General features: G+C 65.3%; 60 protein-coding genes (2 of these 60 running past the window's edge). 44 read left to right on the forward strand and 16 right to left on the reverse strand.

Annotation, left to right across the window (positions count from 1 at the left end):
• The 3 genes from uxuA to IFT55_RS13065 all read right to left on the reverse strand — a co-directional run.
• On the reverse strand, positions 1-228 hold the beginning of the coding sequence (gene uxuA / locus IFT55_RS13055) for a mannonate dehydratase (RefSeq protein WP_192092744.1). The gene continues 954 nt to the left of window position 1, outside the view; only the first 228 of its 1182 coding nucleotides appear in the window; it begins with the start codon at positions 226-228; the stop codon falls past the left edge of the window.
• Between the two features lie 284 nt (positions 229-512).
• The gene (gene clpA / locus IFT55_RS13060; protein WP_192092746.1) at positions 513-2828 is read right to left on the reverse strand and encodes an ATP-dependent Clp protease ATP-binding subunit ClpA; all 2316 of its coding nucleotides are present in this window, start codon (positions 2826-2828) and stop codon (positions 513-515) included.
• Between the two features lie 147 nt (positions 2829-2975).
• Entirely contained in the window at positions 2976-3173 is a 198-nt protein-coding gene (locus IFT55_RS13065) for a DUF1192 domain-containing protein (protein WP_192092748.1), read from the reverse strand.
• Positions 3174-3236: 63 nt separating this feature from the next.
• Between IFT55_RS13065 and IFT55_RS13070 the strand changes: the two genes are divergently transcribed.
• The 4 genes from IFT55_RS13070 (at position 3237) to IFT55_RS13085 (ending at position 6693) form a co-directional block, all read left to right on the forward strand.
• Positions 3237-4241 carry an NAD(P)H-quinone oxidoreductase gene (locus IFT55_RS13070; RefSeq protein ID WP_249403812.1) on the forward strand — a complete coding sequence of 335 codons (1005 nt, stop codon included), beginning with the start codon at positions 3237-3239 and terminating at the stop codon, positions 4239-4241.
• Positions 4242-4351: 110 nt separating this feature from the next.
• The gene (locus IFT55_RS13075) at positions 4352-5017 is read left to right on the forward strand and encodes a DUF1013 domain-containing protein (RefSeq protein WP_192092887.1); all 666 of its coding nucleotides are present in this window, start codon (positions 4352-4354) and stop codon (positions 5015-5017) included.
• Positions 5018-5135: 118 nt separating this feature from the next.
• Complete coding sequence (locus tag IFT55_RS13080) at positions 5136-6014, forward strand: dienelactone hydrolase family protein (RefSeq protein WP_192092750.1); 879 nt, start codon at positions 5136-5138, stop codon at positions 6012-6014.
• 40 nt (positions 6015-6054) lie between these two features.
• Positions 6055-6693 carry a glutathione S-transferase family protein gene (locus IFT55_RS13085; RefSeq protein WP_192092752.1) on the forward strand — a complete coding sequence of 213 codons (639 nt, stop codon included), beginning with the start codon at positions 6055-6057 and terminating at the stop codon, positions 6691-6693.
• 10 nt (positions 6694-6703) lie between these two features.
• Here IFT55_RS13085 and IFT55_RS13090 read toward each other — a convergent pair whose 3' ends face one another.
• Positions 6704-7375, reverse strand: coding sequence for a peptidylprolyl isomerase (locus tag IFT55_RS13090; protein WP_192092754.1), 672 nt, complete (start codon positions 7373-7375; stop codon positions 6704-6706).
• Between the two features lie 119 nt (positions 7376-7494).
• Here IFT55_RS13090 and IFT55_RS13095 point away from each other — a divergent pair, with 119 nt between their 5' ends.
• Positions 7495-7923, forward strand: coding sequence for an MAPEG family protein (locus tag IFT55_RS13095; RefSeq protein WP_192092756.1), 429 nt, complete (start codon positions 7495-7497; stop codon positions 7921-7923).
• A 4-nt stretch (positions 7924-7927) separates the two neighbouring features.
• Here IFT55_RS13095 and IFT55_RS13100 read toward each other — a convergent pair whose 3' ends face one another.
• A complete protein-coding gene (locus tag IFT55_RS13100) occupies positions 7928-8422 on the reverse strand; it encodes a hypothetical protein (RefSeq protein ID WP_192092758.1) in 495 nt (164 codons plus the stop codon).
• Between the two features lie 264 nt (positions 8423-8686).
• Between IFT55_RS13100 and rpsL the strand changes: the two genes are divergently transcribed.
• The 33 genes from rpsL to guaA all read left to right on the forward strand — a co-directional run bounded on the left by rpsL (position 8687) and on the right by guaA (position 32678).
• Entirely contained in the window at positions 8687-9058 is a 372-nt protein-coding gene (rpsL, locus tag IFT55_RS13105) for a 30S ribosomal protein S12 (protein WP_055757399.1), read from the forward strand.
• Between the two features lie 89 nt (positions 9059-9147).
• Complete coding sequence (rpsG, locus tag IFT55_RS13110) at positions 9148-9618, forward strand: 30S ribosomal protein S7 (RefSeq protein WP_192092762.1); 471 nt, start codon at positions 9148-9150, stop codon at positions 9616-9618.
• A 96-nt stretch (positions 9619-9714) separates the two neighbouring features.
• The gene (fusA, locus tag IFT55_RS13115) at positions 9715-11790 is read left to right on the forward strand and encodes an elongation factor G (protein WP_192092764.1); all 2076 of its coding nucleotides are present in this window, start codon (positions 9715-9717) and stop codon (positions 11788-11790) included.
• Positions 11791-11990: 200 nt separating this feature from the next.
• Positions 11991-13184, forward strand: a complete 1194-nt coding sequence (gene tuf, locus IFT55_RS13120; RefSeq protein WP_192092766.1) for an elongation factor Tu — start codon at positions 11991-11993, stop codon at positions 13182-13184.
• A 156-nt stretch (positions 13185-13340) separates the two neighbouring features.
• Positions 13341-13649 carry a 30S ribosomal protein S10 gene (gene rpsJ / locus IFT55_RS13125; RefSeq protein ID WP_033921125.1) on the forward strand — a complete coding sequence of 103 codons (309 nt, stop codon included), beginning with the start codon at positions 13341-13343 and terminating at the stop codon, positions 13647-13649.
• 326 nt (positions 13650-13975) lie between these two features.
• On the forward strand, positions 13976-14698 hold the full coding sequence (gene rplC, locus IFT55_RS13130; RefSeq protein ID WP_192092768.1) for a 50S ribosomal protein L3: 723 nt from the start codon (positions 13976-13978) through the stop codon (positions 14696-14698).
• Between the two features lie 2 nt (positions 14699-14700).
• On the forward strand, positions 14701-15327 hold the full coding sequence (rplD, locus tag IFT55_RS13135; RefSeq protein WP_192092770.1) for a 50S ribosomal protein L4: 627 nt from the start codon (positions 14701-14703) through the stop codon (positions 15325-15327).
• Positions 15320-15637, forward strand: a complete 318-nt coding sequence (locus IFT55_RS13140) for a 50S ribosomal protein L23 (RefSeq protein ID WP_192092772.1) — start codon at positions 15320-15322, stop codon at positions 15635-15637. The genes rplD and IFT55_RS13140 overlap by 8 nt, the downstream gene beginning before the upstream one ends.
• 1 nt (position 15638) lies before the next feature.
• Positions 15639-16487: a 50S ribosomal protein L2 gene (gene rplB, locus IFT55_RS13145; RefSeq protein ID WP_192092774.1), complete on the forward strand. Its 849-nt coding sequence runs from the start codon at positions 15639-15641 to the stop codon at positions 16485-16487.
• 3 nt (positions 16488-16490) lie between these two features.
• On the forward strand, positions 16491-16769 hold the full coding sequence (gene rpsS / locus IFT55_RS13150) for a 30S ribosomal protein S19 (protein ID WP_192092776.1): 279 nt from the start codon (positions 16491-16493) through the stop codon (positions 16767-16769).
• Entirely contained in the window at positions 16769-17146 is a 378-nt protein-coding gene (gene rplV / locus IFT55_RS13155) for a 50S ribosomal protein L22 (RefSeq protein ID WP_066689625.1), read from the forward strand. The genes rpsS and rplV overlap by 1 nt, the downstream gene beginning before the upstream one ends.
• Positions 17146-17856: a 30S ribosomal protein S3 gene (rpsC, locus tag IFT55_RS13160; RefSeq protein ID WP_055756912.1), complete on the forward strand. Its 711-nt coding sequence runs from the start codon at positions 17146-17148 to the stop codon at positions 17854-17856. Before rplV ends, rpsC begins: the two co-directional genes overlap by 1 nt.
• A 12-nt stretch (positions 17857-17868) precedes the next feature.
• Positions 17869-18300 carry a 50S ribosomal protein L16 gene (gene rplP, locus IFT55_RS13165; RefSeq protein WP_192092778.1) on the forward strand — a complete coding sequence of 144 codons (432 nt, stop codon included), beginning with the start codon at positions 17869-17871 and terminating at the stop codon, positions 18298-18300.
• A gap of 2 nt (positions 18301-18302) precedes the next feature.
• Positions 18303-18506, forward strand: coding sequence for a 50S ribosomal protein L29 (gene rpmC / locus IFT55_RS13170; RefSeq protein WP_192092780.1), 204 nt, complete (start codon positions 18303-18305; stop codon positions 18504-18506).
• 12 nt (positions 18507-18518) lie between these two features.
• Positions 18519-18791 carry a 30S ribosomal protein S17 gene (rpsQ, locus tag IFT55_RS13175; protein WP_192092782.1) on the forward strand — a complete coding sequence of 91 codons (273 nt, stop codon included), beginning with the start codon at positions 18519-18521 and terminating at the stop codon, positions 18789-18791.
• Between the two features lie 224 nt (positions 18792-19015).
• On the forward strand, positions 19016-19384 hold the full coding sequence (gene rplN, locus IFT55_RS13180) for a 50S ribosomal protein L14 (RefSeq protein ID WP_192092784.1): 369 nt from the start codon (positions 19016-19018) through the stop codon (positions 19382-19384).
• Positions 19384-19698: a 50S ribosomal protein L24 gene (rplX, locus tag IFT55_RS13185; RefSeq protein WP_192092786.1), complete on the forward strand. Its 315-nt coding sequence runs from the start codon at positions 19384-19386 to the stop codon at positions 19696-19698. The genes rplN and rplX overlap by 1 nt, the downstream gene beginning before the upstream one ends.
• The gene (gene rplE, locus IFT55_RS13190) at positions 19691-20275 is read left to right on the forward strand and encodes a 50S ribosomal protein L5 (RefSeq protein WP_192092788.1); all 585 of its coding nucleotides are present in this window, start codon (positions 19691-19693) and stop codon (positions 20273-20275) included. The genes rplX and rplE overlap by 8 nt, the downstream gene beginning before the upstream one ends.
• A 67-nt stretch (positions 20276-20342) precedes the next feature.
• On the forward strand, positions 20343-20648 hold the full coding sequence (gene rpsN, locus IFT55_RS13195) for a 30S ribosomal protein S14 (protein WP_192092797.1): 306 nt from the start codon (positions 20343-20345) through the stop codon (positions 20646-20648).
• A 12-nt stretch (positions 20649-20660) separates the two neighbouring features.
• Positions 20661-21056, forward strand: coding sequence for a 30S ribosomal protein S8 (rpsH, locus tag IFT55_RS13200; protein ID WP_033921102.1), 396 nt, complete (start codon positions 20661-20663; stop codon positions 21054-21056).
• Complete coding sequence (rplF, locus tag IFT55_RS13205; RefSeq protein WP_192092800.1) at positions 21056-21589, forward strand: 50S ribosomal protein L6; 534 nt, start codon at positions 21056-21058, stop codon at positions 21587-21589. Before rpsH ends, rplF begins: the two co-directional genes overlap by 1 nt.
• The gene (gene rplR / locus IFT55_RS13210) at positions 21589-21945 is read left to right on the forward strand and encodes a 50S ribosomal protein L18 (RefSeq protein ID WP_192092802.1); all 357 of its coding nucleotides are present in this window, start codon (positions 21589-21591) and stop codon (positions 21943-21945) included. The genes rplF and rplR overlap by 1 nt, the downstream gene beginning before the upstream one ends.
• Positions 21946-21948: 3 nt before the next feature.
• Positions 21949-22689 carry a 30S ribosomal protein S5 gene (rpsE, locus tag IFT55_RS13215; RefSeq protein ID WP_249403813.1) on the forward strand — a complete coding sequence of 247 codons (741 nt, stop codon included), beginning with the start codon at positions 21949-21951 and terminating at the stop codon, positions 22687-22689.
• 5 nt (positions 22690-22694) lie between these two features.
• Positions 22695-22871, forward strand: coding sequence for a 50S ribosomal protein L30 (gene rpmD, locus IFT55_RS13220; RefSeq protein ID WP_192092804.1), 177 nt, complete (start codon positions 22695-22697; stop codon positions 22869-22871).
• 97 nt (positions 22872-22968) lie between these two features.
• Positions 22969-23499 carry a 50S ribosomal protein L15 gene (gene rplO / locus IFT55_RS13225; RefSeq protein WP_192092806.1) on the forward strand — a complete coding sequence of 177 codons (531 nt, stop codon included), beginning with the start codon at positions 22969-22971 and terminating at the stop codon, positions 23497-23499.
• A 237-nt stretch (positions 23500-23736) separates the two neighbouring features.
• Positions 23737-25107, forward strand: coding sequence for a preprotein translocase subunit SecY (gene secY / locus IFT55_RS13230; RefSeq protein ID WP_192092808.1), 1371 nt, complete (start codon positions 23737-23739; stop codon positions 25105-25107).
• Between the two features lie 32 nt (positions 25108-25139).
• The gene (locus IFT55_RS13235) at positions 25140-25784 is read left to right on the forward strand and encodes an adenylate kinase (RefSeq protein ID WP_192092810.1); all 645 of its coding nucleotides are present in this window, start codon (positions 25140-25142) and stop codon (positions 25782-25784) included.
• Positions 25785-26057: 273 nt separating this feature from the next.
• A complete protein-coding gene (gene rpsM / locus IFT55_RS13240; protein ID WP_192092813.1) occupies positions 26058-26426 on the forward strand; it encodes a 30S ribosomal protein S13 in 369 nt (122 codons plus the stop codon).
• A gap of 90 nt (positions 26427-26516) precedes the next feature.
• Positions 26517-26906, forward strand: a complete 390-nt coding sequence (rpsK, locus tag IFT55_RS13245) for a 30S ribosomal protein S11 (protein WP_055996065.1) — start codon at positions 26517-26519, stop codon at positions 26904-26906.
• 94 nt (positions 26907-27000) lie between these two features.
• Positions 27001-28065 (forward strand): DNA-directed RNA polymerase subunit alpha, encoded by a 1065-nt coding sequence (locus IFT55_RS13250; protein ID WP_192092815.1) that lies wholly within the window; start codon positions 27001-27003, stop codon positions 28063-28065.
• Positions 28066-28294: 229 nt separating this feature from the next.
• Positions 28295-28717 carry a 50S ribosomal protein L17 gene (gene rplQ, locus IFT55_RS13255; RefSeq protein WP_192092817.1) on the forward strand — a complete coding sequence of 141 codons (423 nt, stop codon included), beginning with the start codon at positions 28295-28297 and terminating at the stop codon, positions 28715-28717.
• A 145-nt stretch (positions 28718-28862) separates the two neighbouring features.
• On the forward strand, positions 28863-30989 hold the full coding sequence (locus IFT55_RS13260; RefSeq protein ID WP_192092819.1) for a prolyl oligopeptidase family serine peptidase: 2127 nt from the start codon (positions 28863-28865) through the stop codon (positions 30987-30989).
• Positions 30990-31121: 132 nt separating this feature from the next.
• On the forward strand, positions 31122-32678 hold the full coding sequence (gene guaA, locus IFT55_RS13265) for a glutamine-hydrolyzing GMP synthase (RefSeq protein ID WP_192092821.1): 1557 nt from the start codon (positions 31122-31124) through the stop codon (positions 32676-32678).
• 127 nt (positions 32679-32805) lie between these two features.
• On the opposite strand, the gene IFT55_RS13270 is transcribed toward guaA, so the two are convergent.
• The 8 genes from IFT55_RS13270 to IFT55_RS13305 all read right to left on the reverse strand — a co-directional run bounded on the left by IFT55_RS13270 (position 32806) and on the right by IFT55_RS13305 (position 45347).
• Positions 32806-34152 (reverse strand): MFS transporter, encoded by a 1347-nt coding sequence (locus IFT55_RS13270; RefSeq protein WP_249403814.1) that lies wholly within the window; start codon positions 34150-34152, stop codon positions 32806-32808.
• Positions 34153-34459: 307 nt separating this feature from the next.
• Positions 34460-35689, reverse strand: a complete 1230-nt coding sequence (locus IFT55_RS13275) for a pectate lyase (RefSeq protein ID WP_192092823.1) — start codon at positions 35687-35689, stop codon at positions 34460-34462.
• A complete protein-coding gene (locus IFT55_RS13280) occupies positions 35686-36654 on the reverse strand; it encodes a pectinesterase family protein (protein WP_192092824.1) in 969 nt (322 codons plus the stop codon). Before IFT55_RS13280 ends, IFT55_RS13275 begins: the two co-directional genes overlap by 4 nt.
• Positions 36651-37442, reverse strand: coding sequence for a GDSL-type esterase/lipase family protein (locus IFT55_RS13285; protein ID WP_192092825.1), 792 nt, complete (start codon positions 37440-37442; stop codon positions 36651-36653). The genes IFT55_RS13280 and IFT55_RS13285 overlap by 4 nt, the downstream gene beginning before the upstream one ends.
• Positions 37439-39004 carry a family 43 glycosylhydrolase gene (locus IFT55_RS13290; protein WP_192092889.1) on the reverse strand — a complete coding sequence of 522 codons (1566 nt, stop codon included), beginning with the start codon at positions 39002-39004 and terminating at the stop codon, positions 37439-37441. Before IFT55_RS13290 ends, IFT55_RS13285 begins: the two co-directional genes overlap by 4 nt.
• A 20-nt stretch (positions 39005-39024) precedes the next feature.
• Positions 39025-40290 carry a family 43 glycosylhydrolase gene (locus tag IFT55_RS13295; RefSeq protein WP_342029313.1) on the reverse strand — a complete coding sequence of 422 codons (1266 nt, stop codon included), beginning with the start codon at positions 40288-40290 and terminating at the stop codon, positions 39025-39027.
• A gap of 130 nt (positions 40291-40420) precedes the next feature.
• Complete coding sequence (locus tag IFT55_RS13300; RefSeq protein WP_249403815.1) at positions 40421-43927, reverse strand: TonB-dependent receptor; 3507 nt, start codon at positions 43925-43927, stop codon at positions 40421-40423.
• A gap of 55 nt (positions 43928-43982) precedes the next feature.
• Positions 43983-45347, reverse strand: a complete 1365-nt coding sequence (locus tag IFT55_RS13305) for a pectate lyase family protein (RefSeq protein WP_197976452.1) — start codon at positions 45345-45347, stop codon at positions 43983-43985.
• Positions 45348-45489: 142 nt separating this feature from the next.
• Between IFT55_RS13305 and IFT55_RS13310 the strand changes: the two genes are divergently transcribed.
• Together IFT55_RS13310 and IFT55_RS17710 are read left to right on the forward strand one after the other, a co-directional pair.
• Complete coding sequence (locus IFT55_RS13310; protein ID WP_192092827.1) at positions 45490-46839, forward strand: pectate lyase family protein; 1350 nt, start codon at positions 45490-45492, stop codon at positions 46837-46839.
• Positions 46836-47942, forward strand: coding sequence for a ThuA domain-containing protein (locus IFT55_RS17710; RefSeq protein WP_192092828.1), 1107 nt, complete (start codon positions 46836-46838; stop codon positions 47940-47942). Before IFT55_RS13310 ends, IFT55_RS17710 begins: the two co-directional genes overlap by 4 nt.
• Positions 47943-48088: 146 nt before the next feature.
• Here IFT55_RS17710 and IFT55_RS13320 read toward each other — a convergent pair whose 3' ends face one another.
• The 3 genes from IFT55_RS13320 to IFT55_RS13330 all read right to left on the reverse strand — a co-directional run bounded on the left by IFT55_RS13320 (position 48089) and on the right by IFT55_RS13330 (position 52055).
• Positions 48089-49069 (reverse strand): hypothetical protein, encoded by a 981-nt coding sequence (locus tag IFT55_RS13320; RefSeq protein ID WP_192092829.1) that lies wholly within the window; start codon positions 49067-49069, stop codon positions 48089-48091.
• 267 nt (positions 49070-49336) lie between these two features.
• Positions 49337-50887 carry a carboxylesterase/lipase family protein gene (locus tag IFT55_RS13325; protein ID WP_192092830.1) on the reverse strand — a complete coding sequence of 517 codons (1551 nt, stop codon included), beginning with the start codon at positions 50885-50887 and terminating at the stop codon, positions 49337-49339.
• Positions 50888-51029: 142 nt separating this feature from the next.
• Positions 51030-52055, reverse strand: a complete 1026-nt coding sequence (locus tag IFT55_RS13330; RefSeq protein WP_192092831.1) for a LacI family DNA-binding transcriptional regulator — start codon at positions 52053-52055, stop codon at positions 51030-51032.
• A gap of 111 nt (positions 52056-52166) precedes the next feature.
• Between IFT55_RS13330 and IFT55_RS13335 the strand changes: the two genes are divergently transcribed.
• The 4 genes from IFT55_RS13335 to IFT55_RS13350 form a co-directional block, all read left to right on the forward strand.
• Entirely contained in the window at positions 52167-52994 is an 828-nt protein-coding gene (locus IFT55_RS13335; RefSeq protein WP_249403816.1) for a 2-keto-4-pentenoate hydratase, read from the forward strand.
• On the forward strand, positions 52975-54261 hold the full coding sequence (locus tag IFT55_RS13340) for an MFS transporter (RefSeq protein ID WP_192092833.1): 1287 nt from the start codon (positions 52975-52977) through the stop codon (positions 54259-54261). Before IFT55_RS13335 ends, IFT55_RS13340 begins: the two co-directional genes overlap by 20 nt.
• Before the next feature lie 363 nt (positions 54262-54624).
• Complete coding sequence (locus IFT55_RS13345) at positions 54625-56046, forward strand: glycoside hydrolase family 125 protein (protein ID WP_192092834.1); 1422 nt, start codon at positions 54625-54627, stop codon at positions 56044-56046.
• A 58-nt stretch (positions 56047-56104) separates the two neighbouring features.
• Positions 56105-56240, forward strand: the 5' end (the start) of a protein-coding gene (locus IFT55_RS13350) for a GGDEF domain-containing protein (RefSeq protein ID WP_192092835.1). 1304 nt of this gene lie beyond the right edge of the window; only the first 136 of its 1440 coding nucleotides appear in the window; the start codon lies at positions 56105-56107; its stop codon lies beyond the right edge, outside the window.

Consider the following 56240-nt stretch of genomic DNA (forward strand, 5'->3'; position numbering starts at 1 on the left):
GATCGCTTCATGCACCGGCAGACTTTCGACGACCCGCCATTCGAGGCCCGCCCGTTCGATCATCTGCTTGCGTTCGCGGATCGCTTCAATGGTCCACAGCGCGCCGTTGGGGACGTCGTGCAGCGCGGTGACGACACCGGTACATCCCGCCTGACGGATATCGGACAGACTGACCGGATCCGCCGGGCCGAACCACCGCATCGTCTGCGTCATCATCGTCATGGGCATGTCGAACATCCTTCCGGCACCGCTATGTCGCGACGCGGCCCGAAAAGCAAAAGAGCGTAAGCGTCACGGAGTGCGCAGGACGATGGAACCGCATGAAAGTAATGCGGTATTCGAACGGCTTGCGGTAGGAGGGGGGCGCGGACGCCAGCCAATGCAAGGCCGGCGCCAACGTGCGACTTGCGGACGTGCCGCATGACCGCATCGTCGGCAACGCCGTGCCGCCGCACGGCATCAGCGGCAAAACCGAAACGCCGCCCCGGTCTCCCGAAGCGGCGTTCGCGGTCTTATACGTCGGCGGGGGCTTTCGCCTTGCCGCCCTTGCGGGGCTTTTTCGGCGCGGCGGGCACCATTTCGAATGCCAGTGCGCCGTCCTTCAGCTTCACGTTCACTTCGCCGCCATGGACCAGCTTGCCGAACAACAGTTCCTCGGCAAGCGGCTGCTTGATCTTGTCCTGGATCAGGCGGCTCATCGGACGCGCACCGTACAGCTTGTCATAGCCCTTTTCGGTCAGCCACGTCTTTGCCGGCTCGTCGAGCTGGATGTGGACGCCGCGATCCGCAAGTTGCAGTTCGAGCTGGAGGATGAACTTGTCGACCACGCGCGCGACGACTTCGGTCGGCAGATAGCCGAACGGCACGATCGCATCGAGACGGTTGCGGAATTCGGGGGTGAAGAGCTTCTTCACCGCTTCCTCCTGCACGTCCTCGCGATCGATCTGGCCGAAACCGATCGATTCCCGCGCCATGTCCGAAGCACCCGCATTGGTCGTCATGATCAGGATGACGTTGCGGAAATCGACGGTCTTGCCGTGGTGGTCGGTCAGCTTGCCGTTGTCCATCACCTGCAACAGGATGTTGAACAGGTCGGGATGCGCCTTCTCGATCTCGTCGAGCAACAGCACGCAATGCGGCTGCTGGTCGATCGCATCGGTCAGCAACCCACCCTGATCGTAGCCGACATAGCCCGGAGGGGCACCGATCAGCCGGCTGACCGAATGGCGCTCCATATATTCGGACATGTCGAAGCGCTGGAGCGGGATGCCCATGATCTCCGACAATTGCCGTGCGACCTCGGTCTTGCCAACACCGGTCGGACCGGTGAACAGATAATTGCCGATCGGCTTGTCGGGATCGCGCAGGCCGGCACGCGACAGCTTGATCGCCGACGACAGCGCCTTGATCGCATCGTCCTGTCCGAACACCACGCGCTTCAGATCAACTTCGAGGTTGGCCAGCACGCGCGTATCGTCGGTCGACACGGTCTTTGGCGGGATGCGTGCCATCGTCGCGATGACCTGTTCGATCTCCTTCGACGTGATCGTCTTTTTCCGTTTCTGGAGCGGCACGAGCATCTGCATCGCCCCGACCTCGTCGATCACGTCGATCGCCTTGTCCGGCAGCTTGCGGTCGTTGATGTATCGCGCGGACAATTCCACCGCCGACTTGATCGAATCGGGGGTGTATTTGACCTTGTGATGCTCTTCGAACGCGGTGCGAAGCCCGGTCAGGATCTTGATCGTGTCCTCGATCGTCGGTTCGTTGACGTCGATCTTCTGGAACCGGCGCAGCAGCGCACGATCCTTTTCGAAGTGGTTGCGGAATTCCTTGTATGTCGTCGATCCGATGCAGCGGATCTGCCCACCCGACAGCGCGGGCTTGAGCAGGTTCGATGCGTCCATCGCCCCGCCGCTGGTCGCGCCCGCGCCGATCACCGTATGGATCTCGTCGATGAACAGCACCGCGTGCGGCAGCTTTTCCAGTTCGGTCACGACCTGCTTCAGCCGTTCCTCGAAGTCGCCGCGATAGCGCGTGCCGGCGAGCAGCGCGCCCATGTCGAGCGAATAGATGACGGCGGGCAGCAGAACTTCGGGCACGTCACCCTCGACGATCTTGCGCGCCAGACCTTCCGCGATCGCGGTCTTGCCGACGCCGGGATCACCGACATAGAGCGGGTTGTTCTTCGAGCGGCGGCACAGGATCTGCACCGTGCGATCGACCTCCGCCGAACGTCCGATCAGCGGATCGACCTTGCCGATCTTCGCCTTCTCGTTCAGATCGACGCAGAACTGCTTGAGCGCGCTTTCGCCCTTGCCCTTGTCGGCCGTTTTCGGGGTTTCCTTTTCCTCTGCACCCTTGGGGGCGGGAGCCTCCGTGGTGCCCGATCCCTTGCCGACGCCGTGGCTGATGAAGCTGACGGCATCGAGGCGGCTCATGTCTTGCTGTTGCAGGAAATAGACGGCATAGGTCTCGCGCTCGCTGAACATCGCGACGAGGACGTTGGCCCCGGTCACTTCGTCACGGCCCGAAGACTGGACGTGCAGGATCGCGCGCTGCACCACGCGCTGGAAGCTGCTGGTCGGCGACGGATCGGTCGCCGCGTCGACCTTCAGCGTATCGAGTTCGGTGTCGAGATAGTGCGACACGGTCGCCTTCAACTCGGACAGTTCGACGCCGCAGCCGGTCATGACCTTGGCGGCGTCCTTGTCGTCGGTCAGCGCGAACAACAGGTGTTCGAGCGTCGCATATTCGTGACGGCGCGAGGATGCGGCCTCGAGCGCCTTGTGCAGGGTGGATTCCAGTGCGGAAGCGAAGGATGGCATTCAGGTCACTCCGGTCGGCCGGCGAAACCGCGCCGGCCCTGCGTCCCGGTTTCCCGGGTCTTGCCCCATGTCGGTATGCTCGGCCCCGGCATCAAGCGGTGCGGCGTGCCGGGGGCGGGGTCGCCCCGCCACGGTCGCCCCGTCCGGTCACGACCGGAATAGCGCGTCAGCGCTTACCCGGTGGTGAACGGCGCGGTCGATCCGCGCCCGGCATCGTACGATTTCCGCTTCGAGCGCGGCGATCCGTGCGGCCAGTTCCTCGACCGAAAACGGGTCGAGATCCTCCGCGATCAGGCGGGCCAGCGTATCGCCGCGGCCATGGCTGGAAATTTCATCGATATCCATTGCACTGCAACGTTGACCCTGTCGCCGGTGATGTCAATAACGCCGCCCGACAGGGGGACGACGATGGCGACACGGGCGGTAATGCGAGCGATCGATCCGGCGGGGCCGGGCGGGCCGGAGGTGCTGACGATCGTCGAGCGCCCGGTGCCGGTGCCCGCACCGAATGAAGTGCTGATCCGCGTCGCCGCCGCCGGGGTGAACCGTCCCGACGTGTTGCAGCGCACGGGCGGCTATCCCCCGCCGCCGGGCGCACCGTCGATTCCGGGGCTGGAAGTATCGGGCCATGTCGTCGCGGCGGGTGCGGACGTCGACGACGTCATTCTGGGCCAGCCGGTCTGTGCGCTGCTCGCCGGTGGTGGCTATGCCGAATATGTGGCGGTTGCGGCGGGACAGTGCCTGCCGATCCCCGACGGGCTGTCGATGGTCGATGCCGCCGCGTTGCCCGAAACGCTGTTCACCGTGTGGACCAACCTGTTCGAGCGCGCCTATGCGTCCGAAGGCGACACGGTGCTGGTCCATGGCGGCACCAGCGGCATCGGGACGATGGCGATCCTGCTGGGTAAGCTGTTCGGGCTGACCATCATCGTCACCGTCGGGTCGGCGGCCAAGGTGCAGGCGGCGCTCGACCTCGGCGCGGCACATGCGATCAATTATCGCGAAGAGGATTTCGTCGAACGGGTCCGTACGCTGACCGACGGCAAGGGCGTTCAGGTCGTGATCGACATGGTCGGCGGCGACTATGTCCCGCGCAACCTGCAATGCCTTGCCGAGGACGGGCGTCACGTATCGATCGCGGTACAGGGCGGGGCGAGCGCGACCGTGCCGTTGTTCGACATCATGCGCCGCCGGTTGACGCTGACGGGATCGACGCTGCGTCCGCGCGATGCGGCGTTCAAGGAAATGGTCGCCGACGAATTGTCGCGAACCGTATGGCCGCATGTCGCCGCCGGCCGGCTGCGCGCGGTGATCGACCGGACGTTTCTGCTGGAGGAAGCCGCCGCCGCGCACGCGCGGATGGAGGCGGGGGACCATGTCGGAAAGATCGTGCTGGTCGTCCAGCCGGACTGATCGCGCGGGCGCTTGCCCTTTCGGCGGTACGGTACTAGATCGACGGCAACGTGGCCGCCCGGTTTGGGCGGCCCTTTCTATTTCGGAGACCCGTCGTGGCCCAGCCGCTGATGCCGCACGCGACCGCTTCCTGGCTGGTCGATAATACTGCATTGTCCTTTCCGCAGATCGCCGATTTCTGCGGCCTGCACGTCCTTGAGATCCAGGCGATCGCGGACGATACCGCGTCGTCGAAGCTGACCGGGCGCGATCCCGTGCGGGCGCACGAACTGACGATGGAAGAAATCGAGAAGGGGCAGAAGAACCCCGACTATCGCCTCGTCATGATGAAGGGGCCGGATCAGGTCCGCCGGACCAAGGGACCGCGGTATACGCCGGTCAGCAAGCGGCAGGACAAGCCCGACGGCATCGCGTGGATCATCCGCAATCACCCGGAGATCACCGACGGCGCGATCGGCAAGCTGATCGGCACCACCCGCACGACCATCGCCGCGATCCGCGACCGTACCCACTGGAACATCGGCAACATCACGCCGAAGGACCCGGTGACCCTTGGCCTGTGTTCGCAGCGCGAGCTGGACGCGCTGGTCGGCAAGGCGGCGAAGGCGGCGGGGATCGAAGCCCCGACCGACACCCGTCTGGAAGGCGATCGGGAAGCGCTGATCGAACAGCTGCGCAACGAACGCACCCAGGCCGCGCGCGACGCCGAGATGGCGGCCAATGGCGAGTTGCCCGAGCCGACCGCATCGAGCTTCTTCGACCCGTTCAAGCGCTGACACCTGCCTGACGCCGCCTTTGTCCTTGCCGGCAGGATCGGGCAGGCCGGGGCGGCGGCACCGACTTTCCCCGGTCATTGAAACAGATTACGCTTCCGTCCGTAAACGGGAGAGTAGCATGACCGACCTGCACAGCCGCGCCATCGCGCTGTACGATGCCTTCACCCACGACCATCGCGACCGCCGTCGCTTCATGGGCGAGATGGTGGCGCTGGCCGGATCGGTCGCCGCTGCCGAAGCGATCGTTGCCGGCATTGCCGCTTCCCCGGCGGCGGCACAGCAGGTGCCGGTCGACGATGCCCGGCTCAACGTCGGTCGCGCCAGCGGCGAAGAAGCGGGGAAGCCCGCCACCGCCTATTTCGCCGCGCCGAAACAGGCGAAGGGCAAGCTGCCGACCGTTCTCGTCATCCATGAAAATCGCGGACTGAACGCGCATATCGAGGATGTTGCCCGACGTATCGCGCTTGCCGGGTTCCGTGTGATCGCCCCGGACTTCCTTGCGCCGCAGGGCGGGACGCCTGCCGACGAGGACAAGGCGCGCGAGATGATCGGGACGATCGACTACGACCTCGCACTCGCACAGGCACGGTCGTTCCTCGCCAAGGCGCGCGCCGATTCCAGTGGCAATGGCCGCACCGGGGCGGTCGGGTTCTGCTGGGGCGGCGCGTTCGTCAACCGGCTGGCGGTGGCCGAGCCGGCGTTGAATGCAGGCGTTTCGTATTACGGCCCCGCACCCGCTCCCACGGAAGCTGGCAAGGTCCGTGCCGCGTTGCTGCTGCAACTCGCTGGCAAGGACGCGCGGGTCAACACGACGGCGCTGCCGTGGGGCGAGGCGCTGACGAAGGCGGGCAAGACCGCGACCACCCATGTCTATCCGGGGGTCGACCATGCGTTCAACAACGATACCTCGGCACAGCGCTACGACGCGGCAGCGGCGGCAAAGGCGTGGCAGCGGACCATCGATTTCCTGCATCTGCATCTTGACGCGCGGCGATAATCGTTCGAGCTTTGTTCCATAACAGACGGGGATCCGGACGATGGCTGACGTGATATTATACACCAACCCGATGTCGCGCGGACGAATCGCGCGTTGGATGCTGGAGGAGGTCGGCGTCGCGTACGGCGTCGAGATGCTGGCCTTCGGCGGAACGATGAAGGACGCCGGGTATCTCGGTGTGAACCCGATGGGGAAGGTGCCGTCGATCGTCCATGACGGCCGGATCGTCACCGAATGCGCTGCGATCTGCGCCTATATGGCCGACGCCTTCCCGTCCGCCGGACTGGCCCCGACCGATGCGGAGCGGGCCGATTACTATCGCTGGATGTTCTTCGCGGCGGGGCCACTGGAACAGGCGCTGGTCAACCGGTCGCTGGGCGTCGTACCGACCGCGCAACAGGAAATGATGGTCGGGTACGGCAACTACGATCATGTCGTCGCGACGCTGGAACGGGCGGTTGCGGCGCACCCCTATATAACCGGGGATCGCTTCACCGCCGCCGACGTCTATGTCGGATCGCACGTGATGTGGGGGCTGCAGTTCGCATCGTTGCCGAAGCTGGATGCCTTCGTCGCCTATGTCGACCGGCTGGCCGACCGCCCGGCGCATGTCCGCGCCAGCACGCTGGACGACGCGGCGATGGCGGAGATGAAGGCGGAAGCGGAGGCCGCCGCCTGAAAGGCCAGACCTATCGGCGCGGAATGTTGATGAGCCACGTCTTCGTCCGTCCGGTCGGACGGGGCGTTCCGTCGAGCCGGCGGGCGCGGACGATGCGGACGGGGTCGAGGATCATCTGCCCCTTCATCGCGTCCATCCCGCCGCCGGTCGCCCGGGCGAGAATGCGCTTTACCGTGTCCCGGCCACCGACGATCCGGCCGAACGCGGCATAACCGTCGAAACTGCCCTTCGCGTCCATGCTGGGCATTGCGCCCAGCAGCAGGACGAAATTGCCCCCCGCCGAATTGGGTTCGGGGCGGCGCGCCATCGATATCGCGCCGTCGACATGCTTCACGCCGGTCCGGTCGGTCCGTTCATGGGGAAAGGGGGGCAGGATACGCCGCGCATCGGTGCGGATGCCACCCTGAACGAAGCCCAGCGCAGGGTCGCTCTTGCGCCGCGCCGCGCGGTAAAAGACCGTGCCGTCGAACCGGCCATCGTCGACATAGGCGAGGAAGTTGCGCGTGGTTGCCGGGGTGCGCTTCGCATCAAGCGCGACGACGATCGGCCCGGCCGAGGTATCGAAGCGGACGCGGATATAGCCGGGCGTCGGCCGCGTCGCCGACTGCGCGGTCGCGAGCGGGGTGGGCAGGGCGACAGCGGAGAGGACGGCAAGGAGAGCGGGCAGCAGGGCGATACGCATGCGGATGCCTCTATCGCGCCATCGCAAAGGCGTCGACCGGTTGTCGGCGGCGTTCTGCCATCTGTCGTCGGCGGCAGGAGCATGGTAACGGGGGCAGTACGCAATTGGGGGCGGCGGCGATGATGATCCGAGCGATGCTCTGGCCGACGTTCGCGCTGGTCGTGCTGATCCTGTTCGTCGGGCTTGCTCTCCTGATCCAGCGGGTTGCGCAACTCCGCCGCCAACCGCCGACCCGCGCGGACTTCGCCACCCTTGCCGCGAGTCGTGCCTATTTCCAGTCAGCGGAACGTCCGGCCGCGAATCTCGCCAACCTGTTCGAATTACCGGTTCTGTACTTTGCGTTGGTCCCGCTGCTCCTGCTGACCGGACAGGTCGGCGTAGCGCAGGTCGTGCTGGCGTGGACCTATGTCGCGCTGCGTGCGGCGCACAGTATCGCGCATCTGACCGGACGGCTTCGCCTGCGCCTTATCGTGTTCGTCGCCTCGTTCGCCGTGCTGTCGGCGATGTGGCTGACATTCGCGATCGATATCGGCTTTTCGGCGCGCTGATCGTTCAGGCGGGGCGGAGCGGGCCGGCAGGTGCCCGGGCGAACGGCGCGGTGCCCGGCTCGCGCAGCCGTCCGGCCAGACGGAGCGCCGCCAGCATCAATGCCGCTACCCCGATCGGCGGGATGGTGATGCTGGCCAGCAGCGCCATGACCGCCAGTCGTCCGATCCGCGCGGCGACCGCGATTGGCAGCAACGCCCACAACAGGGTCGCCGGTTCGGGGAGCAGCAGCGCGGCGCTTACCATCGCCAGCGCGACTCCGCTGGCCGACGGGCGCGGCATGGGCGACCGTGCGAACGACTGCAGGAGCGGGACGAGAATCAGTCCGCCGGCAACGACCGCGATCAGCGTCGTGACCGTCGCCCCGACGCCCGCCTGTTGCGCGAGCGTCCATAAGCCGGGCGCGGCGATCCGGTTCGCGCCGATCGCCGTGCCGATGCCCCAGAACAACAGGGCCGTTGCCAGCGGAACGGCGATGGAAGGACGATGATAGCGGGCCATGGAACGGGCATAGCGCGAACAGGGTTAATAAGCCGTTGCCAGCCGGTTGAGGCCCGTGGCCATTGACCGTCACGGTGCGATCGGGTAGGGGCCGCGCGTCCCGCTGGGTCGGTTTCGTTTCCGCGCCGCCAGCCTGCATGTGGGTCAAGAGCTGAACGTTGCTGGAGACATCGGCCCCGGGGGCACATGCCCGCGTGGCCTTTGCGCATTTCTGATAAAGAACGGCTCCGGCAAAGTAACCGCAACAGTAAGGTGAAGGGCTTCATGCCAACGATCAACCAGCTGGTCCGCAAGGGCCGCGAACCGCAGAAGGCCAAGTCGAAGGTCCCTGCGATGGACCAGAACCCGCAGAAGCGCGGTGTCTGCACCCGCGTCTACACGACGACTCCGAAGAAGCCGAACTCGGCATTGCGCAAGGTGGCCAAGGTTCGCCTGACCAACCAGCGCGAAGTCATCAGCTACATCCCCGGCGAAGGCCACAACCTCCAGGAGCACTCGGTGGTGCTGATCCGTGGTGGTCGTGTCCGCGATCTTCCCGGCGTTCGCTACCACGTCCTGCGCGGCGTGCTCGATACGCAGGGTGTCAAGGATCGTCGCCAGTCGCGTTCGAAGTACGGCGCCAAGCGTCCGAAGTGATTTTGCGCCGCACATGCGGCGTGAAATCCACCTACCCCAGTAAGCCCCCGACGGGTTCGGGAACCGGCTGAAGAACGAAGGAATATCTGATGGCTCGTCGTCGTCGTCCCGAAAAGCGGGAAATCCTGCCTGATCCCGTATACGGGGATGAGGTTCTGACCAAGTTCATGAATTCGGTGATGCTGGACGGCAAGAAGTCCGTCGCCGAAGGTATCGTGTACACGGCATTCGAAACCGTCGAATCGCGTGCGAAGCGCGATCCGCTGGGCGTGTTCCACGATGCGCTGAACAACGTGAAGCCGAACATCGAGGTGCGTTCGCGTCGCGTCGGTGGTGCCACCTATCAGGTGCCGGTCGAAGTCCGTTTCGAACGCGCGCAGGCGCTGGCGATCCGCTGGCTCATCACGTCGGCTCGCAACCGTTCGGAAAACACCATGTCGGCACGCCTCTCGGGCGAGTTGATGGATGCCGCCAACAACCGCGGCAACGCGGTCAAGAAGCGCGAAGACACGCACCGCATGGCGGAAGCGAACCGCGCCTTCTCGCACTACCGCTGGTAACGAGGCGCATAGCGGTCTTCCGCTGGCACCAACCCTGACCTATATGACGGGGAGCCGGGCCGACCGGCTCCCCGCATCGCTTGAGGAAGATCGATCATGGCCCGCAGCCATCCGCTCGAAAAGTATCGCAACATCGGCATCATGGCCCACATCGATGCCGGCAAGACGACCACGACCGAGCGCATTCTTTATTATACCGGCAAGTCCTACAAGATCGGCGAAGTGCACGAAGGCACCGCCACGATGGACTGGATGGAGCAGGAGCAGGAGCGCGGCATCACGATCACGTCGGCCGCGACGACCTGTTTCTGGAACGACCACCGCATCAACATCATCGATACCCCCGGCCACGTCGACTTCACGATCGAAGTCGAGCGTTCGCTGCGCGTGCTCGATGGTGCGATCACCTGCTTCGACGGCGTTGCCGGCGTGGAACCGCAGTCGGAAACCGTGTGGCGTCAGGCCGACAAGTACAATGTCCCGCGCATGTGCTTCGTCAACAAGCTGGACCGCACCGGTGCCAACTTCGAACGCTGCGTCGAGATGATCAAGGACCGTCTGGGCGCACGTCCGGCCGTTCTGTATCTGCCGATCGGCATCGAGGGCGGCTTCAAAGGTCTGGTCGACCTGGTCGAGAACCGCGCGATCATCTGGCTCGAAGAGTCGCTGGGCGCGAAGTTCGAATATCAGGACATTCCGGCCGACCTCGTCGATTCCGCAGCCGCTGCCCGCAGCGAGCTGATCGAAATGGCGGTCGAGCAGGACGACGACGTCATGGAAGCGTATCTGGAGGGCAACGAGCCTGACACCGCGACCCTGAAGCGTCTGATCCGCAAGGGTACGCTGACGTCGGCATTCGTGCCGGTGCTGTGCGGTTCGGCGTTCAAGAACAAGGGCGTTCAGCCGCTGCTCGACGCGGTGATCGACTATCTGCCGTCGCCGCTCGACGTGCCCGCGATCAACGGCCTGAAGCTCGACGGCGAGACCGAAGATGCCCGCGCCGCAAGCGACGAGGCACCGTTCAGCGCGCTGGCGTTCAAGATCATGAACGATCCCTTCGTCGGCACGCTGACCTTTGCCCGCATCTATTCGGGCAAGCTGGAAACCGCATCTTCTGTCCTGAACTCGGTGAAGGACAAGAAGGAAAAGGTCGGCCGTATGCTGCTGATGCATGCGAACGACCGCGAGGACATCCAGGTGGCCTATGCCGGCGACATCGTCGCGCTGGCGGGCCTGAAGGACACGACCACCGGTGACACGCTGTGCGCGCAGAACGCACCGATCATTCTCGAGCGCATGGAGTTCCCGGACCCCGTCATCGAAGTGTCGGTCGAGCCGCGTACCAAGGCCGATCAGGAAAAGATGGGCGTCGCGCTCAACCGTCTTGCGCGCGAAGATCCGTCGTTCCGCGTTTCTACCGATCACGAGTCGGGCCAGACCATCCTGAAGGGGATGGGCGAGCTTCACCTCGAGATCATGGTCGATCGCATGAAGCGCGAGTTCAAGGTCGATGCGAACGTCGGTGCGCCGCAGGTGGCGTATCGCGAATATCTCGCCAAGCCGGTCGAGCTGACCTACACCCACAAGAAGCAGTCGGGTGGTTCGGGCCAGTTCGGCGAAGTGAAGGTGAAGGTCATTCCGGGCGAGCGCGGCACGGGCTACCAGTTCTTCGACGAGATCAAGGGCGGCAACATTCCGCGCGAATACATCCCGTCGGTCGAGAAAGGCATGCGCGAGACAGCACTGACCGGTTCGCTGATCGGCTTCCCGATCATCGACTTCGAAGTGCACCTGATCGACGGTAAGTACCACGACGTCGACTCCTCGGCACTGGCGTTCGAAATCTGTGCGCGCGGCGCGATGCGCGAAGCGGCACAGAAGGCGGGCATCAAGCTGCTGGAGCCGATCATGAAGGTCGAGGTCGTGACCCCGGAAGAGTATCTGGGCGACGTCATCGGCGACATGAACAGCCGTCGTGGCCAGATCCAGGGCACCGACAGCCGCGGCAACGCGCAGACGGTCGACGCGATGGTCCCGTTGGCCAACATGTTCGGCTATGTGAACCAGCTGCGCTCGTTCACGCAGGGCCGCGCGCAGTACAGCATGCAGTTCTCGCACTATGACGAAGTGCCGCAGAATGTGGCGGACGAGGTGAAGGCGAAGATGGCCTGATGCGGACGGAGCCGGGACATCCCGGCTCCGCCGAGCAGATGGTTTGCCGGTCGGGCCGGGCACCCGATCCGATCGGTCATGGCGGCAACGCTCCGCCATCGGCTTCTCCACAGGGGCTGGCATTACCCGGAAACACCCGCTAAAGGCGCGCCTTCGCGTTGCCCTGATGCGGCACCGAAATCGAATCAGAAGGTAGGAAAATGGCTAAGGCAAAATTCGAGCGGAACAAGCCGCATCTGAACATCGGCACGATCGGTCACGTCGATCACGGCAAGACCTCGCTGACCGCAGCGATCACCAAGGTGCTGGCCGAAACGTCGGGCGGCGTCGCCGTCGACTTCGCCAACATCGACAAGGCTCCGGAAGAGCGCGAGCGTGGCATCACGATCTCGACCGCGCACGTCGAGTATGAGACGGCTGCCCGTCACTACGCACACGTCGATTGCCCGGGCCACGCCGATTATGTGAAGAACATGATCACCGGCGCCGCGCAGATGGACGGCGCGATCCTCGTCGTGTCGGCTACCGACGGCCCGATGCCGCAGACCAAGGAGCACATCCTGCTCGCCAAGCAGGTCGGCGTTCCCACGATGGTCGTGTTCCTGAACAAGGTCGATCTGGTCGACGACGAGGAAATCCTCGAACTCGTCGAGATGGAAATCCGCGAAGAGCTTTCGAAGCGCGAATTCGACGGCGACAACATTCCGATCATCCGTGGTTCGGCGACCTGCGCTCTGTCGGGTTCGAACGACACGTTCGGCAAGGAAGCGATCCTCGCACTGATGGCAGCGGTCGACGAGTCGATCCCGCAGCCGGAGCGTCCGCTGGACAAGCCATTCATGATGCCGATCGAAGACGTGTTCTCGATCTCGGGTCGTGGTACGGTCGTCACCGGCCGCGTCGAAACCGGCATCGTGAAGGTCGGCGAGGAAGTCGAGATCGTCGGCATTCACGAATCGGTTCGCAAGACCGTCGTGACCGGCGTCGAAATGTTCCGCAAGCTGCTCGATCAGGGCCAGGCCGGCGACAACATCGGCGCGCTGATCCGCGGCGTGGCCCGTGACGAAGTCGAGCGTGGCCAGGTTCTGGCCAAGCCGGGTTCGATCACGCCGCACACCGATTTCCAGTCGTCGGTGTACGTGCTGTCGAAGGACGAGGGTGGCCGTCACACGCCGTTCTTCGCCAACTATCGTCCGCAGTTCTACTTCCGCACGACCGACGTGACCGGCACGATCGAGCTGCCCGAGGGCACCGAAATGGTCATGCCGGGCGACGAAGTCGCGCTGGGCGTGAAGCTGATCGCACCGATCGCCATGGACGTCGGCCAGCGTTTCACCATTCGTGAAGGCGGTCGTACCGTCGGCGCAGGGGTTGTCAGCGGCATCGACAAGTAATATAGCGACTCGAACAGCGGCCGGCCCCGGGGCAACCGGGGCCGGCCGTTTGCTATTTAATGAGGGCAGTTCGCGTTTGCGCAGGACCGCTCGCACCAGACTTTGGCAGTAATCAAGAGCCGTCCCAACGGCCCGCTCTTTCGCATCGGTAGGACCATGGACAACAATATCCGTATTCGCCTGAAGGCGTTCGACCATCGCGTGCTCGACCAGGCGGCCGGCGATATCGCCGACACCGCGCGTCGCACCGGCGCGCTGATCCGTGGACCGATCCCGCTGCCCACGCACATCGACAAGTTCACCGTCAACCGCGGCCCGCACATCGACAAGAAGTCGCGCGAGCAGTTCGAGACCCGCACCTACAAGCGTCTGCTCGACATCGTGCAGCCGACGCCGCAGACGGTCGACGCGCTGATGAAGCTCGACCTTGCGGCAGGGGTGGACGTAGAGATCAAGCTGGCGTAAAGGCCTGCTTCCGCGGTGCGAGGAGATTCTCTTCGCGCCGCGCTTTCGCTTCCCGGATTCGTTGTTTGACACGCATCCGGTAGAAGCCGGGAAAGCACCACAGGGATACCGAATGGCACCGTCGACCCTTCCGGGTCACATGCCATTGTCCGCGTCCCCGCTATTGCGATCGCCGACCGGAAACGGGAAGCGGTCACAATGTCTGGCCCTGGCGGGGGCGTGCAGTTCGCAGGGGCTGGGGCTTCGGAGGCGGGTGACCGCGCACCGGAGCCTTTTTCGTTAGGCAAGCTCGTCGTCAAGACGAGCCTCTGTTGGAGGAGTGGGTCATGCGCACTGGCGTGATCGCGAAGAAAATGGGAATGACCCGGCTGTTCAACGACGATGGGCGCCATGTGCCCGTCACCGTGTTGCAGCTGGAAGACGTGCAGGTCGTTGCGCGCCGTGAACTGGATCGTGACGGTTACGTCGCGGTGCAGCTGGGTGCCGGCACCGCCAAGGCGAAGAACGTCGCCAAGCCGCAGCGTGGGCATTTCGGCAAGGCCGAAGTCGCTCCGAAGGCGCGCCTGGTCGAGTTCCGCGTGGCGGACGATGCGCTGCTCGACGTCGGTTCGACGATCGGTGCGGACCATTATGTCGCCGGGCAGCTGGTCGATGTATCGGGCAAGACGCAGGGCAAGGGTTTTGCCGGCGCGATGAAGCGGTGGAACTTCGGCGGCCTGCGCGCGACGCACGGTGTCTCGGTTTCGCACCGTTCGCACGGTTCGACCGGTCAGCGTCAGGATCCGGGCAAGGTCTTCAAGAACAAGAAGATGGCCGGCCACATGGGCGACCGTAACCGCACGCAGCAGAATCTCGAAGTGGTGTCGACCGACGTCGAACGCGGCCTGATCTTCATCAAGGGATCGGTCCCCGGCCACAAGGGTGCATGGCTGACGGTCAAGGACGCGGTGAAGGTCGCGCGCCATGCCGACGCGCCGTACCCGGCCGGTCTGAAGACCGCGAACAGCAACGAGACGCCCGCTGCGGCGACCGAAGGCCAGGAGGGCTGAACGTGAAGGTCAAGGTACAGACCCTCGACGCCGTCGAAAGCGGTGATATCGAGCTCAACGACGAGGTGTTCGGCATCGAACCCCGTGCGGACATCCTGCACCGGGTCGTGACGTGGCAGCTCGAAAAGCGTCGCGGCACCGCCCGTGGCACCCGCGAGCGCGCCGACGTGGCACGCACCGGCAAGAAGCTGGGTCGCCAGAAGGGCGGCGGCGTCGCCCGTCACGGCGATCGTCGCGCACCGATCTTCGTCGGCGGCGGCAAGGCGCATGGCGCCCGCGTCCGTGACTTCAATCCCGGCCTGAACAAGAAGGTTCGCGCACTGGGGCTGAAGATGGCGCTGTCGTCGCACGCCAAGGCCGGCTCGCTGGTCATCATCGACGATCTGTCGGTCGCCGACGGCAAGACCCAGGTCCTGCTCGGCAGCCTGGCGAAGCTGGGCTTCGGCAAGAAGTCGCTGGTGATCGATGGCGACGTCGTCGAAACCACGTTCGCACTGGCCGCCCGCAACCTCCGTCAGGTCAATGTCCTGCCGGCAGTGGGCGCCAATGTGTACGACATCCTGAAGCATGACACGCTGGTGCTCACCCGCGCCGCGATCGAGAAGCTGGAGGCACGCTTCCATGGCTAAGCAGCAGCAGACGGCGGTCGATATCCGCCATTACGACGTGGTGCTCAGCCCCCACATCACCGAAAAGGCGACGATGCTTTCCGAGCATAACGCCGTGGTCTTCAAGGTCGCCAACAAGGCGACCAAGCCGGAGATCAAGGCGGCGGTGGAAGCGCTGTTCAACGTCACGGTGACGGGCGTGAACACGATCGTGACCAAGGGCAAGACCAAGAAGTGGAAGGGCGCGCCCTACACCCGGTCCGACTTTAAGAAAGCGATCGTGACGCTGGCCGACGGCCAGTCGATCGACATTACCGAGGGGGCCAAGTAACATGGCACTCAAGCATTATAACCCGACCACGCCGTCGCAGCGCGGGCTGGTGCTCATCGACCGTTCGGCCCTGTACAAGGGTCGTCCGGTCAAGGCGCTGACCGAAGGCAAGACCAAGTCGGGCGGCCGCAACAACAAGGGCCATGTGACGTCGCGCGGCATCGCGGGCGGTCACAAGCAGCGCTATCGCATCATCGACTTCAAGCGTCGGTTGTGGGATGTCGAAGGCACGGTCGAACGGATCGAATATGATCCCAACCGCACCGCGTTCATCGCGCTCGTCAACTATGGCGAGACCGACGGCAAGGCGAACGTCGCGTACATCATCGCGCCGCAGCGTCTGAACGTCGGCGACAAGGTGATCGCCGCGAAGAAGACCGACGTGAAGCCGGGCAACGCGATGGAACTGGGCCAGGTGCCGGTCGGCACGATCGTCCACAACATCGAGATGAAGCCGGGCAAGGGCGGTCAGATCGCACGTTCGGCCGGCACCTATGTGCAGGTCGTGGGTCGCGACAAGGGCATGGTCATCGTCCGCCTCAATTCGGGCGAGCAGCGCTACATCCACGCCGCCTGCATGGCGACCGTGGGTGCGGTGTCGAACCCGGACAACCAGAACCAGAATCTGGGCAAGGCCGGCCGTAACCGCTGGCTGGGCAAGCGTCCGCTGACGCGCGGCGTCGCCAAGAACCCGGTCGACCATCCGCACGGCGGTGGTGAAGGCCGCACCTCGGGCGGCCGTCATCCGGTCACGCCGTGGGGCAAGCCGACCAAGGGCGCCCGCACGCGGCACAACAAGGCGACGGACAAGATGATTATCCGTAGCCGTCACGCGAAGAAGAAGGGCTAAGCGATGGCTCGTTCCGTATGGAAGGGTCCGTTCGTGGACCTCAATCTGATCAAGAAGGCCGAAGCGGCGCAGGACGCGGGAACGCGTTCCGGCCCGATCAAGACCTGGTCGCGTCGTTCGACGATCCTGCCGCAGTTCGTGGGCCTGACGTTCAACGTCTATAACGGCCGCAAATTCGTGCCGGTTTCGGTCAACGAGGAAATGGTGGGCATGAAGCTCGGCGAGTTCGCGCCGACCCGCTTCTTCCCCGGCCACGCCGCCGACAAGAAGGGCAAGCGCTGATGAGCAAGCAGGCAGCACCCCGCCGCGTCGGTGACAAGGAAGCTCTGGCGGTCGCGACGCAGGTTCGCGGTTCGGCCCAGAAGCTGAACCTCGTCGCCGCGCTCATCCGTAACCGCAAGGCCGGTGACGCGATGAACATCCTCGCTTTCTCGAAGAAGGCGATGGCGGTCGATGTCCGCAAGTGCCTCGCTTCGGCGATCGCGAATGCGGAAAACAACCACAACCTCGACGTCGACGCTCTCGTCGTCAAGGAAGCGTCGGTCGGCAAGTCGATCACGATGAAGCGGTTCGCCACGCGCGGTCGCGGCAAATCGACGCGTATCCTGAAGCCGTTCAGCCGCGTGCGCATCGTCGTGTCCGAGGTGGAGGAAGCGTAATGGGTCATAAATCCAATCCCATCGGTCTGCGTCTGCAGATCAACCGCACCTGGGACAGCCGTTGGTATGCCGAAGGCGCCGACTATGGCCGTCTGCTGCTGGAGGATCTTCGGATCCGCCAGTTCATCATGAAGACGCTGCCGCAGGCCGCGATCTCCAAGGTGGTGATCGAGCGTCCGGCCAAGCTGTGCCGCATCTCGATCTTCGCGGCGCGTCCGGGTGTGATCATCGGCAAGAAGGGTACCGACATCGAAAAGCTTCGCAAGAAGCTGGGTTCGATGACGTCGTCCGACGTGTCGCTGAACATCGTCGAGATCCGCAAGCCGGAAATCGACGCCAAGCTCGTCGCACAGGGCATCGCCGATCAGCTGGAGCGCCGTATCGCGTTCCGTCGCGCGATGAAGCGTGCGGTGCAGTCCGCGATGCGTCTGGGTGCCGACGGCATCCGTGTCGCATGCGGCGGTCGTCTTGGCGGTGCCGAGATCGCCCGGTCGGAAGGCTATCGCGAGGGCCGCGTGCCGCTGCATACGCTGCGCGCCAACCTAGACTATGCCGAAGCCGAAGCGCACACCGCGTACGGCGTCTGCGGCGTCAAGGTCTGGATCTTCAAGGGTGAGATCCTCGGCCATGACCCGATGGCGCAGGACCGGCTGATGATGGAGGCCCAGACCTCCGGCGTGCGCCCCGCGCGCGACGATCACCGCCGCTAAGGATGATTTGAGATGCTGCAACCAAAGCGCACCAAGTTCCGCAAGGCCTTCAAGGGCCGCATCCATGGCGATGCCAAGGGTGGCACCAGCCTCAACTTCGGGTCGTATGGCCTGAAGGCGATGGAGCCGGAGCGGATTACCGCCCGCCAGATCGAAGCGGCTCGCCGTGCGATCACGCGTCACATCAAGCGCCAGGGTCGCTTGTGGATTCGGATTTTCCCGGATCTGCCGGTGTCGTCGAAGCCTGCCGAAGTCCGCATGGGCTCGGGCAAGGGTTCGCCCGAATTCTGGGTCGCCCGCGTCAAGCCGGGCCGCATTCTGTTCGAGCTGGACGGCGTGCCCGGTCCGATCGCGGCGGAAGCATTCGAGCGTGCGGCGATGAAGCTGCCGATTGCGGTCAAGGTCGTCGCCCGTTTGGGTGACACCTCGCACCTGGAGGGTTGAACATGACGAACGCAACCGATCTTCGCGCGAAGAGCGACGACCAGCTGGTCGAGGAACTGACCAGCCTGAAGCGTGAGGCATTCAACCTCCGTTTCCAGGCGGCGACCAGCCAGCTGGAAAAGCCGACGCGCGTGAAGGAAGTCCGTCGCGACATCGCGCGGATCAAGACGCTGCAAGGCGAGCGCAACCGCTCGTCGGAAAAGTAAGGGACGAATACCATGCCGAAGCGCGTGCTGACCGGGATGATCGTCTCGGACAAGACCGACAAGACGGTGGTCGTGAAGGTAGAGCGGAAGGTCAAGCATCCGCTCTACGGCAAGATCATCCGCCGCTCGAAGAAGTACCATGCCCATGACGAGGGCAACGAGTATCGCGAAGGCGAGACCGTGCGTATCGAAGAGACCGCGCCGATCTCGAAGCTGAAGACCTGGAAGGTCGTCGAGCGGGTCAACACCCACGCGACCCCGGCCGAGGTTTCGGCGGAGGCGTAAGCCCCTTCTGCGGCCCCTGCATCTTCCGTTCGGCGGGGGCGGGGGCCGCAACGAATTTCCGGTGCATAGCCGGATTGTGGGAACGGATGCGGAGAGGCCTTGCCTTTCCGCCACGGGGTGGCTATTGGGCCGCTCCCCCCGGTGCGGATCGTTCCGCTGCCGGGGGTTCATTTTTCAAGGCGGGGTCCGGTCGGAATCGGCCCCATGGGTAAGGAATCGCATCCATGATCCAGATGCAATCCAATCTCGACGTCGCTGACAACAGCGGCGCGAAGCGGGTGCAGTGCATCAAGGTGCTTGGCGGGTCCAAGCGCCGTGTGGCGGGCGTCGGTGACGTCATCGTCGTCAGCATCAAGGAAGCCGCGCCGCGCGGCCGCGTGAAGAAGGGCGACGTGCATCGTGCCGTCATCGTTCGGACTGCCAAGGACATCCGTCGCGCCGACGGTTCGGTGATCCGTTTCGACGGGAACGCCGCGGTGCTGGTCAACAAGAACGAGGAGCCGATCGGCACCCGTATCTTTGGCCCGGTGGTCCGCGAGTTGCGCTCGAAGGGCTTCATGAAGATCATCAGCCTTGCGCCGGAGGTGCTGTAATGGCGTCCGCAAAGATCAAGAAGGGTGACCAGGTCATCGTCCTGTCCGGTAAGGACAAGGGCAAGACCGGCCAGGTCGTCCAGTCGCTGCCGAAGGCCGACAAGGTCGTCGTGTCCGGCGTGAACATCGCCATTCGCCACAAGAAGCCGACGCAGGATGCGCCCGAGGGCGGTCTCGTCCGTTCGGAAGCGCCGATGCATGTCAGCAAGGTCGCGCATGTCGTGGACGGCAAGCCGACCCGCGTGCGCTTCGAAGTGCGCGACGGCAAGAAGGTCCGGGTCGCCGTAAAGGGCGGGGAGGTCATAAATGGCTGATAAGTACACGCCGCGGATGAAGGCGATCTATGACGATCGCATCATTGCCGCGATGACCGAGAAGTTCGGTTACAAGAACGCGATGGAAGTGCCGCGTCTCGACAAGATCGTCCTGAACATGGGCGTCGGCGAGGCTACGCAGGACAAGAAGAAGGTCGAGCAGGCCAGTTCCGAAATGGAGCTGATCGCGGGCCAGAAGCCTGTCGTTACCAAGGCGAAGAAGTCGATCGCACAGTTCAAGCTGCGTGAAGGCATGGCGATCGGCTGCAAGGTCACGCTGCGTCGCGAACGCATGTACGAATTCCTCGACCGCTTCATCACGATCGCGCTTCCGCGCGTTCGCGATTTTCGCGGCCTGAACCCGAAGTCGTTCGACGGTCGCGGCAACTATGCCTGCGGCATCAAGGAACAGATCGTGTTCCCCGAAATCAACTATGACCGCATCGACACGGTGCGCGGCATGGATGTGATCGTGACCACCACCGCCAAGACCGACGACGAGGCTCGCGAGCTTCTGCGTCTGTTCGGCTTCCCTTTCCCGCAGGAAGCGGAAACGGAAGAGAAGAAGGCGGCCTGACCCCGGTTCGCCCCGTCCGGTTCGGACGGGGCGACCGTTCGCTTTTGCTAAGAGAGAGCTTAAGTCCATGGCGAAACTGAGTTCCGTGAATAAGAACGAGCGCCGGCGCGCACTCGTCAAGAAATTCGCGCCCAAATATGCGAAGCTGAAGGCGATCGCAGCCGACCAGTCGCTCGACGAAACCGAGCGCCTGATCGCGCGGCTGAAGATGGCCGAGATTCCCCGCAACGGGAATCCGACCCGCATCCGCAACCGTTGCGAGCTGACGGGTCGTCCCCGCGGCTATTATCGCAAGTTCCGTCTCGCCCGCGTCATGCTGCGTGAATTGGCCAACAAGGGCATGATTCCCGGCGTCACGAAGTCGAGCTGGTAAGGAACATACAGCATGGCATTGACCGATCCCCTGGGTGACATGCTCACCCGCATCCGCAACGGCCAGCGCGCGCGCAAGGACTCCGTCCTGACGCCGGCGTCCAAGCTGCGGGCACGCGTTCTCGACGTGCTCCAGCGCGAAGGCTATATCCGTGGCTATAGCGAAGAGCAGATGGGCCCCGCGGCCGGCATCCGCATCGAGCTGAAGTATTTCGAAGGGCAGCCGGCGATCAAGCACGTCGCGCGCGTTTCGAAGCCCGGTCGCCGCGTCTATTCGGGTTCGCAGGAACTTCCGAAGGTGCGCAACGGCCTCGGCATCACCATCGTCTCGACGCCGCGTGGCGTTCTGTCCGACGCCGAAGCGCGCGAACAGAATGTCGGTGGCGAAGTCCTCGCGGAGGTCTTCTGATGAGCCGCATCGGCAAGAAGGCAGTCCCGGTTCCGGCCGGCGTGACTGCGAACATCGCCGGCCGTGAGCTGAGCGTGAAGGGTCCCAAGGGCACCCTGACGCTGCCGCTTGCGGACGACATCGCCTATGAGGTCGAAGGGGACACCATTTCGGTGAAGCCCGCCAACGACACCAAGCGCGCTCGCGCATTCTGGGGCATGCAGCGTACGCTGGTCCAGAATCTGGTGACTGGCGTGACCGCCGGCTTCACCAAGAAGCTGTTGATCACCGGCGTCGGCTATCGTGCCGCCGCGCAGGGTCGCAATCTGAAGCTGCAGCTTGGCTACAGCCACGACGTCAACATCGACGTGCCGGAAGGCATCGACGTGAAGACGCCTGATCAGACGACGATCGAGATCAGCGGGATCGACAAGCAGAAGGTCGGTCAGCTCGCAGCCGAAATCCGCCGCTGGCGCAAGCCCGAGCCGTACAAGGGCAAGGGCATCAAGTACGACGGCGAGTTCATCTTCCGCAAGGAAGGGAAGAAGAAGTAATGACCAAGGGTCTCTCCCTCTTCGCGAAGCGCCGTCGGCGCAATCGCACCGCACTGAAGGCTCGGTCGGGCAACCGTCCGCGGCTTTCGATCCATCGTTCGGGCAAGCACATCTATGCCCAGGTCATCGACGACGCGCAGGGCCACACGGTCGCTGCGGCATCGACCCTGGAAAAGGACGTGCGTGGCGCGTCGGGCGCGAATATCGATGCCGCCAAGCTGGTCGGCACCCGCGTTGCGGAAGCGGCGAAGGCCGCCGGCGTGACGCAGGTCGTGTTCGATCGTGGCGGCTTCCTGTTCCACGGCCGCGTCAAGGCATTGGCCGAGGCCGCCCGCGAAGCCGGATTGGAGTTCTAAGACATGGCTGACGAGAACAATCAGGGCGAAACCCCCGTCGTCGAGCAGGCGGCACAGGCCGGCGAACAGCCGCCGCAGGGCCGTGGCCCGCGTGGCGGTCGTGGTCGCGGCGGTCCGGGTGGCCCGGGCGGCGGCGGTGGCGGTCGTGGTGGCCGTGACGGCAATCGTGGCGGCGGACGTCGCGACGATCGCCGTGGCGGATCGGACGACGGCGGCGAAGAGTTGATCGAAAAGCTGGTCCACATCAACCGCGTGTCCAAGACGGTGAAGGGCGGCAAGCGCTTCGGCTTCGCGGCGCTGGTCGTCGTGGGAGACGGCAAGGGTCGGGTCGGTTTCGGTCATGGCAAGGCGCGCGAAGTGCCGGAAGCCATTTCCAAGGCGACGGCCGCTGCCAAGAAGGCGATGGTCCGCGTTCCGCTCAAGGACGGTCGCACGCTGCACCATGACGGCAACGGTCACTTCGGTGCCGGTCGCGTGACGCTGCGTTCGGCGCCTGCCGGGACCGGCATCATCGCGGGTGGCCCGATGCGCGCCATCTTCGAATCGCTGGGCGTGGCCGATGTGGTGACCAAGTCGGTCGGCACATCGAACCCGTACAACATGATCCGTGCGACCTTCGAGGCGCTGAACGACCAGTCGTCGCCGAAGTCGGTCGCGCAGCGTCGCGGCAAGAAGATCGCCGACCTGCTGGGTCGTGGTGGATCGCAGACCGCCGAGGCTGATGCCGCGGCGATCGTGGAGTAAGCGACATGGCTACCGTCAAGATCACCCAGACCGGATCGCCGATCCGCCGGACCAAGGACCAGCGCGCGACGCTGATCGGCCTTGGTCTCAACAAGATGCACAAGACCGTGGAACTGACCGACACCCCCGAGGTGCGTGGCATGATCCGCAAGGTGCATCACATGTTGTCGGTCGAAGGCTGAACCCTTCGCCTTCAACGGTGACAAATGCGGGGAAGGGGGCTAAGCGGCCCCCTTCCTCATTTCTATCAGCGCGAACGAAGCGAAAGCGAGTGCACCCATGAAACTCAATGAAATCCGCGACAATGATGGCGCCCGCAAGGGCAAGATGCGCGTCGGACGCGGCATCGGCTCGGGCAAGGGCAAGACCGCCGGTCGTGGTCAGAAGGGCCAGAAGAGCCGTGAAGGCGTTTCGATCGCCGGCTTCGAAGGCGGTCAGATGCCGCTCCACATGCGGATCCCGAAGCGTGGCTTCAACAACATCTTCGCCAAGGACCATGCTGAAGTGAACCTCGGTGCGATCCAGAAGGCGGTCGACGCCGGCAAGATCGAAGCGGGCGCATCGCTCGACCATGCCGCGCTGAAGGCGGCCGGTCTGGCACGCGGCGGCAAGGACGGCGTTCGCCTGCTCGGCAAGGGCGAGCTGACCACGAAGCTGAGCTTCACCGTCGCCGGTGCGTCGAAGGGCGCGATCGAAGCAGTCGAGAAGGCCGGTGGTTCGGTGTCGGTGATCGAAGTCGTCCCGGCTGCCGAGAAGGCGAAGGCGAAGAAGGGTCAGACGCTGGCCGCCAAGAAGGCCGCACACGCCTGAACGGACGAAGCCGTCCGTCCTGAGTAGGCGCCCGGTGAAGTCGGTGCGGCGTATCGGAAAGTAGCGCGAACGACGCGCTTCGATATGGCCCTTCGACTTCGCCGGTCCCCGCTCAAGCATGGAGGGGTCGGCGGGCCGGCGATTGCCGTCCTCCCCCTTAGACATCCCCGACGCGGACCCTATATGGTCGCCGGGGGGTGGGCCTTCGGTCCCGCCAGCATCAATCGGGACAATATCATGGCATCGGCCGCCGACGGTCTCGCGACCAACATCAATCTTTCGAAGTTCGGCAAGGCGACCGAACTCAAGAAGCGCCTGTGGTTCACGCTCGGCGCACTCATCATCTTCCGCATGCTGAGCTATGTTCCGCTGCCGGGGATCGATCCGACGCAGCTTGGCCTGCTCGCGAACCAGACGCAGGGCGGCGTCCTCGATTTCTTCAACACCTTTTCCGGCGGCGCGTTGACGCGGATGTCGGTCGTCGCACTGGGGGTCATGCCCTACATCACCGCGTCGATCGTCGTGCAGCTCGCGACCTCGCTCAGTCCGCATCTCGCCGCCATCAAGAAGGAAGGCGAATCGGGCCGCAAGAAGCTGAACCAGTATACGCGCTACGGCACGGTCGCGCTGACCGCGATCCAGGGCTATACCATCGCGGTCGGTCTTGAGGCATTCGGTGCATCGGCCGGCGCGCAGGCGGTGATCGAACCGGGCATGGCGTTCCGCGTCGCGGCCGTCATCTCGCTCATCGGCGGCACCATGTTCCTGATGTGGCTGGGCGAACAGATCACCAGCCGTGGTATCGGCAACGGTATTTCGCTCATCATCATGGCGGGCATCGTCGCGCATCTGCCGACTACGCTGCTGCAGTTGTTCGAAGGCAGCCGGTCGGGCACGATGAACCCGCTGACGCTGGTCGGCATCATCGTCGCGGTCGCCGCGCTGGTGCTGTTCATCTGCTTCATGGAACGGGCGCAGCGCCGCATTCTGATCCAGTATCCCAAGCGCCAGACCGCGCGTGGGGTTCAGGCCGATCGCAGCCACCTGCCGCTCAAGATCAACACCGCCGGCGTCATCCCGCCGATCTTCGCATCGTCGCTGCTGCTGATGCCGGTGACGATCACGCAATTCGCGGGGCAGGCGACGGCGGGCGAGAGCCGCTGGGGTGATTTCATCATTACCGTCAACCAGTATCTGGCGCACGGGCAGCCGCTGTACATGGCGCTGTACGGCCTCGGCATCGTGTTCTTCTCGTTCTTCTACACCGCGATCGTGTTCAATCCCGAGGAAACGGCGGACAATCTGAAGCGCTATGGCGGGTTCATTCCCGGCATCCGTCCGGGCAAGAACACCGAGAATTACTTCGATTACGTGTTGACCCGGATCACGGTGATCGGCGCGGCCTATCTGGTCATCATCTGTCTTCTGCCCGAATATCTCGTGTCGGCGCTGTCGATCCCGTTCTATCTCGGTGGGACTAGCCTTCTGATCGTCGTGAACGTAACGATGGACACGGTAACGCAGATTCAGTCGCATCTGCTGGCACATCAGTATGGCGATCTGATCAAGAAGGCGAAGCTGAAGGGCGGCAATCGCCTGCGCGGTTGATCGACGACGATTTGGTTTTTGGGGGGCAGGCTTTGGACATCATCCTTCTCGGACCGCCGGGCGCGGGCAAGGGCACGCAGGCGGCCCGGCTCGAAACCAGCCGCGGCATGGTTCAGCTGTCGACCGGCGACATGCTGCGCGCAGCGGTCAAGGCTGGCAGCCCGGTAGGCCTTCAGGCCAAGGCCGTGATGGATGCCGGGGAACTGGTGTCCGACGCCATCGTCTCGGCGCTGATCGGCGAACGGCTCGACCAGTTGGGCGACAGCGGCGCGATCTTTGACGGCTATCCGCGTACGGCGGCGCAGGCCGATGCGCTCGACTTGCTGCTCGAACATCGAGGGCGCAGTCTGACCCACGTCATCGAACTGGTGGTGGACGAGGACGCGTTGGTCGAACGGATCGTCGGTCGCTTCACCTGCGGCAATTGCGGGGCAGGGTATCACGATCGGTTCAAGCCGCCGGTCGTCGCCGAAGTCTGCGACGTTTGCGGTGCTAGCGCGTTCAAGCGCCGTCCCGACGACAATGAAGACACAGTGCGTACCCGAATGATCGAGTATCGCGCGAAGACTGCGCCGATCCTGCCGCTGTATGAGGCGCGTGGACTCGTGTCGCGCGTCGACGGTATGGCGGAGATGGACGTGGTGTCTGCCGCGATCGAGGCGATCCTCGCGCGTTAGCCTCGGCCGGGACCGGCGAGGTACGCCGGTCTTTCGCGGTGTCCGACGGTTGTCGACAGGGATTCGCCTTTCGTATCGCGCACATTTTATCGTGAAAATGGTTCCGGTCGGCGGTTGACACCTTTATGACGAGTCTTTAGGTGCGGTTTACCCCGACATCGGTTCCCGGCGGCGCTTTCGTGCGCGCGCCGCGATCATGCGTGACGGGGCTTAACGCTAAGAGATGGGGCGCTGCTGCCATGCAGGCCTCGTGGAGCTGGGAGAATTTAATTCATGGCACGTATCGCGGGTGTCAACATCCCGACCAACAAGCGCGTCGTCATCGCGCTGCAGTACATCCACGGCATTGGTGCGACCAAGGCGAAGCAGCTGACCGAGCAGCTCGGTATCGCGGCAGAGCGGCGCGTGCAGGATCTGTCCGATCAGGAAGTGCTGCAGATCCGTGAAGCGATCGACGCCAGCCACACCGTGGAAGGCGATCTGCGTCGTCAGGTCGCGATGAATATCAAGCGTCTGATGGATCTCGCCTGCTATCGTGGCCTGCGCCATCGCAAGGGCCTGCCGGTTCGCGGTCAGCGTACGCATACCAATGCGCGCACCCGCAAGGGCAAGGCCAAGCCGATCGCGGGCAAGAAGAAGTAATTCGTTCTAAGGACGGGTTACTTCGCCGGGAGCAGCGTGGAGGCGGATCGCCTCCCTGCTTCCGCATCAGGATAGCAAGGATTTCCATCAATGGCACGTGAACCGCAGCGCATTCGTCGTCGCGAGCGCAAGAACATCACCGCCGGCGTCGCGCATGTGAACGCCAGCTTCAACAACACCATGATCACGATCACCGACGCACAGGGCAACGCCATTTCATGGTCGTCGGCCGGCGCGATGGGCTTCAAGGGTTCGCGCAAGTCGACCCCGTACGCCGCGCAGGTCGCCGCCGAGGATGCGGGCCGTAAGGCCGCCGATCACGGCGTTCGTACGCTCGAGGTAGAGGTCAAGGGTCCGGGTTCGGGTCGTGAATCAGCGCTTCGCGCGCTCCAGGCAGTCGGTTTCCAGATCACGTCGATCCGCGACGTGACCTCGATCCCGCATAACGGCGTTCGTCCGTCGAAGCGTCGTCGCGTCTGATCCGTGCCGACCGCCCTGCCGGCATGCTTGTCGGCGGGGCCGTTCTTTCTTGGCGCGGAACCGTTTCTCCGCGCCGCCAAGCTAGGGGAAGCCCGTGTCCGTCAACGCTAAGAACTGGCAGGAACTCAAGAAGCCGAGCGGCCTCGAGAAGAAGCCGGGCGGCGATCCCAAGCGCCGTTCGACCTTCGTCGCGGAGCCGCTGGAGCGTGGGTTCGGCCTGACGCTCGGCAACGCGCTGCGTCGCGTATTGCTGTCGTCGCTTCAGGGCGCCGCCGTTACCTCGATCAAGATCGAGAACGTTCTTCACGAATTCTCCAGCCTTGCCGGCGTCCGTGAGGACGTGACCGACATGGTGCTGAACGTGAAGCAGATCGCGCTGCGCATGCAGGGCGAAGGGCCGAAGCGCCTTCAGCTGTCCGTCACCGGTCCGGCCGAAGTGAAGGCCGGCGATATTGCCGTCAGCGGCGATATCGAGGTGATGAACCCCGAACTGGTACTGTGCCATCTGGACGACGGCGCGACGCTGAACATGGAACTGACCGCCGATGTGGGCAAGGGCTATGTTCCGGCGTCGGGCAACCGTCCGGCGGATGCGCCGATCGGTCTGATTCCGGTCGACGCGCTGTATTCGCCGGTGCGTCAGGTCAGCTACAAGGTCGAGAACACCCGCGTCGGGCAGGAACTCGACTACGACAAGCTGACACTGACCGTCGAAACCGACGGCACGGTGACCCCGGAAGACGCGCTGGCCTATGCCGGCCGCATCCTTCAGGACCAGCTGGCGCTGTTCGTCCATTTCGACGATTCGTCGCTGCCGCGCGCTGCTTCGACCGGTACGCAGGTCGCTGCGCAGCCGAGCGAAGGGTCGGGCGACACCGCGCAGATCAATCGTTATCTCCTTAAGAAGGTCGACGAGTTGGAACTGTCGGTGCGCAGCGCCAACTGCCTGAAGAACGACAACATCATCTACATCGGTGATCTGGTTCAGAAGACCGAGGCAGAGATGCTGCGTACGCCCAATTTCGGTCGCAAGTCGCTGAACGAAATCAAGGAAGTACTGTCGTCGATGGGTCTGCGTCTCGGCATGGACATCCCCGGATGGCCGCCCGAGAATATCGAGGAAATGGCCAAGAAGCTCGAACAGGAAATCATGGGCTGAGCCGCGCCGGGTTAGCGATGCTGACCCGGAGACGGCGACGGCCCGGCCGGTGGGCTTTCAGCCCGACCGACGACACGGGTTTTGCCCGTGTCGTCGCGGCAAACCAAAACGTGGCAAGTGTGACTTTCGTGACCTTTGCCGCGAACGAACAGGCGATCGGTGGCTGCCTCGAATGCCACCTGCTCTGGGGATTCCGTGACACGGCCCCATAACGAACGAAGGAATTACCATGCGTCATCGCGTCGGCGGCCGTAAGCTGCAGCGTACTTCGGCCCATCGTCTGGCCCTGTTCCGCAACATGTCGGCCGCGCTCATCAAGCACGAGCAGATCACGACGACCGTCGCCAAGGCGAAGGAACTGCGTCCCTACATCGAAAAGTTGATCACGCTGGCGAAGAAGGGCGGCCTGTCCAATCGCCGTTTGGCCCATGCCCGGTTACTTGACGACGCGCAGCTCGTGAAGTTGTTCGACGTGCTGGCGTCGCGCTATGCCGACCGGAACGGTGGCTATACCCGCATCATCAAGGCCGGCATCCGTGCATCGGACGCTTCGCCGATGGCGATCATCGAATTCGTCGACCGCGACGTGTCGGCAAAGGGTCAGGACTCGGGTCCGGTCCTGAACGACGAGGATTTCGACGAAGCAGCCTGATCGAGGCTTTTCGGTCGATCCCGAACGGGGCGGTCGTACCTTTGGTACGGCCGCCCTTTTGCGTTGCAGCATGTCCCGTTTCTTGCCTATCCTCGCTGCATTCCGCGACCGGCCATCCGGCCGTCGCCGCACCCGTGGAGCACCGATGTCCCGCCATGCACTTGTCGCGATCGCCTGCCTGATGACCAGCACCGCTGCCCTTGCCCAGACCATCGCCTATCCCGTGACGCGCACTATCCCGCAGGTCGACGAACAGTTCGGCGTGCAGGTGGCGGACCCGTATCGCTGGTTGGAAAACGACGTCCGTAACGATCCGGAAGTCGCGGCGTGGGTCGCCGCCGAGAACAAGGTGACCGACACCTATCTGGCGACGCTGCCGGGTCGCGACGTCTTCAAGCGCCGGCTGACGGCACTGTTCGATTACGAACGCTTCGGCGTGCCGCAGCGTGAAGGCGGGCGCTATTTCTACAGCCGCAATTCGGGGTTGCAGAACCAGTCGGTCCTGTACGTCCGCGACACCGTCGACGGACCGGGCCGGGTGCTGATCGATCCGAATGGCTGGTCGAAGGACGGGGCGACGGCGCTGGCCGAATGGTCCCCGTCGAAGGATGGCAAGCGTGTGCTCTATGCGATCCAGGACGGCGGCAGCGACTGGCGGCGGGTCAAGGTGCTCGACGTCGCGACCGGCAAGACGCTGGACGACCAGATCGACTGGGTGAAGTTCGGACTGACCGCCGCATGGGCGAAGGACGGTTCGGGCTTCTATTATTCGCGGTTCCCGACCCCGGAAAAGGGGCAGGAGTTCCAGAGCCAGAACCTCGACAGCAAGCTGTATTTCCACAAGCTCGGCACGCCGCAGAGCGCCGACCGGCTGATCCACGAACGCCCGGACCAGCCGAAATACACGTTGGCACCCGGCGTCACCGACGACGGCCGCTGGCTCATCATCAGCATCGATGGTCCCGGCAATCACAGCGAATTTGCCGTGGTCGACCTGACGAAGCCCGGATCGGCGGCGCGCACCATCGTGAAGACCGACGACATCGATTGGGGTCTCGCCGGTGCGAAGGGCGATACGCTGTACCTGACTACGACGCAGGGCGCGCCTCGCCTGCGCGTCGTTGCGATCGATCTCGCAGCGGCGACGCCGACCCCGCGTGAGGTCGTGGCGCAGGACAAGGCGGTGCTGGGCGGTGCCTCGCTGGTCGGCGACCGCATCTTCGCGACCTATCTGGTCGATGCGAAGACCGAGGTGAAGCGCTTCACCCTGGACGGCAAGCCCGATGGTGCGATCGCGTTGCCCGGCATCGGGACGGTCGGCGGCGTCGGTGGTGATGTGGACCGGGACGAAGGCTTCTTCGCCTTTTCCAGCTTTGCGACGCCGACGACCGTCTATCGCTATGACGTGAAGTCGGGGAAGGCGACGCCATGGGCGACGCCGAAGGTCGCCTTCGACCCGGCACGCTACAGCGTGACGCAGCGTTTCTACACGTCGAAGGACGGCACGCGCGTGCCGATGTTCATCGTCCGGGCAAAGGACGTGACCGGTCCCGCACCGACGCTGCTCTATGCCTATGGCGGCTTCAACGTGCCCATCCTGCCGGGGTTTTCGCCGGGTCGAATCGCGTGGCTGGAACAGGGCGGGGTACTGGCGGTCGCGAATATTCGGGGCGGCAGCGAATATGGCAAGGAATGGCATGACGGCGGCAAGCTGCTGAACAAGCAGAATGTCTTCGATGACTTCATCGCGGCGGGCGAGGATCTGATCGCGCAGGGCGTGACCGGCAAGGGGCAACTGGCGATCCAGGGCGGATCGAATGGCGGCCTGCTGGTGGGCGCAGTCGTCAACCAGCGTCCCGACCTGTTCGCCGCGGCGCTGCCTGCGGTCGGCGTGATGGACATGCTGCGCTTCGATCGCTTCACCGCCGGGCGCTACTGGGTGGACGATTACGGCGTGCCGGCGAAGGAAGCAGACTTCCGCAACCTGCTCGCCTTTTCGCCCTATCACAATGTGAAGGCGGGCGTGGCCTATCCGGCGATCCTCGCGACGACGGCCGATACCGACGACCGGGTCGTGCCGGGACACACGTTCAAATACACCGCAATGATCCAGTCGAAGGATTTGGGGCCGAAACCGCGTCTCGTTCGCATCGAAACCCGCGCCGGCCACGGATCAGGCAAGCCGACCGACAAGGTGATCGAGGAGACTGCCGACCTATGGGCGTTCGCGGCGAAGTGGACGGGGCTGGAGGTCAAGCCGCTCGGACAGTGAGTCAGGCGGCATAGCTCTAAGCGAAAGAGCGGACGGGGTCGCATCGGCAGCGGCCCCGTCGTTACCCCCGGCGATGGAATGCGATCCGTCGAAGGGGTAGCGCCGACGCCGCGCGCTGGCTATCGAACGCGCATGAACGAAACGCCCGACTCCATCCTGATCGTCGACTTCGGCAGCCAGGTGACGCAACTCATCGCCCGCCGCGTACGCGAGGCCGGCGTGTATTCCGAGATCGTTCCCTTCCAGAAAGCCGAAGAGGCATTCGCGCGGTTGGCGCCGCGCGGTGTGATCCTGTCGGGCGGGCCGGCGTCGGTGTGCGACGAAGGCTCGCCGCGCGCACCGCAGGCGATCTTCGATGCCGGCATCCCCGTCCTCGGCATCTGCTATGGGCAGCAGGTGATGACGCAGCAGCTGGGCGGGATGGTCGAACAGGGCCATTCGGGCGAGTTCGGCGAGGCCTATATCGAAATCGGTGACGACTGCACGCTGTTCGACGGCCTGTGGTCGCAGGGCGACCGGCATCAAGTGTGGATGAGCCACGGCGACAAGGTCGCGGCGCTGGCCCCCGGTTTCGGCGTCGTCGCGACCAGCCCGGGTGCGCCGTTCGCCATCATCGCCGACGATAGCCGCCGCTATTACGGCGTACAGTTTCACCCGGAGGTCGTTCATACCCCCGACGGCGGCAAGCTGATCGCCAATTTCGCCCGCCATGTCTGCGGCCTCGCGGGCGACTGGACCATGGCCGAGTTCCGCGCCGCCAAGATCGCCGAAATCCGCGATCAGGTGGGCGACGGAAAGGTGATCTGCGGCCTGTCGGGCGGCGTCGATTCGTCCGTCGCGGCGCTGTTGATCCACGAAGCGATCGGCGAACAGCTGACCTGCGTCTTCGTCGACGGCGGCATCCTGCGCATGGGCGAGGCCGAGCAGGTCGTCAGCCTGTTCCGCGGCCATTATCACATTCCGCTGGTCCATGTGGAAGCACAGGACCTATTCATGGACGGGCTGGCCGGGATCACCGATCCCGAGGCGAAGCGCAAATTCATCGGCAAGACCTTCATCGACGTGTTCGAGGCGGAGGCGAAGAAGATCGGCGGGGCGGAATTCCTTGCACAGGGGACGCTCTATCCCGACGTGATCGAAAGCGTCAGCTTCACCGGCGGCCCGTCGGTGACGATCAAGAGCCACCACAATGTCGGCGGTCTGCCCGAACGCATGAACATGGCGCTGGTCGAGCCGCTGCGCGAACTGTTCAAGGACGAGGTCCGCGCGCTGGGCCGCGAGCTCGGTCTGCCCGACGCGTTCGTCGGCCGCCATCCGTTCCCCGGACCGGGCCTTGCGATCCGCATTCCGGGCGAAGTGACGCGTGAACGCTGCGACATCCTGCGCAAGGCGGACCAGATCTATCTCGACGAGATCCGTGCGGCGGGGCTGTACGATACGATCTGGCAGGCGTTCGCGGTCCTGCTGCCGGTGCGTTCGGTCGGCGTGATGGGCGACGGGCGGACCTACGACAACGTACTGGCACTGCGCGCGGTGACGTCGACCGACGGCATGACCGCGCAGGCGTTCCAGTTCCCCGGCGACTTCCTGCCCCGCGTCGCGACCCGCATCGTCAACGAGGTGAAGGGCATCAACCGCGTCACCTACGATTATACGTCGAAGCCGCCCGGTACGATCGAATGGGAATGAGCCGGACGGAATCTCCTTTGAAAGTGGCGGGCAGGTAGAAGAAGTCTGGTTCACGCGGAGGCGCGGAGGCGCGGAGAAGGGGGTAACCGTTGCAACCCGCCCCGCGCCATCGGCCTGATCGCTTATTTCAGCCATCCCGAAAGTCTGCCGTTCGCGAGCGTTTTCCCCGGACGCAACCCCTCCGCGTGAGCAACCCTTCCTTCGCCACCGGTCGCGTCTCGCGCAGCCCCAGCAACACCGGCAGCACCCCCAGCGCAACGACGGCGATCATCGCGCCCGGCACGGGTGCCCATCCGGTCCGTTCGACCAGCAACTGCGACACCAGCGGGGCCAGCCCGCCGAAGATCGCCGTCGCCGCCGTCGCGCCCAGCGCGAGGCCGCTCAGTCGTCCTTCGCCGGGAAACTGTTCGGCGGTAGCGACCGCGCCGACGGCGCTCACCGCACCGCCCAGTGCCGCCAGCACCAACGCTCCGGCCAGTGCCACCGCCCATGATCCACCCGCCATGCCCGAAAACATCGTGATCGGCAGCACCGCGGCAAGCACCGCCACGGCCAGCAGGACCGGCTTGCGTCCGATCCGGTCGGACAACAGCCCGACCAGCGGCGTCACCGCGATCACCATTACCGCGGCGGCGGTCGACAGCCACAGCGCGTCGCCTTCGCCCATCGCGCCGGTGCCGGTCAGGAAGGCGGGGACATAGACGATGCCGACATAATAGGTGATCGACCCCAGCGCCGAGATCGCGAACCCGCGTCCGATCGCGACGCGGTGATGCCGCAGCACATGCGCGAACGGATTGGCGGGGATCGTCCCTTCCGCGCGCTGACGTTCGAAATCGGGCGATTCCTGAAGGGTGGAACGCGCCAGCGCCACCGCCGCCGCCAACGCCGCGCCGATGAAGAACGGAATACGCCAGCCCCAAGCCTCCAGATCGGCCGCGCTCATCCACGCGACGGTCGCCGCCGAGATCGCGACCGCGAGCAGCCCGCCGACCTCGCTCGCCGCCGATGCCACCGACGTGACGAACCCCCGCCGGTCCGGCCGCGCGCCTTCGAACAGATAGGCGACGACCCCGGTATATTCGCCACCGACCGAGAACGCCATGACACAGCGCAACGCCAGCAACAGCCACCCCGCCGCCGGCCCGATCTGTTCGCGGGTCGGGAGCAGCGCGATGCCCAGCATCGCCACCGTCATCAGCGCCATCGATGCCAGCATCATGCGCCGCCGCCCGAACCGGTCGCCAATCTGCCCGAACACGATCGCGCCCAGCGGTCGCATGAGATAGGCGATGGCGAACCCGCCCAGCGTCACTGCCAGCGACGCCGCGCCCCCGCCATAGAAGACGCGCGACAGCAGCGTGGCGAGGTAGAGATACAGCGTGAAATCATACCATTCGACCACGGTCGAAAACGCCGCCACCGCCATCGACCTGCGCGATATGCCGTGCGCGGCGTTCGGGTCGTTCGTCATCCGTTGGTCTCCGCTGTGGCGAAGCGGTGATGCGGGGGATGGTGGCGCGGCGCAAGCCGTGGGTGGCGACGTCCCGGCGAAAGCCGGGGTAGCGCGTGGGAACGGGTGGTGAGGCCCGGCAACGCGTTCATCCGTCACCCCGGCGAAAGCCGGGGTCGCTCGTGGTTGGCGCGCGTCCCTGCCACGAACGATCCCAGCCGGCGCTGGGATGACGTTGGGGAAAGGCAGGTGCAGTGGCAGGCTCCATGCCGACCGCGACAGAGCGCAGGCGATACTCTCTCCTCCGCAAGCCGAAAAGGGAGCAGCATCACTCCAGCGCGGCATATCCCCCGACCGCGCCTTCGTCGTCGATCACCCGTCCGGTGCCGTCGCGGACCTGCGTCACCACGCGCCGGTCGACCGCATCGCGTTCCCATGGCCGCGCGCCCGCGGTCGCCAGCACCCACGCCTCGACCCCGGCGGTCGGCAACGCCTTCAGCCCCGTCGGCCAGATGACCGGCCGCGCCTGCGGCACGATCTTCGGCTGACGGTTCGAAATGATACCGACCGGCTGCATCGTGCGTCCGTCGGCGTGCTGTGCAACGTTGCCCGCCGCGTGGAGGTTCAGGTCGCCCTGTCCCTCGACGATCAGGAACGGCAGGTCGGCGCGCGTCGATGCGCCGCCCTTCACCACATTGTTCACGATCGACAATTCGCCCGCGATCCACTGATGGCCGACCCATTCCTCTTCGTTCAGTGCGTAATGCATGCAGCGATTGCCGGGGTCGTAGATCAGGTTGTTGACGCACGCTGCCTGCGCCGCACCCTTGAACAGCGGATTGCGCTCATAATTATGCGCATAGAGATTACCCGCGATCAGCACTTCGGTGGCATTGTCGTGGATCAACGATCCCTTGCTATGCTCGCCCTTGGCATGAGACGAATGCGACAGCCCCTCGGCGACGATATTGCGGGTGAAGCTGATCCGCCGGGACGTATGCTGCCGCCACTGCGCCACGGTATCGCCCCCGGCGAAGCGTGGTCCCGACGCTGACAGGTTTTCGTCGGTGGCCCATGCGAACGAACACTGGTCGACGATCACGTCGTGCGCGGCGGTGGTGGCAAGGCCGTCGACCTCCCAGCCGCTGTTCGCCGCCGCGCCGTCCGCCCCGGCGCGCACCCGGATATGCCGCACGACCACATCGTGCGTCGCCACGCTGATTCCGCCGCGAATGATCGTGATGCCGGGCGTGGGCGCGGTTTCGCCGGCGATCGTCACGAACGGCTCGCGGATCGACAGCGACTCGCGGCCCAGATCGATGATCCCGCCGACCGCGAACTCGATCACGCGCGGCCCCTTCGCCGCCAGCGCCGCACGCAGGCTGCCCGCACCCGTCGACGCAAGCGTCGTGACCCGCAGCACCCGTCCACCGGTCCCGCCGCGCGTCCGTGTCCAGCCCTGCGGTGCGGGCTGCGGTTTCGCTGCAGCGGGGAGCAGCAACAGCGCTGCGCCGGCCGGTGCGATGCCGAGCACGCCCCGGCGATCGATCCGCGTCATCGGCATGATCCTCCACTCGCCAGCACCCGGTCGGCGGTCGGCCGCCGCGTATCGGTCCGGCGGGTCGGTGCGGCGACCGCGCCCGGGCCACGACTATCCGCCTCGTACAGCCGCGCTTCCAGCGGGGTCAGTTGCCGCTGCACCCCCGCCGGGTCGCGATAGCCCATCCACGTCCACCCTTCGGCGGCGATATGCGCATCCATCCGGCACCGCAGGAAACTGGCCTGTCCCAGCAATGCCATGTTGCCGCCCGCCCGCCATGGCCGGCCGAGGAACACCGATCCGTCGCGCACGCCGTCCTCGCGCAGCAGGCGGCAGCGATCGAATACCAGCCCGAACGCCTGGCAGGCGGGAGTGCTGGGCGCGGCGACGAAGCCCGGCGCGCCGCTCTGCGTCGGGCGGCTGACGATATCGCACCGTTCGATCCACGCCGCCGCGCCGCCGAAGATGAAGTCGACATTGCCGCTGATATGGCAATCGCTGACGCGCGACGTCGCCTGCAACAACAACGTGTCCTGATATCCCTCGATCCGGCACCGGCGCAGACGGCACCGGTCGCCACCCGCCTGCACCGCCAGCGCCACCGCCTGCATCGGCTGCTGCGGATAGGGGTGATCGTTGCGGATCGTCATTCCGTCGATCGTCACATCGGCCGCGCGGATCGTCAGCGTCGCCGATCCGCTGGTCCCCCAGTTGCGCCCGTCCGGTCCCGGCAGCGCCGCGCCGGCATCGTATGTCAGCACCGCCCCCGGTCCAGTCGCGCGCAGCGTAACGCCGGCAAGGTCGATCGTCAGCTTTTCGCGATAGACGCCCGCATCGATCGTGATGACCCGCACGCCCAGCCGCCGGGCGGTCGCCAGCCCCTCCGCGATCGATCCGCCGCGCACGACGCGGATCGGCGGCCGGGCGGCGGCGACGCTGCCCAGCGCGATCCCGCCGATCAGCACGCTGCGCCGGTCGATCATTTCAGCGCCACCGGATCGGGCTGCGTCAGGAATACCAGCCCGGCGGTGTCCGGCACCGCCTTCACCAGCGAGCCCGCCATCATCGCCGCCACCCGGTCGGCGCCGGCACGGCCCAGATGCGTGCGGTCGAACGACAGCTTGCGCGCGGCCCCCGGCGGCACGACGACCTCGGTCGATGCGGGCGGGGCGGGGGGCGTCGCGCCCTTCGGCCATTGTGCCCAACGCTCGGCCTGCGCCTCGCCGCCCGCTTCCAGATCGGCCAGGCTGATCGCGTTCAGATCGACCAGCGGCACCTGCATTTCACGGGCAATCCGCCGCGTCGCTTCGGCCCATGGTGCCAGATCCTGCACGACGCTACCGTTGTCGAACGTCCGCCGGCTGAGCGGCGTGACCAGCACCGGCACCGCCCCCGCCGCCCGCGTTTCCGCGACATAGCGCCGCAGATTGGCGGGAAACTCGGTGGCCAGATCGGTTGACCGCCCCGGCTTGCCCGGCTGGTCGTTATGCCCGAACTGGATCAGCACCCATGTCTTGACGAACCCCGGCGTCTTCATCTCGTTCAGCGCGAGCGCCCATGATCCCTCCGCACGGTAGCTGCCCGACGACCGCCCCCCGCGCGCAAGGTTCACGCAGGCGACGAACGACGTGACATGCTCGGCACAGAAGCTGCCGCCCCATCCGCCCGCGACCGCCGTCGTGGAATCGCCGACCAGCACGATCTTCGACGCGCGGATCGGCTGGACCGCCGGTGCCGCGACCTGCGCCAGCGCGATGGCGATCGCGATCACAGCGCTTCGAACCGGAAATCACGGAACTTCGCCGTACCCTGACCCGCCGAATACAGACCGGGACGCAGCATGAGGAACCCGCCACGGACGTTGTGGTGATATCCCGACACTTCCATGCCGCGATCGAACCGCGCCCACGTCCGGCCATTATCGGTGCTGGTGTGGTAGGATACGATGTGCCGGTCGTTGACCACGCGCATTCGCATGCGCCGGCCGTTGGGGTTGCCGGGACGACCGCGTTCGATGCCATATTGGTGCGTGACGAACCGCTTTTCGTCGAACCCCAGCCCGCAATACAGCTTGTCGTCATAGAACAGGATCAGCCCCGCCGTGCCGCCCGGCGCGATTTCGATGTCGCATTCGAAACGATATCCGGTGTCGCCCGCGATCAGCAGCAACGGCGCGCCGTCCGACGGTGCCTTGCCTTTCGCATCCAGCAGCAGCGCGCCACCCTCGACGCGCGCCCGCTTGCGCTCGTCGGGGCCGGGGCGGAAGAAATTCCACTTGGTGCCATATGCCAGCGTCGCGAAATCGTCCGACAGCTTCTGGCCATGGCGCACCGGGGTGCCGCCCTTCGGCTTGGCGATCGGTTGCGACAGGTCGCCGCCCTTCATGCGGAACCAGCCGTCCGCCGTCCATTCCACCGGGTCCAGCAGCGTCTGCCGCCCCAGCGTCCAGAACCCGTTCTCATAGCCGTGATAGACCGACCACCAGCTTCCATCCGGTCCCTCGACCAGCGTCGCATGGCCGCGCGACCACCATTTTTCGTCCAGCGACGTGGTGCGCACGATCGGGTTGCCTGGATGATTTTCCCACGGCCCGTTGATCGATTTCGACCGTGCGGCGATGACCATGTGCCCGGTCGGCGGCCCAGCGGTGCCGCCGACCGCCGCGATCATGTAGAAATACTGGCCATGGCGCATGACCTTCGGCCCCTCGGGGCTGAAGCCTTCCACGTCCCACGTGTCGGGATAGCGCCACGGGTCATAGACATGCTCGACCTTGCCCACCGTCGACAGCCCATCGGGGGCCAGCCGGATGCGGTCGCCACCCGACAGGAACAGCCAGCGCGATCCGTCCTCGCCCACCGCATGGCCGGGATCGATGTGATCGGTCAGCTTCAGGTCGACCGGGTCCGACCACGGCCCTTCGATCTTGTCGGCCCAGATCACCCAGTTGGTCGTCGGGTTCTTGGTCGGGATATACAGGTAATAGCGGCCGTTATGCTTGGTCAGCTCTGGCGCCCACACCGATCCGATATTGCGCGTCAACGCGGCGGTACGCGGCGTCCAGTTCACCAGATCGCGCGAATGCCAGATGACCAGACCCGGATAGGAATCGAAGGTCGAGAACGTCATGTAATAATCGCGACCGTCCTTCAGAATGGTCGGATCGGGATGGTCGCCCGCCATCAGCGGGTTCAGGAACCGTCCGTCGCCCAGATCGGCGATGCGCTGGTTGTCATAACCGCGCTGATAGGGCGGGGCGGCGGGCGGACGCTGGCCCTGGGCGAATACCGGCGGGCTGGCGAGCGCGGTCGCGCCCAACGCGGCGGTGGACATGGCTTCGCGGCGGGTAAGGTTCACGATCGGGCTTCTCCGGGTTCGAACGGACGGGTGGCGAACGGCTGGTCGCGGGTGAAGCGCACCCGTCCGTTCGCATCGAAATCGATACGGGCAAGGCCGGGCATCTCGCGGAACGGCGAAGCGTCGACATTGCCGAAATAGGTGACCCACCACTCGCCGTGATGGTCACGAAAGAAGTTGCCGCCGCCACAATCGGGCAGTTCGTGGCGGTCGCCATAGGGGCCGGTGATCCGGTCGGCGGTCCACATCGCGAACGAATATCGTCCGTGATAATTGTCGACGACGCCCAGATGATAGCGCCCGTCGCGCCGGAACAGCGTCGCGCCTTCATAGCCGAAATGCGCGAAGTCCTTGGCCACGCATTCCTTGCGATGATGATCGGGATCGCGGTCCCATTCGGTCGAGGTCAGCGTCTGCCAATCGCCCGCCAGCCCGGACAGGTCGTCCTTCAGCCGCACGATCCGCTCCGCCGACCCGGCGGTCAGCCAGACCGATCCGTCGTCATCCTCGAACAGCGTCGCGTCGATCCCGCCCTTGATCGGCTGGTCGGGGGAAAAGGCATGGACGTACGGCCCTTCCGCCCGTCCGCTGGTCGATCGCAGGATGGCGAGACCGGCCCGGCTCATCGAATGACAGATGAGCCACTGGCCCTTGATATAGTGGATTTCGGGTGCCCACAGCGCGCGGAACGGCACGCCCTTGCGCATCCGCCAGTTCCGCTCCCATCGGCCGTCGCGCTCGATCGACCACACCAGCCCGCGATATTCCCAGTCGGACAGGTCACGCGACCGCCACAGCTCGACGCCGGCGTTCGTCGCCCAGATATTGTCGCCGGTCGATCCGGTCATGTAATACCAACCATCGGGACCGGGCCGGACGATCGTGTCGCGGATATGGACGTGGTGGATCGGACGCAGCGCGGGCAGCACGCCGTCGGTCACCGCCTTGCCGCTGGCGGCATCGTTCCATGGCGCGACGGGGTAGGGGACGCGCCCCGGCCCCCGATAGCGGACATCGGGCAGCCCGGAGACCCATCCCTGTCCGACGCTGGCGGCATTCGCCTTGCGCCCCGGTCCGCTGACTCCGGAGAACGGCCAATAGTCGCGGAGCGGCGGCGGCACCGTCCGCCCGCTATCGTCCCCCGCCGGATCGATCGGTTGCCCGGGCAACGGGGCGGGGCGATAGGCGGGCGTCTGGGCGAAGGCACCGGGGGCGGCGACTCCCGCCAGCCCCATGGCGATGGCGTGGCGGCGATCGATCACGCGGCCCCCTCCGCAGACGTCACCCCGGCGAACGCCGGGGTCGCCTGATGGTGAAGCGCTCCGCCACACCATAGCGCGAGCCCGGCCCGCGCCGGGATGACGATCGGGAAGGGGCACCACGCCACCTCCGTTAGAACCGCAACCGCGCACCGACGCGATAGATCGGTCCCGAACTGGCGTACTGCGTCACCGCATTGGCGTCCTGATACGCATAGCGCTCGCTTGGCTGGTTGGTCAGGTTCAGCCCCTCCGCGCTGACCGACAACCAGTCGGTGAACTTGTAGCTCATCGATGCATCGACGTTGGTCGTGTCGCGGCTGAAGATGAAGTCGTTGACCAGCGGGCTGTCGCACGGCGTACCCGCGACCGACGGGTTGGCCGGATTGTTCTGCAACCCCGGCGCGCACGATCCGCCCGCGATCGGATAGCTTTGCGAATAACCCTTGCGATACGCCGCCGAAACGCGCGCCCGGAACTTGCCGGTTTCGTACGAGATCGTGCCGTTCACCGCCTGTGGCGACACGCCGAGGAAGGGCGCGGTGCCGAAGGTCGCGGGGATCGCGGTCAGCGTGCCGCTGGCGGCCCGGCCCGGATCGAGGATGTAGTTCAGTTCCGACTTGATATAGGTGTAGTTCAGCTGAACGCCGAGGTTCTTGAAATACCACGGCAGGAAGTCGAGCTCGATCTGGAAGCTCGCTTCGATCCCGCGCAGATATCCGCCCGGCGCATCCTGATACTGCCGCGCGACGAACGGGTTGTTCGCGTCGATATAGGCAAGCTGCAACGGATCGGTGAACTGCGCGCGGATCGCGGCGATCGTCGCTGCGTCGGTGAACTGGCTGAGCGGCCCGGCGAACGAGATCGTCTGTGGAAAGCTGGAAATCTCCTTGCTGAACGCGGCGATGCTCAGCAGCCCGCCCGGTGCGAAATACCATTCGACGCTGGCGTCGAGGTTGGTCGACCGGAACGGCTTCAACTGCGGATTGCCGACCGTCAGCGTCGCGCCGGTCGTGTCGCCGGTGTTCGGCACCGAAATCCCGGTGATCGACGGCGACAGGTTACCCAGCAACGGCCGCGCCATCACCTTCGAAGCGCCGAAGCGCAGCAGCAGATCGTCGATCGGTTCGTACACGACGTTCAGCGACGGCAGGAAATCGGTGTAGTTGTTGGTGCCGACGATGCCGCGCCCGCCCGGCGTCGTGCCGTTCGACGTGACGTCGGTGATCGCCACCCGCGTACCGGCATTGCCGCGGAACGGCCGCCCGAACAATTCGCTGGTCCAGTCGAACTGCAGGTAGAAGCCGGTATCCTTTTCCAGCACGTCGAAGTTTTCACGTCCGCCGTTGCGGCGGTTGGTCAGCCGCCAGTCGCCCCATTTGTTGACGCAGTTGCACGTGAAGTCGAACAGCTGCTGGAACGCCTCGATGCTCGGGACATAGAAGCTGGTCGCCGTCCCTTCGGGCACGTCCAGTCCCTGACCGAAATCGACGACCCGCCCGACGGCGGCGGCGTTGCTTCCCGCCTCGCGCAGGGTCGGGTTGAGCAGATCGTTGTTGCGTTCGAACAACTCGGTCTCGAACGAATATTCGCGGTAGTTCGCGCCGAACCCGACGTTGAACGCCTCGTTCGCGCGCCAGTCGAAGTCGATCTTCCCCTGCTTGTACGTGTTCTTCACGAACCGCTGGTAATGGCGAATGCCGGAGAAACCCTTGACCGTTTCCCAATTGGTCGGATCGGCCACGTCGAAGCCGAAATCGATGACCGGCATCTTGCCGCCGCCGCGCTCGTCATAGACAAAGCGTCCCGGTGAATCCATGCGGTTGAATTCGACGAGCAGCCCCTGCGTAAAGTTGGTCGATTCCGACATGCCGCCGATGAACACCGCGCGGAAATTGTCGGTGAATTCATGCTCCAACTGCATCGACCCCTGTTTGAAGGTCGTCGTGTATTCGGACCGGTCGGCGGCGGAGCGCAGGTCGACATTGGTCGCGACCAGATAGTCGACATTGCCGTTGGTGACGTTGACATCCTGGATCTTGACCGACGGACGCCCGATCAGCGCGCCACGGAATGCCAGCCGGTTGGTCGACGGCACATATCCGACCGAGTTTGGATTGTTGTAATAATCATACGGGTCGAGGTTGAACGGATTGGTGCTGAAGATGTTCGACGTCGCCGGATTGTTCGCCGCGACCGTGCCCGGCACCACCGCCGACGGGGCGAGCACCGATCCGACGAGCTGGTTCTGGGCATTCAGCGCGGTGCCGAACGCCGGGGTCGATCCATAAAGCTGCTGGCCGCAATCCTGTTCGGGCAGCAGCGCGGATGCGGCGGCGGGAACGCAGGTGCCGGGGTACAGCGCACGCGCCGCCTGCGGCGTCAGGTTGTTGCCGGCGGTGTTGTACGCCGCGTTGGTGTTGTTGCGGTTCAGCCCGACGGCCGAAATCTGGTAATAGGTGCTCTGGTTCTTGAACCGCGAATAGGCGCCGTCAATGCTCAGCCGCGTACGGTCCGCGATCTGCCACTGATAGGCGGCGGTGACGCCGATACGTTCGGTCTTGACCTCCTGCTGCTCGATCGCGGGAAGGGCGGGGAAGCGCACCGTCGAATTGTCGAAGCGGCCCGGTGTGTTGAACGGCGCGCCGGGATACAGCTTGGCATAAGCATCGGCGTTCGATCCAGTCAGCTGCGCGATCGCTTCCGGGTTGGTGATCGCGGTGCCGAAATTGGTGCCGGTCGGTGCGGCGAAGCCGGCGCGCTGCGGGTTCTCGTTCCCCGCCCACGTCGATCCGCGATAGACGTAATCCGATTGCCCGGCACCGCGGCGATACTGGTCCAGTTCGTTCTCGGACTTGCTGTACGCGCCCGACACCAACAGGCCCATCCGGCCGTCGAAGAAGTTCTTGGACGCAAGGCCGGCGAGGCGCGGCGACCATTTGCCGCTGTTTTCCTGATAGCTGCCCTCCGCCGACAGCGCGAGCGCGCCCTTGCGGTAATCGAACGGCCGACCGGTCTGAAGGTCGATCGTCGCACCCAGCGATCCTTCGTCGGTTTCCGCCGACGGGGTCTTCTGGACTTTCAGGCTGCTGAACAGCTCCGACGCGAAGGTGTTGTAATCGAACGACCGGCTGCGGTTGGGGCTGGTGCCGGCGTCGTTCGACCCGGCGGTGGCCAGCGCCTCCAGCCCGTTCAGCCGCGTCCGGTTGAAATCGCCGCCCAGACCGCGAACCGTGATCGAGCGACCTTCGCCATTGTCGCGGTCGATCGAGACGCCGGGAAGCCGCTGCAGAGACTCGGCAAGGTTGTTGTCGGGAAAGTCGGCGATATCCTCGGCGTTGATCGAATCGACTTGGACGCTCGCCTCACGCTTGTCGGTGATCGATTCACGCAGCGACGCGCGATATCCGGTCACGACGATTTCCTGTTCCTCGGGTGCGATCGAGTCCGCCTGACCGCCGCTCTCCGACACGGTCTGGCCCGGCGCATTGCTCTGCGCGGGCGATCCGGGGGCCGTTGGCGGCGCGGCCGGGGTCTGGGCGGAGTCCGGCGCGGTCTGCGCACCCGCGACTCCGGCGACGGTCAGCGCCAGCATCGATACCCCGATGGCTGCGATCCGTTTGGTAGTGAAACCCTTCATCATCTTCTCTCCCGCTGGTGTCGCGCCGTCCCGGATGTAGCCCGGTGTCCGGCGATCAAGATTTAGAAACCGGTGTCATGGTACGCGTTTCGAGCCAGTCCTCGATCGCGGTCCAGCCGTCGCCGTTATGGTCGCTGGCCGAATCGTCGCGTGACGGGTCCAGCCCCCGCGCGCGTTCCCACGCGTCGGGCATGCCGTCGCCGTCGCTGTCGCGTTCGGCCGTGCCGCCGTTCAGCGTCGGCCAGCCGCCATCGTCGGCCTCGGTATCGACCTGTCGTCCGGTGCCTGCGCGCACGCCCGCAATCACCGCGATATCGATCGTGTCGCGCACCCGCGCCGCGCCTGCGCCGTCCAGCACCCGCGCCATCGCCGCTGCGGCGCTATCGGTACGGACCGGCGCGACCTCGACCGGGGCGGTCAACCGGTACGCACCGTCGGTCTTGCCCGATACGAGGCTCCACGGATCGGTCGGCACCGCGCCCGCCATGCTGTTGTCGGCGAACCATGCCTTGGCCAGCGGGTTGCTCTCGTCGAACGCGAAGCGGCCCTTGCTGTCGGGACCGGGCAGATAGGCGTTGGCGACGAAATTATAGCGCGCGAGGCTTTGCGTATCGGCGTTATAGCCCGACCGCGATCCGCCCCAGTTATAGAAGACGTTGTTGCGGAAATCGAAGCTCGCCCCCTGCGGATCGACATCCGGCGCGGCATAATTGCCCGGACGCGGCATCCGCGCGGCGTGGTTCGCCCAAAGATTATGGTGGAAACTCACGCGTGCGCCACGACCGGCGCGGATCAAGCTGCCATAGCCGTGCGCGCCCTTCACATGCCCGGCGCGACGCAGCGAATTAGCGATGACGCTCCATTGTACGGTCAGGTCGCCGATGCTGTTCGCCGGATCGCGATAGTTGGACGATGCCGACAGCGTTTCGTCCACCGACCAGCTTGCCGATACGTGGTCGAGGATCACGCGCGTTCCGCCGCTGACCCAGATCGCGTCGCCCTGTGTCCCCGATGCGGCACCGAGGCGCGACCGGAGATAGCGGATGACGACGTCGTCGGTCGCGATCTGCAGCGTCTGGTCACGCAGCGTGATGCCGTCGCCCGGTGCGCTCTGCCCCGCGATGGTGATGCGCGGATTGCGGATGACCAAGGGCGTTTTCAGCGCGATCGTGCCGCCGATCGCGAACACGACGATACGCGGTCCCGTTGCATCGACCGCCGCGCGCAGGCTGCCCGGACCCGAATCGGCCAGCGTCGTCACCTTCAGCACGCGTCCGCCGCGACCACCCGCCGCAAAGCGTCCCGCACCCTCGGCCCCCGGAAAGGCGATCGTTCCGCCGGGTGCCTGCGCAGGCGCCGACGCAGCCTGCCCGATGGCGACCGCGACGATCGAAATGGCGATGCCATGGCTGGCGATCACGCGTCCTCTCCCTCTTCCCGCCGATGGCGGAATGCCTTGGTCGCTCGTGCACCGCTTGGGCGGTTGTCTTTGAGTAACCGGTGTCATAGGGTGCGAAATAACGAGGCACTTGTCAATGAACAGAGTGTGGAGAGGATAGAATATGCGGATATGGATGGCAGCGTTGCTGCTCGCGGCCCCGGCGGCAGTGCAGGCGCAACCCGTTGCGACCACGGCATTTCCGGGTGCGCAGGGCTGGGCGGCGGTGACGCAGGGCGGACGCGGCGGTCGCATCCTGCGCGTCACCACGCTGGCCGCCGACGGCCCCGGATCGTTCAAGGCGGCGGTGGAGGCGAAAGGCCCACGGATCGTCGTGTTCGAAGTGGCCGGCGTGATCGACATGGCGCGGACCACGATCACGATCAAGGAACCGTTCCTGACCATCGCGGGACAGACCGCGCCGTCACCGGGCATCACGCTGATCCGTGGCGGCATCGACATTCGTGCCAGCGACGTGATCGTCCGCCACCTGCGCGTCCGCCCCGGTCTGGACGGACAAGCAAAACGATCGGGTTGGGAGGTCGACGCGCTGAACACCGTCGCGGCGCACAACGTCATCATCGACCATTGCACCATGACTTGGGCGCTGGACGAAAACCTGTCGGCGTCGGGGCCGCGCTTCGAAGGTGCGACACCCGACGACTGGCGGCGCAACACCAGCCATTCGATCACCTTCAGCTATAATCTGCTGGCGGAAGGGCTGGCCGATGCCAGCCATCCCAAGGGCGAACACAGCAAGGGGTCGCTGATCCACGACAATGCCAGCCAGATCCTGATCTGGCGCAACGTCTATGCCCATAATGTCGAACGCAGCCCGTTGCTGAAGGGCGGCGTGCAGGCAGCGGTGGTCAACAACCTGATCTACGATCCGGGCCTTCGCGCCGTGCACTACAATCTGATGGCGCTGGAATGGGGCAACCAGCCTTATCAGGAAGGCAAGCTGGCGGCGGTCGGCAACGTCATGCGTGGCGGTCCGTCAACCGACGCAGGATTGCCGTTCCTGATGCTCGGCGGTGACGGCGACCTGCGCTATCACGGGCGCGACAACATTGCCGTCGATCGCCACGGCAATCCGCTGCCGCTGTTCGGGCGCTATGGCGCGACCAAGGCAAAGCTCATCGAATCGCGCACTCCACCGGTATGGCCGACCGGCCTACCGGTACTACCCGCCGCCGAACTCGAAACGCATCTGCTGGCGAATGCGGGCGCGCGGCCGTGGGATCGCGATGCCGACGATATCCGCGTGCTGTTCTTCGTCGCCGAAGGGCGCGGCAAGATCATCGACGACGAACGCGAAGTCAGCGAATATCCCCATCCGGTGCAGACCAGCGCGCCGTTCGTCGACGCCGAATGGGATCTGACCACGATGGAGCCGAAATCGGGCCGCTATCCGGGGCAGAAGGGGCCGGTGCAGGAATCGCTGTCGGCGCGCGACCGGGCGATGCGCCAGTGACCGGCGCGGGCATCACGCGGCTGGTCGTGGCGGCGGCGACGTTGCTGGTCGCCATGCCTGCGGTCGCCGCACCGACGCGCGTGCTGCTGTTCCACCGCGCGACCGGATTCGTCCATGATTCGATCCCCGATGCGGTCGCGGCGCTGCGCGTCCTCGCCCGCGAACAGGGGCTGGAACCGGTGGCCAGCGACGATCCGGCGGTGTTCGACGCGCCGCTCGACGGTTTCGCCGCGATCGTACTGGTGTCGACCACCACCGACCGGAAGCGACCGGAGACCGAATGGTTCGTCGGTCCGCGCCGTGCCGCGCTGGAAAGCTATGTCGATCGCGGCGGCGGTCTGGTCGCACTGCATGCCGCCGCCGATTCGCACGCCGGCTGGCCCGGCTATGCCCGGCTGATCGGCGGACGGTTCGCGCGTCATCCGGCGGGCACGCCCGAAGCGGCGATCCAGCGGACGCCCGAACGCCATCCCGCCACCGCGACGCTGCCGTCCGCGTTCCGCATCGCCGACGAATGGTACTGGTTCGACGACGTGTTGCCCGATCTGACGCATCTGCTGACGCTCGACCCCGCCTCGATCGGCGCGACGGAGGTCAATCCGCGTCCGCTGGCATGGACGCACCGCGTGGGGAAGGGGCGGGTGTTCTACACCGGCCTCGGCCATCGCCGCGAAAGCTGGCGCGACGCGCGCGTGCTGGCGCATGTCGCGGGGGGGCTCGGATGGGCGACGGGCCGGGCAAAGGCTCCGGCGATGTTGGTGATCGACGACGAATCGACCCGCCTGCGTCAACCGGTGCCGCATGGCGCGATCGGCATGAGCACCGCATGGCGCATCACCGATCGCGTCCCCGGCCGCACGATGGAGTTCCGTCGCCGTACGCTCGATCGCAACGCTGCGATCGGCCTGCACCCGATCGATCATGACGAGGTGTATCACGTCGTGTCGGGCGAAGGCGACGTCACCAGCGACGGCGTCACCCGCCGCGTTGGCAAGGGCACGACGGTATATCTCTACGCCGGCGCCACGGTCGGCATCGCCCAGCGTGGACGCCAGCCGCTGGCACTGATCGTCAGCTATCCGCTGGCGAAACCGGTGGAATAGGGGCGGGCTAGTGTCGCGCCTTGGTCGGAGTGGCCCAGCCGCTCTCGAGAACGCGGATGGCAATAACCGACCTCAAGCGTGCCGCCGCCCTTCCTAAAAGGAACGAGTTTTGGGAATGCGGCTGTTGTCTAGCCGCTGTATGGCGATCATTGATCCCGCACAGCCGGCGGTGAACCATGAATAGTCCCTAACCAGAAGAATCCGTCATAAGCATCGTCTGCATCGGACGATGCATTTAGCGACAAAAACTGATTTTGTCCGAGGTCCGGCTGCATGCCGACGGAATGAATTGCGCATTCGATTGCGTCCTTTGAGATGGGTTTTCCCGGTTCTGACCGCATTCCGGGCTTCAGTTCGCAGGTCCAAGCGCTGCCGCGTGAATACCGGGCGTCGAGCGTCACCATTGGCCCGATGCGCGCGAGGTGCATCGCCATCGGCTCGACGGCTGTGCCACCACGCTTGAACGACTGCTTGCTTGCATGGAAATTGCCCGTCAAAACGAGGATAAAATCGTAAGAAGCCTGATCGGCAGCTATGCGAATATTGTCTGCCTGAGCCGCTTCCCGCGGTCGTTGCCCCGGCAGAGTGCCAAACTTGCGATGCTGCACATCGTCGCGCTCACCATCGAAGGCAGTAAGGCGGATCGCGCGACCTTGCCAAGCGAGCTGATGAAGTCGCTTTAGCATGTCTAGCATCGCCACACTGCCTTTTCCGTCGCGACTTCCTTTCCAACCCGCTTGGAGAAGGGCCGCCGCGAACTTCTCAGGCGGCTGTCGCCATGCCGCTTGGTACGCAGGATCGAATGATACGTCATGCTCGACTGCGACCAAGACGCTCTTACCTTGTGCGGCAAGTGCACAGGCTACGCGACCGAAAAGTTCAGGGGCTTCTTGTGTTCCGTGAACTTCGCCGAAAACACCGAAACGCGGCTTGCGCAGGGCAATATCACCCCAACCCAATGGCATATCGCAGCTGGTTGAAGCTATGGCCTTCAAAGTTTCTGAACTACGCCCCGCGGCAGATAAGTTTGGAATAATGAACAACGATAGGATGATGACCATCGCTCTAAGCATGTCCTCGGTCGCCTTTCCTGTTGCGCTGCATAGCCGGATGATCCGGCGCGTCATTGGCAATACCACGTCCTGGCGCTCGATCCGACAATACCCGCCGAAGTTTCCTTTCTAAAAACGAGTCCATGGAGAGACGGCCTGCCGGGGCGATTGCGCTGCAAACCGCTAAGCGCTTCCCCCATCTCGAAATCTGTTCCCGATTGCTGTTTCTCGAAATGGCCCTTCGTAGATGTAGAAATAGGAAAGATCGCACTTAACTGGTGGTGCGATCGGCAGTCCGAATGTCCGGGTTTATGCGCCCGCCGCCCCCCACCGACGCCCCCATCAAGTCCCCGGCTGCACATACGGGAACCGCGCGAACAACTCGCGTTCCCAGCCGCGCGGATCGTTCACGACCCGGCTGCGGGCATCGAACACCATCGTCGCGCGCTTCGGCAGGGTGTGGCGCGGCCAGCCGCCGCCCGGATCGCCGCGCCGGGCCAGCGCGACGAACGCCGCCATCATTCGCGCCGACACTGCCTGCGCCGCCGGGCCGGCGCCGCTGACCGATCCCTCTGCGTCGAGCGTACCAAACACCAGCGGGATATCGTCAGTATGGCCGGCACCGGCGCGGCCCGGTCCGGTGTAATCCAGCTGATACACCCATGCCGGCACGCCCGCCGCCGCGCGCGCCTCGGCCTCGATCACCTGTCCCGGCCAGCTTCGGCCGGCGGTCGTCGCCGAATACAGGACGTCCTGCGCGGTCATCGCTGGATAGCGCGCGCGATATTGCGCCACCACCCATTCGGGATGCGCGTCGACGCGCAACTGCGGTGCCATCCGTGCCGCCAGATTGCTCCAGTCCAGCCCGCGCACCACCGGTCCGTCGGCGGCGATGAACGCCCGCGTCTCGTCCCGCGTATTGCCGAGGATCAACGGAATGTCGCGGCCCAGCGGGTGGGCGTCGGGCCAGAACGGGTGGCGTTCCAGCGACCGCATATCGACCACCGGCCCCATATACACCCCGCCGCCGAGGAACGGGTCTTCGGCCCCCAGCCCGTCGATCAGCCGTTCGACCGGCATCGCCGCCGCCTGTGCCGGCGTCGCCTTCAGCCGCGCCAGCACCGCTTCGGCACGGCGGGTTGCGTTGATCGGTCCCGATGCCGTCACCTGCTGCCCGCTCATCGTCGCGGCCGCGTGGAACAGCCCCCGCGCGGCGGGCATCGCCATCAGCGTCGCGATCTTCGCCCCGCCGCCCGACTGGCCGAACACCATGACCCGCCCCGGATCGCCGCCGAACCCGGCGATGTTGTCGCGTACCCAGCGCAGCGCGAGGACGAGGTCGAGTTGCCCGCTATTGCCGCTGTCGGCGAAGCGCGGGTCGATTCGCGCGAGATACAGATACCCCAGCGCGTTCAGCCGGTGATTGACCGTCACCACCACGACGTCGCCCTGCGCCGCCAACCGGTGACCGAACACCAGCGGTTCGACCACCGTACCGCCCGAATAGGCACCGCCGTGGAAATAGACCATCACCGGACGCTTCGCACCAGCGGCGGCATCGGGCGTCCAGACGTTGAGGAACAGGCAATCCTCGCGCTGCGTCAATCCGCGCCCGCCGCGCTGCGGACAGGACGGCCCGAACGCCGTCGCGCGCTGCACACGGCCGATGGGGGCGGGGGGCAGGGGCGGCTGGAAGCGTCGCGCCGTCGGGTCAGCGCCATAGCGGATGCCGCGAAACACGCGCACCCCGTCTTCGGTCGCGCCCTGCCAGCGTCCGCCCGCGCCCTGTGCCACCGGATCGGTCGCGCCGCGTGCGCCGTGGGGCAGCAACAGCGCCGCCGCACCGCCCGCCAGCACGCCGCGCCGTGCGATCAAGCTCCCGTCATCAGCCATGTCACTCTCCCCAAGTCGCCGGATGCGCCGGTCTGTCGGTCCGGTGTCGCCGCGCGGCGATGCCGCTGCGATGATTCCCGGTCGGTTGCGACCTTATGGGGTAAGCGGTGTCACAACCCTTCGCAACCCATCGGACCGCCCGTCATGCGGCGGGCTTCGCCACCGATGCCCGACGGATCAGCGTCGATACGAACAGGTCGTCCTCGCCATCCTCCTCGCCGCCATCGTCGTCGCCGACCAGCTTGAGCGCCGCCGCACGCGCCATCGTCGCGATCGGCCAGCGGACGGTGGTGAGCGGCGGCCACAGATGCGACGCGATCGACGTATCGTCGAACCCGATGATCGACAGGTCGTCGGGCACCTCGAGTCCGCGTTGCCGTGCGACGTGCAGCGCCCCCGCCGCCATTTCGTCGTTCGATGCGAAGATCGCGGTGGGGCGCGGCGACAGGTCGAGCAGCCGTTCGGCCGCGCGCATCCCCGATTCGAACGTATAGTCGCCCTGCGCGATCCACGTCCGCTGCACGCCGATCCCGGCCACCTCGATCGCCTCCTCATATCCCTGCTGCCGTTCATGCGCCGACCGGAAGCCGTGCGGCCCGGCAATCATGCAGATCCGCCGATGCCCCGCCGACAACAGATGTTCCACCGCGCCGCGCACCGCCTCGCGGTCGTTCGACGACACCATATGCTCGGCTTCGTCGAACGGAGCCGATCCCATGCGGACGTAGCGGCACCCGATCTGGTCGCACAACGCCGCCAGCGCGTCGTTCTCCGAAATCGGCGGCAACAGCATCACGCCATAGGGGCGCTGCCGTTCGAGGAACCGGCGCACCTCGTCGGTCATGTCCGGCGCGCCGCGATCGACCGGGTGGACCAGCAGTTCGAATTCGGTGTCGCGCAGCACTTCCAGCAACCCCTGCTGCACGCCCAGCACCATCTGGGCATTAGGATTGTCGTGAATCAGCGCGATCAGGAAATTGCGGCGCAGCGCCAGTGCGCGCGCCTGCGGATTGGGGATATAGCCGATCTCGGCAATCACCGCCTGCACCCGGTCGCGCGTTTCGCCGTTCAGCAGCGGCGACTGGTTGATGACCCGGCTGACGGTCTTTTTCGACACGCCGGCCAGCCGCGCGACGTCGTTGATGGTGGGCTGCCCGGTTTTCTTCATCTGCGATCGATAGCCGCCCCGCGGTCCCGCGCCAATCGTCCGTTATTTGACCGGCTTGTCTTTGACACCGGTTTCCGATAGCAAATCGCGATAACGATGGAGAGGGCGGCAATGGACAATCGCGATCAGATCGCGCGCGCATTCGTGTCGGCGCGCCGGGGTGCGCATGGGCTGTCGCCCTATCCGGGCGAACGGCCCGCGACGATGCCGGAAGCCTATGCGATCCAGGACCGCGCCATCGCGCTCGACGGTCGCCCCGTCGCGGGGTGGAAGGTCGGCAAGATCAATCCGCCGCTCGATGCGCAGCTTGGCACCAACCGCCTTGCCGGTCCGATCTTCGCCGATCAGGTCGTCGGCATCGACACCCTGTCGCTGCCGGTGATCGCAGATGGTTTCGCGGCGGCGGAAGCCGAATTCTGCGTTCGTGTCGCGCGTGGCCCGGCTCCCGGCCGCACCGGCCTGTCGCTCGACGAGGCGCTGGAACTGGTCGACGCGGTCCATATCGGGATCGAGATCGCCAGCTCGCCCTATGCGGACATCAATGCCGACGGTCCGCTGGTCACGATCAGCGATTTCGGCAATAATTTCGGCCTGTTGATCGGGCCGGAAGTGCCCGGCTGGCGCGACCTGTCGTTTCTGGACTTGCCGGTCGAATCGCGCATCGACGGCGTGGTCGTCGGCGAAGCGACCGCCCGCGCGATGCTCGACGGGCCGATCGGCGCGGTCGCGTTCCTCGTCGATTGCCTCGCCGCGCGCGGATTGTCGCTGGAACCGGGTACATGGGTTTCATCGGGCGCGGTAACCGGTGTACACCAAATCCGGCCGGGCCAGCGTTTCGACGCGAAATTCGGGGAATTGACGGTCAGCTGCACGATCGATGCGGCGCCCGTGATGGAGGGAATGCAAGTGGAGGCGATGAATGGAACCGGTTCACTCTGACGGGATCGAGCGCGCGGTAACGCGCGCCGGACGCTACCGATGGGGTATCGTCGCCCTGCTGTTCATGGCGACCTGCATCAACTACGTCGATCGACAGATGATCGGCGTGCTCAAGCCGACCCTGTCGAAGGACCTTGGCTGGACCGAAACCGACTTCGCCAACGTCATCTTCTTTTTCCAGTTCGCCTATGCGATCGGCTATATCGGCTTCGGCCGCATCGTCGACGTGATCGGCGCGCGGATGGGCTATGCCGTCGCGTTCGTGGTATGGCAGATCGCGCACATCGCCCATGGCGGCGCGTACAGCGTGACCCAGTTCGCCATGGCGCGCTTCGGCCTCGGCCTAGGCGAATCGGGCAATTTCCCGGCGGGGATCAAGGCGGTGACCGAATGGTTCCCGGCCAAGGAACGCGCCTTCGCGATCGGCGTGTTCAATGCGGGCGCGAATGTCGGCGCGATCGTCACGCCGCTGGCGGTGCCGTGGCTGACGGTCGCCTATGGCTGGCGCATGGCGTTCGTCGTCACCGGCGTGGTCAGCTTCGTCTGGCTGGTGCTGTGGCTGGTGTTCTACCGCCGCCCGCGCGAGCACGCGAAACTGTCCGGCGGCGAGCTGGCATGGATCGAACAGGACCCGGTCGACCCGATCGAGCCGATGCCGTGGCGGCGCATCGCCACCATCCGCGAAACCTGGGCGTTCGCGCTGGGGAAGTTCTTCATCGACCCGATCTGGTGGTTCTTCCTGTTCTGGCTGCCAGGCTATCTGGGGACGCGCTACAACCTCGATCTGCTCAGCTTCGGACCGCCGCTGGTCGCGATCTATCTGTTGTCCGATCTGGGCAGCGTCGCGGGCGGATGGCTGTCGTCCACGCTGATCGCGCGGGGCCGCACCGTCAATTTCGCACGCAAGATGACGATGTTCATCTGCGCCTGCGCGGTGCTGCCGGTGTTGTTCGCCCAGTCGATCGACAATCTGTGGGTCGCGGTCCTCGTCATCGGCATCGCCACGGCGGCGCACCAGGCGTTCTCGGCCAATCTCTACACGCTGCCGTCGGACCTGTTCCCGCGCGCGGCGGTGGGATCGGTCGTCGGCATCGGCGGCACGGTCGGCGCGATCGGCGGCATGTTGATGGCGAAATATGCCGGCTACGTCCTCGACGGCATCGGCAGCTATGCGCCGCTGTTCTACGTCGCGGGTTCGGCCTATTTCCTCGCGCTGCTGGCGGTGCATCTGCTGTCGCCCCGCCTGAAGCGCGTCGACGCGAAGTAAGGGAAGGGGGACCGGCGGTCCCCCGACCCACACCGTGGCGGGCCGCCGTCCCCGACCCGCACTGTGGCGCGCCGCACCGTCCCCGATCCGCACCGTGGCGCGCTGCACCGTCCCCGACCCGCACGGTGGCCCGATCCACATCGAGGTCGACCCCCCACCGTGTCCCGACCCGACCCGCACCGACCACCGCCCCACGCCGTCACCCCGGCGCAGGCCGGGGTGACGGCGTGTGGCGCGCGCTTCGCGACGGAGCGATCCCGGCCTGCGCCGGGATGACGGTTATGGTCGCGATCCGGGCAAAACCCACTGGCGCTTCTTCCCCCGGGTCGCGTACGACGCGCGTTTTACGACCGGGGGCCGATCATGACGACGCGACGCACGCTACTGAAGAACGGCGCGCTGCTGACCGCCGCGATCGCTTCGCCGCCGGTCCTTGCGCAACCGGCGTCCTTCGCCAGCAAGCGTCCGGCCGCCGCCGCACGCCGCTTCAGCAGCCCGGCGGTCGAGCGCGAGATCGCACGCGTGTCCGCGCGGATCGCCGATCCCGAACTGCGCTGGATGTTCGCCAACTGCTACCCCAACACGCTCGACACGACAGTGCGGACGGGCACCGTCGACGGACAGCCCGATGCGTTCGTCATCACCGGCGACATTCCCTGCCTCTGGCTGCGCGATTCGGCGGCGCAGTTGCGGCCCTATCTCCACCTCGTCAAATCCGACCCGAAGCTGGCCACGCTGTTCCGCGGCCTGATCGCCCGGCAGGCGCGTTCGATCCTGATCGATCCCTACGCCAATGCCTTCATGGAAGACCCGACGGCCAAATCGAACCTCGAATGGTCGCAGGCCGATCGCACCACGATGAAGCCCGGCGTGGCCGAACGGAAGTGGGAGATCGATTCGCTGTGCTATGCGCTGCGGCTCGCGCATGATTACTGGTCGACCACCCGCGACAAACGCCCGTTCGACGCCCGCTGGGCGGAAAGTGCGCGCGCGATCGTCCGTACCTTCCGCGAACAACAGCGGAAGGACGGTCCCGGACCCTATCAATTCCAGCGTAATTCGACCCAGCCGACCGAAACGCTGCTGTGGGGGCAGGGGAATCCGACCCGCCCGGTCGGGCTGATCCATTCGGGATTCCGGCCGTCGGACGACGCCTGTCTCTTTCCGTTCCTGATCCCGTCCAACCTGTTCGCGGTAACGACGCTGCGCGAACTGGCGGTCGTCGCGCGCGGCGCGCGCGGCGATGCCGAACTGGCCGCCGACGCGACCGCGCTGGCCGACGAAGTCGCCGCCGCGCTGGCCGCGCATGGCACGATGACGCTGAAGGACGGTCGTCGCGTCTGGGCGTATGAGGTCGACGGGTTCGGCAATGCGATCTTCATGGACGACGCCAACGTGCCGTCGCTGTCCGGCCTCGCCTTTCTCGGCTGCGTGTCGCCGACCGATCCGTTGTGGCGCGCGACGCACGACGCGGCGTGGAGCGATGCCAACCCGTGGTTCTTCCGCGGCCCGGCTGGCGAAGGGATCGGCGGCCCGCATGTCGGGCTTGGTCATATCTGGCCGATGTCGCTGATCGTCCGCGCCTTTTCCGCCACCGACGACGCGGTCATCCGCCAGTGCCTGACGACGTTGAAGGCGACGCATGGCGACACCGGCTTCATCCACGAATCGTTCGACCGGAACGATCCGAAGAAATTCACGCGCGACTGGTTCGCATGGGCCAACGGCCTGTTCGGGCAGTTGATCGTCCACCTCGCCGACACCCGTCCGCATCTGCTCGGCTGATCGATCCGGTTCGGGACGTTACGCGATGTTTACGATGCTGCGGTATGGCGGGCCGATGATGCGGCCGCTCGCCCTGAATCGGACCTGTTCGACCGTCCTCCCGGACGCGCGGGACGCCGGTGCCCTGCGCGCGCTGCTGATCGTAGGGTTCGCAGTGTGGTGCGCCTGCATCCTCGGACTTGCGTCGCGGCATG

Source organism: Sphingomonas sp. CFBP 13720 (assembly GCF_014842075.1).
In the GTDB taxonomy this organism is placed as follows: Bacteria; Pseudomonadota; Alphaproteobacteria; order Sphingomonadales; family Sphingomonadaceae; genus Sphingomonas.

Excerpts from the sequence above, each read along its gene's own strand:
- rplX (WP_192092786.1), top strand. The coding sequence starts at position 19,384 with ATGGCGTCCGCAAAGATCAAGAAGGGTGACCAGGTCATCGTCCTGTCC.
- rplO (WP_192092806.1), top strand. The coding sequence starts at position 22,969 with ATGAAACTCAATGAAATCCGCGACAATGATGGCGCCCGCAAGGGCAAG.
- IFT55_RS13325 (WP_192092830.1), bottom strand. The coding sequence starts at position 50,887 with ATGGCTGATGACGGGAGCTTGATCGCACGGCGCGGCGTGCTGGCGGGC.
- rplP (WP_192092778.1), top strand. The coding sequence starts at position 17,869 with ATGCTGCAACCAAAGCGCACCAAGTTCCGCAAGGCCTTCAAGGGCCGC.
- IFT55_RS13300 (WP_249403815.1), bottom strand. The coding sequence starts at position 43,927 with ATGAAGGGTTTCACTACCAAACGGATCGCAGCCATCGGGGTATCGATG.
- IFT55_RS13330 (WP_192092831.1), bottom strand. The coding sequence starts at position 52,055 with ATGAAGAAAACCGGGCAGCCCACCATCAACGACGTCGCGCGGCTGGCC.
- IFT55_RS13290 (WP_192092889.1), bottom strand. The coding sequence starts at position 39,004 with ATGTCCACCGCCGCGTTGGGCGCGACCGCGCTCGCCAGCCCGCCGGTA.
- clpA (WP_192092746.1), bottom strand. The coding sequence starts at position 2,828 with ATGCCATCCTTCGCTTCCGCACTGGAATCCACCCTGCACAAGGCGCTC.
- rplF (WP_192092800.1), top strand. The coding sequence starts at position 21,056 with ATGAGCCGCATCGGCAAGAAGGCAGTCCCGGTTCCGGCCGGCGTGACT.
- guaA (WP_192092821.1), top strand. The coding sequence starts at position 31,122 with ATGAACGAAACGCCCGACTCCATCCTGATCGTCGACTTCGGCAGCCAG.
- IFT55_RS13270 (WP_249403814.1), bottom strand. The coding sequence starts at position 34,152 with ATGACGAACGACCCGAACGCCGCGCACGGCATATCGCGCAGGTCGATG.
- IFT55_RS13065 (WP_192092748.1), bottom strand. The coding sequence starts at position 3,173 with ATGGATATCGATGAAATTTCCAGCCATGGCCGCGGCGATACGCTGGCC.
- IFT55_RS13340 (WP_192092833.1), top strand. The coding sequence starts at position 52,975 with ATGGAACCGGTTCACTCTGACGGGATCGAGCGCGCGGTAACGCGCGCC.
- rpsH (WP_033921102.1), top strand. The coding sequence starts at position 20,661 with ATGGCATTGACCGATCCCCTGGGTGACATGCTCACCCGCATCCGCAAC.
- IFT55_RS13090 (WP_192092754.1), bottom strand. The coding sequence starts at position 7,375 with ATGCGTATCGCCCTGCTGCCCGCTCTCCTTGCCGTCCTCTCCGCTGTC.
- rpsJ (WP_033921125.1), top strand. The coding sequence starts at position 13,341 with ATGGACAACAATATCCGTATTCGCCTGAAGGCGTTCGACCATCGCGTG.
- rpmD (WP_192092804.1), top strand. The coding sequence starts at position 22,695 with ATGGCTACCGTCAAGATCACCCAGACCGGATCGCCGATCCGCCGGACC.
- rpsN (WP_192092797.1), top strand. The coding sequence starts at position 20,343 with ATGGCGAAACTGAGTTCCGTGAATAAGAACGAGCGCCGGCGCGCACTC.
- IFT55_RS13280 (WP_192092824.1), bottom strand. The coding sequence starts at position 36,654 with ATGATCGACCGGCGCAGCGTGCTGATCGGCGGGATCGCGCTGGGCAGC.
- IFT55_RS13100 (WP_192092758.1), bottom strand. The coding sequence starts at position 8,422 with ATGGCCCGCTATCATCGTCCTTCCATCGCCGTTCCGCTGGCAACGGCC.
- rplN (WP_192092784.1), top strand. The coding sequence starts at position 19,016 with ATGATCCAGATGCAATCCAATCTCGACGTCGCTGACAACAGCGGCGCG.
- IFT55_RS13140 (WP_192092772.1), top strand. The coding sequence starts at position 15,320 with ATGGCTAAGCAGCAGCAGACGGCGGTCGATATCCGCCATTACGACGTG.
- IFT55_RS13310 (WP_192092827.1), top strand. The coding sequence starts at position 45,490 with ATGCGGATATGGATGGCAGCGTTGCTGCTCGCGGCCCCGGCGGCAGTG.
- rpsL (WP_055757399.1), top strand. The coding sequence starts at position 8,687 with ATGCCAACGATCAACCAGCTGGTCCGCAAGGGCCGCGAACCGCAGAAG.
- rplB (WP_192092774.1), top strand. The coding sequence starts at position 15,639 with ATGGCACTCAAGCATTATAACCCGACCACGCCGTCGCAGCGCGGGCTG.
- rpsE (WP_249403813.1), top strand. The coding sequence starts at position 21,949 with ATGGCTGACGAGAACAATCAGGGCGAAACCCCCGTCGTCGAGCAGGCG.
- rpmC (WP_192092780.1), top strand. The coding sequence starts at position 18,303 with ATGACGAACGCAACCGATCTTCGCGCGAAGAGCGACGACCAGCTGGTC.
- rpsG (WP_192092762.1), top strand. The coding sequence starts at position 9,148 with ATGGCTCGTCGTCGTCGTCCCGAAAAGCGGGAAATCCTGCCTGATCCC.
- IFT55_RS13080 (WP_192092750.1), top strand. The coding sequence starts at position 5,136 with ATGACCGACCTGCACAGCCGCGCCATCGCGCTGTACGATGCCTTCACC.
- rpsS (WP_192092776.1), top strand. The coding sequence starts at position 16,491 with ATGGCTCGTTCCGTATGGAAGGGTCCGTTCGTGGACCTCAATCTGATC.
- secY (WP_192092808.1), top strand. The coding sequence starts at position 23,737 with ATGGCATCGGCCGCCGACGGTCTCGCGACCAACATCAATCTTTCGAAG.
- IFT55_RS13320 (WP_192092829.1), bottom strand. The coding sequence starts at position 49,069 with ATGACGCGCCGGATCATCCGGCTATGCAGCGCAACAGGAAAGGCGACC.
- rpsQ (WP_192092782.1), top strand. The coding sequence starts at position 18,519 with ATGCCGAAGCGCGTGCTGACCGGGATGATCGTCTCGGACAAGACCGAC.
- IFT55_RS13095 (WP_192092756.1), top strand. The coding sequence starts at position 7,495 with ATGATGATCCGAGCGATGCTCTGGCCGACGTTCGCGCTGGTCGTGCTG.
- IFT55_RS13260 (WP_192092819.1), top strand. The coding sequence starts at position 28,863 with ATGTCCCGCCATGCACTTGTCGCGATCGCCTGCCTGATGACCAGCACC.
- IFT55_RS13075 (WP_192092887.1), top strand. The coding sequence starts at position 4,352 with ATGCCGCACGCGACCGCTTCCTGGCTGGTCGATAATACTGCATTGTCC.
- rpsK (WP_055996065.1), top strand. The coding sequence starts at position 26,517 with ATGGCACGTGAACCGCAGCGCATTCGTCGTCGCGAGCGCAAGAACATC.
- rplV (WP_066689625.1), top strand. The coding sequence starts at position 16,769 with ATGAGCAAGCAGGCAGCACCCCGCCGCGTCGGTGACAAGGAAGCTCTG.
- rplQ (WP_192092817.1), top strand. The coding sequence starts at position 28,295 with ATGCGTCATCGCGTCGGCGGCCGTAAGCTGCAGCGTACTTCGGCCCAT.
- rpsC (WP_055756912.1), top strand. The coding sequence starts at position 17,146 with ATGGGTCATAAATCCAATCCCATCGGTCTGCGTCTGCAGATCAACCGC.
- IFT55_RS13085 (WP_192092752.1), top strand. The coding sequence starts at position 6,055 with ATGGCTGACGTGATATTATACACCAACCCGATGTCGCGCGGACGAATC.
- rplE (WP_192092788.1), top strand. The coding sequence starts at position 19,691 with ATGGCTGATAAGTACACGCCGCGGATGAAGGCGATCTATGACGATCGC.
- IFT55_RS13345 (WP_192092834.1), top strand. The coding sequence starts at position 54,625 with ATGACGACGCGACGCACGCTACTGAAGAACGGCGCGCTGCTGACCGCC.
- rplR (WP_192092802.1), top strand. The coding sequence starts at position 21,589 with ATGACCAAGGGTCTCTCCCTCTTCGCGAAGCGCCGTCGGCGCAATCGC.
- IFT55_RS13275 (WP_192092823.1), bottom strand. The coding sequence starts at position 35,689 with ATGACGCGGATCGATCGCCGGGGCGTGCTCGGCATCGCACCGGCCGGC.
- tuf (WP_192092766.1), top strand. The coding sequence starts at position 11,991 with ATGGCTAAGGCAAAATTCGAGCGGAACAAGCCGCATCTGAACATCGGC.
- fusA (WP_192092764.1), top strand. The coding sequence starts at position 9,715 with ATGGCCCGCAGCCATCCGCTCGAAAAGTATCGCAACATCGGCATCATG.
- rplC (WP_192092768.1), top strand. The coding sequence starts at position 13,976 with ATGCGCACTGGCGTGATCGCGAAGAAAATGGGAATGACCCGGCTGTTC.
- rpsM (WP_192092813.1), top strand. The coding sequence starts at position 26,058 with ATGGCACGTATCGCGGGTGTCAACATCCCGACCAACAAGCGCGTCGTC.
- IFT55_RS13335 (WP_249403816.1), top strand. The coding sequence starts at position 52,167 with ATGGACAATCGCGATCAGATCGCGCGCGCATTCGTGTCGGCGCGCCGG.
- IFT55_RS13070 (WP_249403812.1), top strand. The coding sequence starts at position 3,237 with ATGGCGACACGGGCGGTAATGCGAGCGATCGATCCGGCGGGGCCGGGC.